Genomic DNA, 44,544 nt, shown 5'->3' with positions numbered 1-44,544 from the left:
TACTAAATGTTCTCCGTGTACGTGACATAATATTGCTAATTTAATCTATTTATTTCATACCTTAAATTTATGTCTAGTTTTAGGGGAGCAGCATATTTCACCGATGAATTTTTAACTCGAAATAAAAGTGGTGTTAATATAGATGATCTACCTATCTTTCAACCGGGCGGCCTTCCAATTTTCCAACTATCAGAAGAACAACGTATTGAAATAGAGGAAATCTTCCTAAAAATGAATAAAGAGCTATCTTCAGAGTACGTCTTTAAATACGATCTGCTGCGAAATTATGTGCTTGAAATCATTCATTATGGGCAAAAGCTGCAACCCAAAAGTATAACAAATCCCACACATAATGCCTCCAATAGAATAACCTCATTATTTATAGAATTGCTAGAAAGACAATTTCCCATTGAATCTCCAATGCAACGTCTACAACTACGGACAGCTAATGATTTTGCGGAACGATTGGCCATACATGTCAATCACCTGAATAAAATTTTAAAGGAAAATACGGGAAAAACAACCAGCCATGTCATTGCAGCCAGAGTCACACAGGAGGCAAAAATTTTACTGCGACAAACCGATTGGAATGTATCTGAGATTGCTTATTCACTTGGCTTTGAGGAGATCGCTCATTTTTCCAATTTTTTCAAGAAGCAAACCGGCTCTGCCCCAAACATTTTTCGTTCTCAATCGTTATAATTTGAATTTCGCAAATATCCATTTGCATTTCGCAAGGAAAAGTTCAACTTTTCGGAGGATCTTTGTGCTGTTGGATCTTTAAAACAAATTAAAATGGCTACAAATAAAATAGCATTGGTAACAGGCGGAAGCCGTGGTTTAGGTAGAAACATGGCTGTTAGCCTCGCAAAAAAAGGAATCGATGTCATGCTAACCTACAATAGCAATCAGGAGGAAGCAGATCATGTGGTTGCTACGATACAATCTTTAGGTCAGCATGCAGCTGCATTCCAATTGGATGCAGGTAATGTGCAGTCTTTTGATCTCTTCATCGAAGGAGTTACACAGCATATAAAACAAGAAACAGGACAACCAAACTTCGATTTCCTAATCAATAATGCCGGAACAGCATTATATGCCCCTTTCATGGAAACTACGGAAGAGCAATTCGATACAGCTTATAATATCCATTATAAAGGGGTATTTTTTCTCACGCAGAAAGTTCTTCCCTATTTGAACGATGGTGGACGTATTATCAATATTTCTTCTGGTCTCGCACGTTTTGCATTTCCGGGATCATCTGCCTATGGCTCGATGAAAGGAGCAATCGAGGTACTGACGAGGTATCAACAGGACCTCAACGTGAAGAATTGATTAACTTAGCGAAGTAATATAAAGGTAACATGGAGCAATTACTGGAATACATCCGAAAATTTGGACAGCTCGATTTACGAGAAGAGAACTTAATTCGACAGGCATTCGAAAAAAAAAGTGTTCCAAAGTCAAGCTATTTTGTCGCTTGCGGTAAAATAAACAATAGCATTGCTTTTGTGGAATCGGGGGTATTCCGTTCGCTCTATTACAACAGTAAAGGTGACGATTTTACGCGTTATTTTATCTATGAAGGTCGTTTTATTGGAGATCTTCAGAGCTTCTTGGATCGAACACCGTCCAATGACTATATAGAATCCCTCACAGATACCGAGATCTGGAGCCTTGATTTTGACAATTTTACGCTCCTTGAAAAGGAAATTAAAGTTTGGCCATTGTTAATGGCCAAACTTTATGGTTTTGTAGTGGAAAGTAAGCTAAAAACGGCAAATACCATGATGAATCTCGATGCCAAAGACCGTTACCTCCTGTTCTTAAAGCTTTACCCTGGTTTGGCCAATCGTGTTCCATTAGCCATGTTAGCATCCTATTTAGGGATTACCGCATCATCCCTGAGCCGGATTCGGAAAAATATCTAGTCCCCTCGCAACATCTAAATCAAATCGCGCCCCCTAATGCATTAGTCACAGGAATACGAATCCTTTCGATCAACTCCGATCATTGCGATAAAATTGTAGCCTGAGTCAATTTACCAACGATAAAGCAACCTTGTTGTGAAGACATTATCTTTCAAATCAGCCGAAAAATTTGGTAAACTTGTGGTTTCGTTCGTTACATGCTCATTATATACGGTCAATTTTATCCTATTGTTAATCTGATATGCAAGACCATAACCCAACGTACTAAACTTAACATCTCCGTCGGCCGTAAAATTATCAGGCATGCCGATTGTCATGCCACTTGCTTTAGTATTTGGATCATAGACGTCATACGCTAATAGCGCAGTTATACCGGTCTTAGCAATCTCTTGCGTAAACCAAAGGTAATATCCGTTAAATTTCCGCTGATAAAGGTCTGTTGTCGGTTGGGTCGTAAAACTTCTGCTTGCGTAAGGTCCTTTGATATCGGCACCACCCGCTACCCCTGGCTGATCACCAGCAACATATTCTGTTTTAAAGCTGGACTTTCCCAAGCTACTATCAAATTCCAACTGTAAATTGGCGCCATAATAATTCCGACCGATCGCCCTGCCTTCATTCTCGTCGCTGGTATGCGCTGTATAACCATTGCTATTGGGCGTATAGTACGTTTTCGTATCATTACGCACTGAACCTTTATAGAACGAGCCGCCAAAACCCAAATGAAGTTTTTTATCGGCTAAACTATCAAATTTAAAAGCAAGATTACCGATCAGATCCTTTTTAGAATCATAGTCCTTAGCGGAGTGACCACTACCGTTCACCAAGGCTAAATCTAAATTTAAGAATTTAACTTTACCGCCAGGATGATAACTTACCATCCCTCCAAGATCACGTTCGCGTGGCATCAACGTTTGGAATACACGTGCCCGTTCCGGAAAGTCACGATAGCCCGATGAGTATACAATGGAATATCCAAAAGGTCTATTGAAAAGTCCCGCAGTTAAACTAAGGCCTTTTTGACTTGGGTGACGCAATTGAATAAAGGCATCCATTAACTGCACGCCATCTTGAGTAGCATCCAATTGAAAGACAATACTCGAGTAGGTATCCACACGGTCAATTTTAAGACGTCCCCTGCGGATCATAAATCTGTTATCCGAATTCTTTGAAAAATCCCCACCTGAAAAGGACGTAATTCCAGGAGATTGCGCCTTTTGAAACTGTGTTTGAAGGTACCCCGTAATCTTGATATCATGTGGATCATAGCTGGAGGGCGCATTATTATTTTGCGCAAGTGCTACAACGGGTCCTATCAGAGCTAAGAGTAAAAGTGCTTTTTTCATGAGAATTTTAAATAAATTATCTTTTTCGCTTTTGATGATATGGTACGAGCAGAATCATTTTTCCTTCTTCTATTCCATCATCTTTCAACGGCGTAAAAATAGATTCTCAATATTAAGTTAATATTAATAAATTGTTAGTCTATTAATTTATATACATAAAATTAATGATTTGGTAATATATCACCTTGCAGGTAGTTTCTATACATTGAGAAATTTTTAAAATAAAAAGGCCGATACAAAATTGTACCGGCCTTTCAATCCTATTGATTCATACCTAGAATTACTCCAACCCCTTATTATAATCGCTCTCACGAAGAGGAATAGACCAAGTCCACTTATTTTTATCTTGAGGATTAATCGTAACAGCTAGAGATGTAAGGAAATTACCTCCGTTCGCATTATTTCTTCTTACAATAGTATCTCCCCAACGTTTCATATCAAACCAATCGAATCCTTCGCCCCATAGTTCAACCGCGCGATACAGCTTAATTTCATTAAGTAGATCTGTGCCTGTTTTTGTACAAACATAATTCACATTCCTTCCTGAAGAAGCGTTTAATGTATTAAGCACACCTTGAACTTCGCTTGCTGCTTTATTTTGGAAAAATTTCGCTTCAGCTTCAATGAGGTACATCTCGGAAGCCCTAAAGTGATTTAAGTTTCCAACACCCGGTAGATCATTCGCTTTAAACTTAAAATTCATGTAAGCGTATGGCACAGCGTTAGACTGTAATTCAGGATATAAGGCAAATGCCCTAGCCTTCATCGTCGCTCCGGCCAATCCTGTAGCTGTTGTATACGCTTCGCCTTTTGGATCTAAGAAAAGATCTCTTCTAATATCTGTTGAAGGAATTTTATCGAACAATTCTCTACTGATACATTTCGGCGCTGTTCTAACAGCACTTGCCGATGAATTATATGCAATATACGATTGAAATGAATAGAAGTATAATGTTTCATCAGACGCACCGTAGCTACTCCAAATCCATTCTCCATTTGGATTTGCAAAGCCACTTTTATACTCCGTATTGTTCATCAATTTATAATTAGCACGCGCTAGAATAGCATATTTCTCAGCATTGACATAATCCTGCTTGTTCAAAGCAGCTCGAGCATAAACCGCATAAGCAACATCTTTATTCACTTGATAATTGGCATTTGGATTACGGTTAATTTTTGAAGATTCATATAATGAAATGGCATCATTCAAATCCGTATAGATCAAATCATAAGTTTGGCTCAAGGTTGATAAAGGCATATCTCCAGTTGACACATCTTTTCTTAACACCAATCCATTTGTCTGCCCATTATTTGAGTCACTCCATCTATTTCCATAGATTTGAGCTAGCATCATGTAACTGTAAGCACGGTAAGTCAATGCTTGCGCTTTTATAAATTGTTTGTCGGCTAAGTTTCCATTCGCAGCATCTATATTTTCGACAATTTGATTTGCGTTACCAATGATCTTATAGTAATAAAACCAAGGATAATACAAGTAAATACTTGTTAAGTTTTGATTATAATTTGCATTAATAATGTCTGCCCAGCCACTTAAGTTGACAAAAAAATTGTTTCCAGGATAGTTTCCATAGTACATTTTGATTGTCCCCTCTCCATTAAAGCCTTGGCTACCTAAATACTGTTGGGTCATCATTTTTGCCAAACCGTTAACGGCTACTTCAGCATTTTTTGTCGTCTCAAATACTTTAGAAAGCTCAACGGAATCTGTAGGACTTGTATTTAGATAGTCTTTTTTGCAAGAAGAAACAAGAATCATTCCTGCTAACAATACTTTTATATATTTATTATTTTTCATTGTTTAATTTCTTATAATCCAATTTTTACACCAAAAGAAATTGTACGTGGAGTAACCCACGCATTTGTGCTGGTACCATTCCATTGCTGTTGTGGGTTCATTCCTTTACGTTTTGTCATTGTAGACAAGTTTTCAATTCCAGCAACAACTCTCACGGAAGACAAATCTATTTTACTAACCAATTTTTTTGGCAAACTATAACCCACCGCAATATTCTTGATAACCAAATAGGATCCGTCAACTAAGAAACGATCGCTAGTAGCATAATTATTCATACTACTTTGAGAAAAGTTAATAGCTGGAATGCCATTTACATCCAATCTATTTGCCGAGGATGCTGTCATTCCATCAGGGATACCGTTCCACGATTTCATGATATCCGAGTGCAACGCACTTGGTGTACCGGACATGGCCATCAAACCAGCATAGGAAGAATCGTATACTTTACCACCGATAGCGTAAGTGAATAACGCTGAGAAGCTGAAGTTTTTATACTCAAAGCTGGTATTGAAACTTCCATTCATTTTAGGAATAACCGATCCGGACCAGCCCCTTAGACCATAGCTAGAAGCATTAGTTACGTAGTATTTTCCATTAATTTCAACAAGTTCCGCTGTAGGGATCTCTGCTTTTCCTGGCGCAGAACCATTCACATTAAAACGCTGTGTATCTGCCAGGTAAAGTGAACGACCAGTAAGCTGATCTACCCCAGCATATTTAAACAACCAAAAATCATAACGTCCACCGCCTTCAACCCATTTGAAATTACCAGTTACAATTCCGTTCTCCCTATTCTCTTCAGGTAGTGATAAAATTTTATTTGTCAACCAAGTCGCATTGGCACCAACATTCCATCTCCAACCATCACCTTTTAACACGTCTACATCAAAAGTTAACTCAAAGCCTCTATTTGACATTGAGCCTATATTTTTTGTAACTGTTGATACCGCACTTGAAGATGATGTTGCTCCGGCAGATAATGGTAGATTAACATCGAAGATCAAATTTTGTGACTGCTTATTAAAGTATTCAAAGCTCAAGTTTGCACGTTTGAATAATCTTGCCTCTATTGCTGCCGAGAAAGAGCTTGAAGTTTCCCATATTAAATCAGGAGAAGGGTTTTGACTTTTAAAGACCGCACCTGCATTCGCATTCTGGCTTAACTCATATAATGATAAATAGGAATATTTATTTGCACTTTCATCATTACCTACTTCACCGTAAGATGCTCTCACCTTTAACTCATTAACGGTATTCAGCATATCTTTAAAGAAATCTTCTTTAGATACACTCCAGCTACCACCTAATGACCAAAAATTCCCCCAACGATTGTCTGGGCTGAATCGAGATGAACCATCTCTTCTAAACGACGCCTCCGCAAAATATTTACCAGCGTAATTATAACGAGCACGAGACAAGAAACTTTCTACACGATAATCTTCCTGATAGTCATACAGCGATGTAATTTTGGTAAAATTTACCATATCAGTTTGGCCTTCAAAAATTTCATCTGTTTTATAGCCATATAGATAACTCCAGTTGTCAGAATAATTCTCATGTCCTGCCAATAAGTCCAGATGGTGTAAGCCAAAATCTTTGTTCCAAGTCAATAATTGTTGAACTGTATAGTTTTTGTAGCGATAAATATTCCTAGCCGCTCTACCCTGACCGGCACCATCCCCTATTATTGCGTTATTATACGTACGACGTTCTGAATTGCGAAGATTTAAATCACCGTTTAAAGTTAGTGTAAAATCTTTCAGAAACTTGAACTCAAGAAAGCCTCTACCATTTACTGTATTACGAACTGTTTGGTCTCTGTTTAATTCATTTTCCCAAATGGTATGTCTTCCGACATATTGCAATCTTGTGGATTCACCATTATCATACTGTATTTTTCCAGCCTCGTCCAATGCATAAGATCCGTCTGCATTATGCAAATGAATTGGATAGATTGGTGCTATCGATCTTGCATAGTTATACGGATTAACAAATGAACCTGCATCGTCAGTAGAACCACTAATTTGATTTGAGATTTGATGTGAACCTGCTAAGTTAAAGCCATATTTGAACCAATCTTTAGCTTGAAGTTCGGCATTTAATCGTCCAGTAAATCTTTTTAAACCCGAATTTTTAATGTATCCTTTCTCGTCTAGGTATCCTGTCGAATAAAAAACCTTTGCTTTATCTGTAGCAGTAGTTCCATCAATGTTATAATTTTGACGATGGCCCACACGATCTACTTCTTTAAACCAGTCCAAATCGTCTGCATATCCATTTTTTATTTGGGCATCAGAGACAAGCTTTCCATTGGAATCAAATAGTTTATCATCAGCTTTATCATAGATGTTTAATTTCAAATAGTTGCTCACCAAAGATTTGGTTGCTTCATCATTTGCAGATGCAACTGTTGGATAGGATGCCGAATTGTTAGTCAATAAACTATTTCTATACCCCAACCACATGGCTTCCATAAATTGTCTATCATTCACGCGATCGTATTCAGCAATACCTCTCGAGTAGAAACCCTGATCTGTTGAGATATTAACCTGAGAGCGGCCAGCCTTTCCTTTCTTGGTGGTAATAATAATCACCCCGTTACTAGCCCGACTTCCATAAAGTGCAGATGATGAAGCATCTTTTAACACTGAAATACTTTCCACATCATTTGGGTTAATATCAGAAATATTACCACCAAAAGGTACACCATCCACGACATAAAGTGGATTGTTAGAACCATTTAGTGATGAAAATCCACGTATCCGTATACTAGGTTCTGCGCCTGGCATACCAGAAGTATTGTTCAGTTGAATACCAGCAGCAGATCCCTCTAAAGCTGCAAATGCATTAGTAACCGGTCTCTTTTCGATATCTTTTGCAGAGACAGAGGTTACGGATCCAGTCACAGATTCTTTTTTGGCAGTACCATAAGCGACTACAACAACCTCATCTAACGCTGTATTCTGATCCTCTAATGATACATTGAATAATGACTGTCCTTCTTTAACGATTATAGTTTTGTCAGAATGACCGACATACCTGAAAACCATTACTTTACCAACAGGAACTGATAAAGAATATTTTCCATTCGCATCTGTTTGAGTAGCAATGTTTGATCCTTGAACGGCAATTGTAACTCCTACCAACGGTTTCCCATCAGCGCCAGTTACACGACCGCTAATCTTCTTCTCTTGCGCAAAAGCAACAGACGACAGGATCATACTCCCCACGAAAAAACTGAGTAGTTTGTGTTTCATATGTTTATGTTTGTTTAAATAAGTAGTTTATCTAACTAAATACGATAAAAGCACCGAAGAAACTTTTAATATATGTTTTTCAAAAGTGATTGGCCCAACAGGCTAATACAGTTAGTGTGCAAAACTAGACATGAAATGTTAAGGTTTTGTTAAAAGCAAAGATAAAACAAACTTTTAAACAAGCAACAAGAAGTTAGAAATAGAATTAAAAAACTTGAAAAACAAACGATATAAATCATAGTATTTCACACAAAAAAATAACACACAAAAACACTAAATACCAAACAATTACACAAACAACAAACCTTAATCGAAAAAAGTAACTATTTTTTTTATGAAGTAACAATAAATACTGTAATATTTTGTATTTTTCATCATAAAACTATCCTTACAATCGATAATAATAAAAAAACACGTGTAACTGCTATCAAAAAGACAAAACAATAGTTCGAACCAATCAAAGGCAAAAAAAAAAAAGATGAACTACAAAAGCTTAAATCCAATATTATATACAAAAAGCTTAGATCAAACTATTCAGTTCTACACTGAAAAACTCGGATTTACATGTATTGAAAAAAATGAAGCATTGAACTGGACTTTACTGCGAAGTGGAACCATCGAAATCATGTTTTCACATCCTGTTGAAAGCATTGCTTTTGAAACAGCACAATTTACCGGGTCCCTTTATTTTAACATAGCGGATGTTGATAATTTATGGGAAAGTTTGAGAGATAATGTCAAAATATGTTATGAAATAGCAACTTTCGAATGGGGAATGCGCGAGTTTGCTATTTATGATAATAATGGATATGTACTTCAGTTTGGTGAAAAAATATAGAGGCAGCAAAATACTTGCTACCTCTATATTACAGACACTATCCTATCAAGTGTGTAAGTTGAAAAGTTAGGGCTTGGATTTTTATAATCTGAGCCTTTCTTCAAAAATAAGCATAAATTGGTTTAAAATCAAACCCCAATTATGGATGGGCATTGTCCATTTTTTGGTTGATTCTTTTAAAGCAAGATAAACCGATTTCAAAACTGCATCATCCGTAGGAAAAGACATCTTGTTTTTGGTGTATTTTCTGATTTTTCCATTGAGATTTTCAATTAAATTGGTGGTGTAAATGATTTTACGGATTTCGATAGGAAATTCAAAAAATACGGTAAGTTCGTCCCAATTGTTTCTCCAGGATTGGACAGCATACAGATATTTTGTTTCCCATTTTTTAGCAAAATCTTCCAAAGCAGCCTTTGCCGCGTCTTTTGTGGGAGCTGCATAAATGTGTTTCATATCGGCAGAAAACTCTTTTCTATCTTTCCAAACAACGTATTTACAAGCATTTCTAATCTGATGAACGACACAGATTTGGGTTTGAGATTCAGGAAAAATGGAGCGGATAGTCCCAGTAAATCCATTCAAATTATCGGTTGCTGTGATCAGAATATCTTCAACACCACGAGCTTTTAAATCCGTTAAAACGCTCATCCAGAAGCTCGAACTTTCATTTTTCCCAAGCCACATTCCTAGCACTTCTTTTCTTCCCTCACGATTTAATCCGACTGCCAAATAAATGGTTTTGTTAATGACTTTCGAATTCTCCCGAACCTTGAAAACGATTCCATCCATCCAGACAATTAGGTATAAATCGTCTAAAGGACGGTTCTGCCAAGCAACAACTTCGCTGGCAACAGCGTTTGTAATTCGGGAGATAGTGGAGGTAGAAATATCAAAATCATACATCTCTTTGATCTGTTCTTCAATATCACTTACACTCATTCCTTTGGCATAAAATGAGATGATGATATTTTCCAAACCATCGATAATATTGTGTTTTTTCGGAACTAATGCAGGTTCAAAACTACCCTCACGATCTCTGGGAACTTTAATCTCAGATTCTCCGAAAGAGGATTTTATTTTCTTGGTTCCGTGTCCATTGCGGTAATTTCCATCTTTTGTTTTTTCGTGTTTTTCGTTGTCTAGATGGGCATCCAGCTCGGCTTCTAGCATATGTTCTACAGCTCGTTTGTGCATTGTTTTGAAGAAGGATGTTAGATCTTCTCCACTTTTAAAGGATTTGTAAAACTCCTTGTTGTTTAATAATTCTTCTTTGTCGATCATAACTATGTAATGTTTAAAAATAATAAAAAGTTATTTCCGAAAATATTTTTTGAGCTTTGAGGGCTCAAAATATCTTCAGAATAACTTTTCAACTTACACAGTTAGAAAGATACTACCATATTACATAAAAATTCCTTTTTGATCTAACTAGATATGTGTTCTGAATTCTTTCAAATTCAATTTGAATGGAACAACAACAGAAGACTTTACAGCCTCCCCGTTTTGGGTTGCTGGCTTCCACTTACCTGCTCTGTTAAGGGCGCGTTGCGCGCTCGTTAACACGCCATAACCAGGATCATCTTTTAATTTAACACCAGTAATTTTCCCATCTTCTTTCACAATAAAATTTAACTCATAATCACCCGACAAACCTGCTTTCAGTGCTTCAGGTGGATATTGGAAATTTTTATAGAATTTTTCAATGAAAGTAGACATGCCTTCAATTGGTTCTGCTTTTACTATTGCAGCTGAATTTGCAGACTCTTTAAAGCTCAACACTTTGTAAGGAAAACGTACCCAAGAAGCAATCGGTTTTCCATTTTTCGTAGCAGGTTCCCAATCCCCAGACATTTTAACAGCCTTCAACAAACGTATCCCCATCCCTTTTTCAATATCCTTCGCGATATCAGCTGAATCAATTTTTCCAAATTGATTTACACGGATGTCCAATATGATTTCCCCTGAAATATCTTTAGAGATCTCACTATCCGTTAATTTGAAAGAACGATTGACCTGTTTGACAAAACTGTCATATCCTATTTTTGGTAGGGCTGCATTTTCCTGTCCAAAGGAGAATACGCAACTAAGCATCCCGATTAAGCTAAAAATTATTGCTTTCATATCTTATTGTTTCAGAAAATTCACATTATTTAAAAGGGGAAATTCGACACTTCCCCCTTTCTAAATCTATCTTGATCCAGTGTAAACAAACTTTTCTTCAAACGTTCTGGCTCCACCATTTGATGTCCAGTTAACCGTTAATGTCTTTGTTGCTGGATCATAAACACTGGTGGACTTAGTCGCAATTGGCAGAAGAGAAAACATTTCTACAGTAATTTTATTAGTAGCTTGATCAATTGTATAATTTACCTGATTAGAATAAGTTCCTAGCAAACCAGGGTCTAGCATACATTTATTGCTTCCAATCGTTACTAATTTGACTGTTTTATTTGCATTAGGGACTAAAGCCGTATTCGCAGATGTCGTATATTTGTAAACACCGTCAAAGAAGTTTTTAGCTCCTAAATTCAATATAATCTTGCCAAAATTTCCCGAAATTTCTCCAGAGGATACTGTTTTTATAGCTAAACCAACAGCATAATCAGCATCAAAAGTAAACTGATCCGGTTTCAAATTAATTGGGACAGCGACTTCTCTTTCACCCTTTTTTATTACCGCCTCAGTCGCACTTAAACTATACTGTGAAGCAGGCATCGCCTCATATTCGGTTTCATTTTCGTCATTATATTTTTCTAGTAATGAGTTGTCAACAGCTATTGTTACTTTAATATCACTTTCTGCTGTTTTAGCTCCAACACATTTCAATTTCAAATTTACTACTCCAGTAGGAGCAATATCAAATGCTAAAGAGTATAAAGGTATAGAACTCGATTCGTTAGATATTGGAACAGATACATCCCCAAATTCTATAATATTCGCAACAGCACCATCAGCATCCGGTCCTATTAAGTCTTTATCCTTTAAACAAGACGTTAGCACTAATGGAGAAGCTAACGCTAAGAAAATATATTTTATTATTTTTTTCATGTTAATCTAAATTTATTTAGCCCAAAATATTTTAGAAGAATACTTATTTATATCTGCAGGAACATTTGCTGCATTATAACTAAATTCAGTATTTGGATATAATATTCTAGTTGGTAATTTGTCTTCCGACGTTGCACGTGACGCTATTGAAACAAACGTCGTTCTAGCATTCGCAGTAGTGTTTAAACCAACATTCTTTGGATATCCACTGCGACGAAATTCATTCCATGCCTCATGGCCAAATAGAAAATTCAAAGCAATATACTTTTGTGTTATGATAGCTTCGCGTTTTTGTTCTTTCCCAGTCTCTTTTCTTTCAGGTTTATTAGGGTTAGACTGATCTAAATAATCTACAAATTTCACTAAATAAGTATCATTATTATCAGTTTCATATTTCGTTAAATAAGCTTGAGCATCAGCTGCACTTTTAGTAGGCGCATCACCTTCGTTCATGTATAAGTAGTTATAAGATGCCATTATTCCCTTTCTAAAATAAGTTCGGGATGCTTCATCTCCACCAGAAATAAGTCCGTCTAATGCAGCTTCAGCAGCCAAAAATTGACTTTCTGCAGCTAACATCAATGGTTGACCAGCAGCAGGACCTTTGATAACGCCTAACCCTCTATAATTTGTACCGCTTATCGTACCCGAGACTGGACGCATGACCCAGGCAGATGGCGCAACTCCAGTTGGAGGATTATCAACATTTCCAAGTTGATTTTTATTGGTTGATATTCCATTTGCGAAGACTAATGATGCACGTTCCGAGTCAGATATTTTAAAACCATCGTAGAAAGCCATTATATAATTGGTAGGAATAAATTGGGTTCCCCATGTTCCCACAGCGGCATTATCAGCGCCATAAGCCCAAGTATTCCACATCGGATTTTGCTTACCCGAAATTTTGGTAAATACAGGTTGTACAATTACATCGCTTTCAATAACGCCAATATTATCTATTGTCTTATTAGCAAATGTAGCTTTACTACCAGCTCTTAACACCAACCTCAATTTCAATGTATTAGCAAATTTAGCCCACGAGGTCGTATTACCTTTGAATATAACATCTGCCGTTTTAAAATCATCACTAGCAGTAGCCGATTTAAAGAAAGCCACTGCTGCATCCAATTTTTTAGCAAGATCGACATAGATATCAGCTGCCTTATCGTATTTAGGAGTTAGCGAAGCAGCGCCCTTTAACGCATCTGAATAAGGAACATCATTATAGGTATCCACAAGATTCGCATAATTATACACTTTCATGACCTCTGCAGCTTGTACAAAAAGGGCTTTCCCTTCGCCTGCTTTTTCTACAACATACTGAAGATCAGTCAATGTATTATATGGAGTACTCCACAAGCCAGTCATAAACCCGGTTGAAAAATCGTAGGTAATCATATCACCCCAACCAGAGACCCCGCCCGATGTAGCATAATAACCTACTAATCGTCCGCCATAGGTATTATATGTTGGAACAGAAAGCGCTGTTGCAACCATAGCTTGAGGCAAAACAAGCTCTGGGGTCGACTGAGTCGGTGAATTTGGATTATCATTGATATCCAAAGCCTTTTTACAGGAAGAAGCTACCAATAAAGTAGACATTGCTACGGATAAATATTTTATTTTATTGTTCATGAGATTCGATATTAAAAAGTTAAACTAACAGAAAAACCAACGTAACGAGACGGCGGTGTTTGACTTAAACCTGTCAAACCAAGCGCATTTCCATTGGATGATCCGTTTCCATCAGAATATTCTGGATCGGTATAAACATTTGTAGCAGGTGTCCATAGAAACAAGTTACGACCTTGTACACTCACTCGAGCCTTCTTAATCACATTTTGACCGGCAAGAAAAGATTTCGGTAAATTATAAGACAATGACATTTCACGGATTTTCCAGAATGCTGCTGAAGTCACATAGGTTTCGTCAATATTTCGTCGTCCAGTAGCCATTGTCCAATAATCAGCTCCACCATCATAAACAGTAATGTTTGTATTTTTTACATAAGAATTTGTTGCTTCATCCCAATAAGATGAATTTGGAATAACAAATCGTTCACGATCGTAAGCAACGGTATTTATTCCTGATCCGGAGAAATCAAACAAATCTGCTCCATTATTAAAGATATAGTTACCTGTACGATACTCAGCACTTGTGTAAAATGTTAGATCTTTATAAGATAATGAAAAGTTTAAACCTAATGTATGCGTTGGAAGCGCTGCTCCCAGCACCTTCAATGTACCATCTGTAGTTGGATATCCTGTAATACGATCCACAATAATACGTCCTTCAGGATCTCTATTATAAGTAGAACCCATGATTACAGGGAAAGCTTCGCCTTTTACTGCGTAAGATCCTGTACCACCTGTGTACGTAGCCAAAGCCAACTGATCTAAACCTTCTGCAATTTCGACAACCTTATTCTGAATATAAGTAAAATTTCCGCCTAAAGTCAAGTCCCAATCTGCCGTACGGATTGGTGATACGCTTAGTCTCGATTCGATACCTTTACCTGTGGTTGTTCCTGCATTCAGTAAATATTTATTATAACCAGATGCCCAAGAAATATCTGTTGGAACTGTATTGTCTGTTGTTTTATTATTAAAATATGTGACATCTGCAGATACCCTATTATTCCACCATGCAGATTCAAAACCAAATTCAATAGATCGCGTCATTTCCGGCTTTAATCCAGGTTGAACTATCTGATTACCAACTGTATGACCACCAATTCCATTATATGGATATCCGGAACCTTGGCCAAAAGTAGGTACCGTTGCATAGGCTCCAAAGTTGGATGAGCTACCAACGTTGACTTGACCTACTTTAGATAAACTCCCTCTTAGCTTCAAAAAGTTCAATGGTTGAAAATCTTTTAATGCTTCAATTGCATCAGTTGCAACAAATGAAACAGTTGCCCCTGGATAGAAGAATGAACGATTGTCTGGATCTAAAATTGAAACCCAATCATTACGTCCCGTTAATGTCAAAAATAAATAATTTTTGTAGGCTACATCAATTTTACCAGCTAGACCAAAAGTTCTCGCTAGATAATCCGCTTGGCCTGTAGATGGAGGATTCAAACTATTTCCCTGATTGTAAATACCATCGACAACCAAACCATTAACTGTAGCTGACAAATTCGAAGATTGATTCTGAACATATTGAAATAACGCCGTATAGTCGAATTTGAAATCTCCGTTTGTATGTGTCGCATGTGCATTAAAATCAGACACAATACTTGTCGAATAACTTGCTGCATCGGAAACGCTACCAGTAATATTCGTTCCTTTATATGCACCATGCAAACCAGCAGCATAAGGTGTAAAGGTGAATTTACCAGTCGTATATTTATAGGATTGATTAGAAGTGGTCATACCCACACGTCCCATAAAGTCTAACCAAGACAAAGGTTTAAAATTCAATTCCACATTACCCATGAAATAATCATTCCTAATTTTTTGGCGATTATTTGCGGCAATAAAATAAGGGTTATTATAGTAAGCGTTATAATAACCATTTGGATTTGCAAAAGGATTATTTTGCCAATCTTTATAGCTTGTTAACGGCACCTGACCCGGAGATTGCAAAACCGCATCATAAATATTTGCGTTTGCAGATGTTTGATCGTATCTATTTTGAGCGTAATATGAAGTATAATTAATATTGAGAATATCATTTAATTTTCGACTTCCGTTTACACGAGCAGATGCTCTATTATATTTATCAAAAGGAACGGTACCTGTCGATTTTAAATATTGCCCTGAAAAACGGAAAGAGCTATTCTCATGTTTGGATGCCACGGCCAAATTTGTCATGTTTGTCACTCCTGTTTCCCAAAATTTATCCTTTCCACCATTCCACGAATAAGGTCCTGTTTGTGTTGATCCATCCTCTAGAGGATCACCAATTTGCACTATAGACCCATCAAAAGCAGGTCCATATTGTTGGTTTTCGTAGGGTACATAAAAGATATCATGCGCCGAATAGCCTGAACCAAAACGTTTTTGAACTTCAGGCAAAAAGTTAACATTCTCAAATGTAGTCGTATTATCGATAGTTACCTCTAATCCATTACTAGCAGCACCTCTTTTCGTTTTAATAATCAAAGCACCGTTAGAAGCTTGCGAACCATATAAGGCAGCCGCGGAAGATCCGTTTAGAACTGTAATATCTTCAACATCGTCTGGGTTTAAATTCCCCAGCATAGAAGATGGAGAAATTACGTTGTCAATAACAATCAATGCTTGGTTATTACCAGTTAACGAACGCATCCCCCTTAACATGACACGGTAATTAGGGTTCACACCCGATCCTACACCTTGTACAGTAAGACCTGCGACTTTACCAGTTAAACCTGTGACGATATTGGTTGGCTTAGCCTGTTGTAAATCCTCCGCTTTAATTGTGGTCTGTGCAGCTCCAATTGAACGACGACTAGCAGTTAACCCCGCACCAGTCACAACGACTTCATCAAGAACAGATTCATTTCCACTAAGTTGTATGTTATACAAACTTGAACCTTGTGCAACTGTGATTGTTTTGTCTGAATAACCTACAGAACGAAAGACTAAAATTTTTCCCGTAGGAACATTAATGGAATAGTTACCGTTTGCATCGGTTTGTGTGGCTTGGTTAGTACCTTGAATAACAATAGTAACGCCTGGCAACCCCTCGCCATTTGTACCTGTCACTCGTCCACTAACCTTCTTTTCTTGGGCGAATGCTACCGAAGTGAGGATAGCACCACCCAATAAAAAACTGAGTAGTTTGTGTTTCATATGTTTATGTTTAATTAAGTATGTTTATTTAAATTCTTGGCAATACAGCACCTTGGCTAGCGAATTTTTTACTTCTCAATAATTATTATATGCGATGTTAGTTAGTCATACATCTTTTAAGTCAACAATGTCAGCTGTTAAAAAATGTTAAATACAAATTTATAACTTTTTTTAACTTTTGCAATGCAAGCATAACTTTGTGATAACATTTATTTCACAATAAATCACAAACATCTGATAAACAGGTTATTATTTTTGATGCAATATTAATTAAAGTAACATTGTTTAAACAAACATATTTATTTGTATTTCCCCTCGAACCATGTTATCCATTCACTTATCTTTCATCAAATTCTATTTATTTATAATAGTATATTTTCCACTGGCGGTAAATCCGACCTTTAAATGAATGATCTCAAACGCTCTATTCATCTGTTCGCTTCAGACTTATAGATAAGGAAATTTTCATTTCATCGCTGTACGACTTTCCTTATGATCTTCAGGGCAAAAACTTATCATCCCTTTTTTCTCATACATCAACACGCCAGCATCGCGTATCACAGCATAAACTTTTTCCCTGTTGGTCCTGTAGCACACAGTCGTACTTATGAGCTTATTCGGTATGCATTTCATATTTTTGACCGTAAATCCATGCCAGCGGCTCATCTGCCAGACAAACTCTGTCAGTGGGACATCTTTGTATTCACGTACAGCATTCGCCCATTGCGAAGCTTGTTCAAAATCCCCGTTCGTTAAATAAAATAGACTATCCCTTTGTATTTTTTCACCCTTCGGTAAATAGGATTTGATAACCGCAACTTCGTCCGAACATTGAAGCACCTGCCTTTTGTTTGATCTGCAATCAGAAACTAAAACTTCTCCGTATGATACCGTTGCTCGCGTAAACTGGGCATAAGATGCTAATTCAAACCTTCCGTAATCACTCGAAATTTTTCCATTGATAGTGTGTATTACCATCACGCTCCCAAACAGTTGGCTAGGTATGTCTATAAGCGCCTCGCCCTCGATAAACAGATGTGTACTATCTCCTTGCGTCAACGGATAACAAAGAGTTGATTGGGCATTCAGCCGGACCCGCATACCGTACGGAAATTCTATAACACATTGCTGACGAGCAGCTGTTCTGATCACGATATCCGTCTCGTTTGCATTTACTTCCCGCCCACTGGATGATTTATCAAATTCCAATACCCCCTCGGCGGTCTTGGCGAGCGAAATACCGTTTAAATCAAGCAATACTCCGGTTGCATTCGTATCCAATCGAATGATAGATGAATCAGCAAGCATTATTGTACCTGCAGATTCAGACAATGGTATTTCCGTACCAGAGGACATACTAGCACATTCCAGACCGATTTCAGCCCTATAATCCCTGTGTTTTAACATGACAATTACAGCCGGCAGCAAAAGAAATAAAACTGCTGCTGCAGCACACCACCACCATAATTGCCGTTTCTTTTTCCTAGCTAACCGATCTCCCGCAGCCCGGATCTGTTCAAAATCAGGCCGCCACTCGATGGATAATTCGTTTGACCGATTAGTAGACATTTCTTCGATCACCTCGGCAATCATTGCATCAAATTCCTCTTCACTAAAAATTTTCTCCGCTGCTTCTAATTGATCGGATTCTGTAAAACTGATACTCGCGTCCATACGCTTCCTGATCAGTTCTTTTACATATGTTCTGTTGTAAATCATTTCACCTTGTAATAAACAAATAAGCCCATAAGATCTTTCAACTTTTTTCGGATCACCTTCAGTGCCCTAGACAATTTATTTTTCACCGTCTGTTCTGCCATTCCATAGGTTGCCATTAATTCCTTGTTACTCCTACCCTCAAACTTCGATTTAATGACAAGCTCCCGATCCTGGGGAGGTAATTCCTCACAAGCCTCCAAGATCAGCATCTCAAGTTCGTTATAGGCAAATCTATCGTCTGCGCATTGACCACTAGCCATATCCAGACCGTTATCGAGCGAAATCTTATTGTATTTTGCCTCACATCTGATATAATAAAGAGCTTTATTTTTCGCTACGCGCTGCATCCAATATACAGGTGCTTCTAGCTTCGCGACCAACTGCCTTTTTTCCCAGATTACGATTAATGTCTCATTTAATACATCTTTGACTAGATCGTCATCATCATAAATAAAACGACGGATATACTTTTCCAGACTCCCGCCATAATGCGCAAAAATCTGCTCAAGCGCTACATTAGGCTGTGAGTCTAATAATTGAAAAAAGTAACGATCGTACGTATTTGTTTCTTTTGCCATTCGTCTATCCTCTCTAACATCATTTCAATGAAATTTATAAACTTAAAAATCAGATACTTATAAAAAATACAGCATATTAACAGGTACGAACTAGCCTTTATTGCTAGTAGTATATAGAAGAATTAGAAGATTAGATTTTAAATCAGTAATAAAACAAAGATAGTAAAAGCTATATAACAAACCAAGAAAAACAATATACAATACACTGATTTACAAATAGTTGAATTCAAAATTCAACCAGATACTCTTATGCTTCTTTTATAGATTAGAAAAGACATTAACAACAAAAAAAATGAACGCAAGAACGGCACATATCGCAATGGAAAGCATCCGAATCGGATTTATGGTCTTTTGGATCTATGTAGCTATAGACAAGCTCATGGAACCCAGCGCATTCCAAGCTGCTCTTCTCCGGCAACCGTTACCAAGCAGCTGGGCAAAACCTCTTTCTTTGACACTTCCTACTTTTGAGTTCACTACCGGAATCCTTTTAGCCGGTCGGTATAAAAAAATAGGATTACTGCTATCTATAGCTTTATTATCCTCTTTCAGTGTCTATATTGCATTGGGACTACTCAATCTATATCCGCAGAAACCGTGTGGCTGCGCATCCGTATTTGAAAGTTTGTCGTGGGAATGGCACTTGGTGGTAAATATGGTCCTTTTTACGTTATCCATATTGGGATGGTACTTGACTGGCCCAACCAGCCCCATGGAAAGGTACGAGAAAAAGGATCTATCAATTGGCTTTACCTTTACACCGCCCATTCCTTTAGGTATTGTCATACTTTGTCTTTGTCACACTTCTCAAAAACACTTTCCGCGAAAATTTGCACTATTCCCGGCTTAGCCGGTATAGAAATAAATTATGACACGTGATGGACAGCCCGTAAAAATCGATCCCGAGGTATAAAACAGACTGAAACACCTCGTTAAAGCAAGGTATCAGTCATCAATAAAAAAATTGAGTTTTTTGTGGAGGTAAACTTTTTTTGCTCTTATAAAAAAGGCCTCGGTATGAAAGCAATATCTTTCATGAAAAAGCATGCGATGGTGATGTTGGCTGGCGCTGCAATAATTGGATTCAGTTCTTTTAAAGTAATTAAACTAAATAACGAAAATAAAGATACTGACTTAATATTTAAGTATGTTCCGCCAGCTGGTTCCCCAGCTCCCTATTCGGATACAAACGTAAAAAATACTGCAAATTGGCAGAGGAGTTCTATTAGCTGCTCAGATTCGGAAGACCAAGATGTCGCTTGTTCAATTGCTGTACCATCTGCCAGCACGATGAATAGTGGAAATAATATCGATCCTTCCAAAGTAACGATCGAGACATTTCAGCACAGCACCAACAACTATGGTGTGTCTCCTTCTTCGGCGTCCACACCGCAGTACAATGATCCATTGAACAAACCTTTGGATCCATAAATCGAAAAGCCCATAGCCCCTAATTTCGGCTATGGGCTTTCAGCACAATGATACATTGGATTGATTCAGTTCTTATCTTAGAAAAACATCTAAGTCTGTAGGAGTATTTAAAATTAGCTTTGATGAATTCGGACTAAGCTCCACCCGCTCTCCTTCTATCATACGAACCATTTTAATGGCTGTTCCTTCGAGGTTCAAGCGTTTAATATCTGATAAACGAATTCCCCTCATCAACAGTTCTTTTCGTCTTTCCAGCAATACAATCCCCAAAGCTTCGTTGTTATCCTGTGCTGCTTTTGGCACAAATACCTTCGTACGATCCCACCGATTTTTTAGCAGGAGATTAACATCCTGCATGCTCGCTTTCAAAGTACCTTTCCGGGCATTGCTTTCCGCGCGTATCAGAAGCATCTCTGCCGTTGTTAACCCAGAAAACATCCACTGTATGGAATGGGAATAAGTTCCTTTAAATTTAAAATACTTGCCGGAAGCACTAAAAAAAGCTATCCGTCTCAGATCGGCACTGTCATAGCTATTCATTAAATTAGAATCGATTAAAGCGCGCGTTGGGATATAGTTCTGAAACTTTTGACCCATTTCAGAATAAAAGATCGTTTCCTTGGTAAACTTCGAAAAGGGCACCGAAGCGCTAATCTTTATTCCGTCTTCAGGCTGATTATAATCCATTAGCTCATTGAACAGCTTCAACGATTCGTCGGCGGCATTTCCTGCTTGTTCGTAAAGACCCATGGACAGGTAAGCCCGGGCTAATAGTGCATATGCGCCTGCTTTTGAAGGCCGTGATTTCAGCAAAGGGACATCCTCTAAATTTTCCGCGGCCATTTGAGCATCTTTCAATACTTGCTGATAGCATTCACCTACCGTAGAAAATTCACTCTTCACATTAAAATCAGATTTAAAACGCAAGACAATGCCTCTCTCCTCATTCTTTCCCTCCGGATCAAACGCTGGAGCGTAAGTCCATAGTAACTGAAGTAAATAGTAAGCCCTGTAAAAATGAGCCGAGCCATAGACATTTTTCCAGTCACCGCTGTTGACATCGGTCCTTTCAATTTTGTCCAATATTTCCAGGCAAAAGTTGGCATTATATATAGGCAGGTAGGCCGAAGACCAATCATTGGGATATGCATAATCGAAAGCTTCCCATTTGTACAGCAACTTCATTTCCGGTAAAAGAGCCTTATAATTGTTGTCCAGCAGAAAATAATCATCAGCTGCCGATTCAGCATATGAAGGTGTTCTTCGCTCATTCATATAGCCAAAATCATCCAGTATCTCCTGCAGGTCCCGTATCGATGCCGGAACCTGATAGGCATTGCTATTCTTTGGATCAAGGTAATGGCTGCAGGAAGTACATGCAACCAGACAGCATAAAATAAAATATATCGTCAATTTCATACAGCAAATGGTTAAAAGTTGGCACGAAGGCCAAGTGAATAATTTTTCTGCAAAGGAATCGCTTCGGGATTATCTGGATCAAGCCCGCGCCGGTTTGCACGCCAGATAATTCCTAGATTGGCCGCATTGGCAAATAATTGTATATTATTGATTCCACTGCTTATTTTGGGCAAATTATAGGTCAGGTTGATAAACTGGAGTCGGATATGGTCGCCCTTTTCAACAAGGATTTCACTAGCACCATAAAACGCATCCCTCCCGGGCATAGTCAATGGAAATTCCAAAGATGGCACGTTGGTATGGTCTCCTTTTTGCTGCCAACGATCATAATAATCGGGATGAACCGTTCCATAATTGATAAGAGCACTTGAAGTGAACGAAGATCTCCGAAAGTAATAGCCCATGCGATAACTCAAATTGAAAGACAGACTCAGATTCTTATAGGAAAATGTATTCAACCAGCCACCATAATGAACAGGTATGGCAGAACCAATAAAATGGGCTGAACCACCCTCCCCCGCACTTCCTATTGAACCTTCATTAATTGCAGTATAGTCCGTCGATATTTCCCCATTCCATACTCCCTGCGGATTTCCGTTATCGTCAAGTCCTTTCCAGATAAATGCCGCAAGACCATACAGTGGATAGCCAATAACCGGATTGATCTGAGTGCCAGAAGCATTTACCATACGATAGAGCTGACTTTGGTCATTAGGGTAGTAATAAGCAGTTGTCTTGTTATTATTGTAATTATAGATCAGCGACGACTGCCATCCCAATACACCTGATTTTAGGTCATAATTTAGCTGTACATCCAATCCTTTTCCTTTCATTGCCGCTACATTCTGGATGATCGTTCCCCTAGCGCCCCAGCTCGTATAATCATAATTGGTCTCGCCATAGAGATCGGATCCATTTTTAATATAGTATTCTATCGAACCAGAAAGCGGGAAATCTTTTAGCGCGAACTCCAGTCCCGTATTCAGCTGCATCACTTCTTCCCAGCGCAAAGAAGGGTTGTTGATTGTTCCTATCCTTCCATAAGGCAACGAACCATTGATGGTTGAATTTGTCGCCGAACCGCTAATCGGTAAGGCCGACCGGCTCAAATCAACATTACCACTATAACCCAATGTTGCTTTAAGCTTTAGATAATTTAAAGGAAGTTTCTCAAAAAACGATTCTTTGGACAGCACATAGCCCGCGCCTAAAGACCAAAGCGGCTTCCATTTGTCATTCGTCGCTACACCATAAATATTCGAGCCATCTCTTCTTATATTTCCACTGAGCATATAACGATCTTTCCAGGTATAATGAAAATTTCCGTAAACACTTACAAATCTATTCAGTCTGGTTGGAGACAGATTTGGAGTTCCCATTATTGTACCCGAACTGCCGAAAGGTTTCTTGAGATAACTCGTTGTAAAATCTACTGGAACCATTGATAGCGGATCTTCACGATAACCATAATAGACCATGCTATTGCCCCATGCCTTTGTTTGCCGCATCTCCAGTCCGGCCATCGCAATGAAAGCATGCTGGCCTACCTTTTTATTAAAATCAAATTGACTTCTAAAAGCATAAGATTCTTGGTTATTGCCTGTTTTCCATAAAATATCCCCATAAGGTACGATGTAAGTTACCTTTCCTGTGGTTTCATTGATCTGGCTGAACGCATTCACCATATCGCGCACAAAATAACTTTCTTTCATATAATGGTTATCGATCAGTCCATCTTGACGCTGACGCTGGTAATTGGATTTCAATATACCGCCAGAAAAAAGCTTAATACTGATACCGATATTTGCGATATATTCCTGGATCGTATTCGTTTCTGTACTGTATTTAAAATCCTCGACGGGATAGTAATTCCAGTCGAATAACCGTCCTTTTCCTACTGTATCCAGCACTGTTTTTCCATAGCTTTCATAAAATGCCGCTGGGCTGCCGTACTCATCAAACAAAGACAGATAGGGTACCACATACTGGTTGCCCACACTTGCTAGTGTAGCATAAGAAGGAATATTGCTATTTCTATTTTTTTGATTAGAATAAGATGCTGATACATTGACGTTCAACCATTTGCTTAAGGTCATCGTATTGGCAAGTCTAATTGTTGTACGTACAGCGGGCTGGCTATAATTATCTTTCTGCCAGTCCTGCCCCAGCGCAAGAGTCCAGCTATTGGATGCTCGCCCTCCTGAGATATTTACACCTAATTGCTGCGTCTGTGCAGGTTTATAAAAATAGCTGCGATACTGCTGCCTCAGGTCAGACTTTAGGTAAAACGCTTTACGAGACTGATATACATCATCCGAGATTTCATTTTTACGCCTTTTGTCCAACCAATAAACGATAGGCGAAACAGGTGGCCCATCCCAGCTGTTCAGTCGGCTATCAAACTGGCCAGCAGCAAACAGCATTTCCTCTAGGTCAATATAATCCTTATTGCCCACTATAGCTAATCGAGAAAGATCAGGCTTTTCCTTAACACTTGTGTTGAAATTTAGATCAAGGCGTGTCTTTCCATCCATTTTTGACCTTTTTGTAGTCAGGACAATCACCCCATTTCCACCCCGGGCACCATAGATCGATGTCGCCTCGGCATCTTTCAGGACTGTAACGGATTCAATATCGTTCGGATTGATATTATTGATATCCCCTTCATAGACAAATTCATCCAATACGATTAAGGGATCAAGTGGACCGTTTATGGTACCATATCCACGTACGGTGATTCCCAGTTTATTCTGCGGATTGAGATTGGTTTTTCCTTTCTGAAAAACAAGCCCATTTGTTACCCCTTCTAAGCGATCCAGGATATTCATTCCAACCTGCTTTTCCAGCAGATCTTTTTTAAGTACAGTTACAGAGCCATTGATCTGGTTGACCTTCAGTTTCTGATAGCCTGTACTGATCTCAACTTCCGCCAATTGATTTGTTAGCTCTTTTAGCACCACAACGAGGTTATCATCGTTTCCGCGAGCTATTATAGTTTCCGGCTGGTATCCGATCAGGGAAAAGCGTATCGAATCATTTAGTCCGGCCTTTACAGTAAATTTCCCGGCATTGTCCGAGCGCACAGAGCTACTTTTTGAAACCACATTTACATTTGCGAGCGGTGTGCCACTGGAATTCAGAATCTTACCTTTCCATAATCTTTCGCGAGTCTGGCCTGCGGCAAAATGAAGGAGGATAAGAATATAACAAAAAACTTTTAGCATATATTTCATTTTCCACTCCTTTCTTTTAATGCTTTTTCGCTGTTTTTATAAAAAGAGAGATCCAATATTTCTATCATCGCGTTAAATTCGCGAATAGAACCTAAAGACAAGACCCTGCCCTTTGGAGAAATAAGGACATAATGGGGAATGCTTCGATGTTGAAAATATTGATTCAAAATAGTGTCTTGATAAATCTGAGGCATATCCATTGCGTAGGGAAAACGATTATGATAGCGTTCAAAGAAAGATGCAATACTTTCTTTGGTATCCCTATTGCCTTTTTGATTAACTAGGACAATGGCTATATTGTCTTTCAAGGCTCGATGCAAGCTGTCAATTTTTGGGAATCCCTTAACACAGACTGTACACCAGGTCGCCCAAAAATCAAGTAGGATAAATTTCCCTTTTGATTGATGAAAGTTAAATTCAGCAGTATTACCATCTTTAAGTCCGAGATACGAAGTAGACCAAAATTTTTCCGGTAACCTATCACCAACCTGGAGCCCTTTTATTTTATCCAGCCCATCAGCCCCGCTGTTCTTGCGGGGCGTCTGAGCTGATAAACTAAACATAGAAACCATAAGAGCTAATACCATAAGAGCTCTGATGCTCTTCAATACCTTAAAAGAAAAATTAGATGATTGAAAAACTATCCTTAAGCATACGCAAGACAAAACCATGCGATACGCACGCTTATAATATGCAACGAATAAAAAGCATTTTAAAGCCCGCTGAACAACTAAACCTATTGAGACGGGCAAATAGTTAACTTGAAACACAAAAGCCTTACAGATCGACTTAAAGAACCTTAAAACAGATCGTTCCACTTGCACTCCATCATTCAACTCAGCATCTCCCACCTGCTGAAAAGGTTGCTTTTGTTGTGTGGGGCTTGTGCAATCGTTTAGTTGTCCTTGTGTATAACAAGGGCTTAGCAAGGGTGAACCTAGGGTCGCGCTATAGTCAAGCTTGTGTGTTTCTTGTGCCAAGCTATAGTCGACCATCTTTTGAGCAATTCCTGCAGAATTTTTACATTTCATCGGGTCGGCATCGGGTCGGCATCGGGTTTTGATCGGTGCAACCCGATGAGATCCCGATGAAAACTCAAGACAGACTGCATGAAAGGCAGAAGCCGGGGCGAAGTTGGTCAGGTAACAGTCCGAAAAAAACAGCCTTAACATCCGCTTGATCTGCACACGCTTTGTGCTTAGGTACTGCTTCACACGTACTTGAAATATATAGGCTATATATAGCCTTACAAAGGCTAGTAATTTTAGGGTATTCATAATTTTTTAGTTAGTGGTTATTCCGATAACCTACCGAAAAACTCAGCGACCTTTCTGCTCAATTCCATCTCTTTTCCGATGCGCTCTTTAGCTTCTGCTGACAGCTGCATGTTACTGAGATCTATATGGCGATAATTAGCGACACAGTATGCCATCAATACGCGATACAATGCTGTAGCAAATTCCTGCATTTCCTCGTCTTTTAGGCTCTTATTTTTTCCTGCGCCGCAATCGATATAACTACTCAACAATTGCAATATATTTGCAGATACTGTTTCTAGCTCATATTCATTCCAGAATGCTTCAGTATCCTTAATAGGCTCATAGTCGTCCTTATGGACATCGAAAATTATCAAGTCAAAAGCAAGTTGTAGTGCTAAAATCCTGTTCATTTTTCAGTAAATCTTTGTAACCGAAAGTACACAGCACCCCCACTCCGATCGAAATCAGCTTTTTGTTGGGAGACTGATGTTACTCAGTTCACATTTGTAATAATTAATTCATTCAGAGAGCTAGAACGCGTTGGAATGAGGGGTCACAAGGTGTATAATATTGGCGTTACGCGCTCCATAGCAAGAGAAGCCAAATCTTATTTGGCCAAACCAGCCGAGCTACTCGGGGGCAGTGATGATGTTCTTTGATTGTTGTTTTTTGTTCATAACTCGTTTTATTGGTAACGAGTCTTGCAGAGAAGCAGTTCTAAAAAGAGGGGGCTGCACCCCGTACTCCAAAAGATTCTCAGGCCTAAAGTCGCAACGGGTAAACAGCAGCCCCACACTTCAATGAATTAATGCAAAAATAGCATTTTTCATTGAAAGCGTGAGATATTTCTGCTGCCTTGCCACTGGGCCTGAGAATGGAGTGCAAGACTTATAAATATCTATATCTTTAAAAATTTATATCATAGCTTGTTCATAAGGCAAATATAAAAAACAAATCTTTAGTAAACAAATTTGTTGACCATTTTTTTTTCAATATAACGATTTTAACAAGATGGATCAAAATCAAAAGGCTTTTCGTATCAAACTTGGCCGCCGTATCGAACAAATTAGAACAGAGAAGAAAATAGAGCAAGGAGAATTGGCATCAATGATTAATAAGGATAAACAATTTATCAATCGTTATGAACGTCAAGGTGCAAATCCTACAGCTTTTATTTTAATTCAGATTGCAGATGCATTAGGAACAACAGCGAATGATCTTCTTGATTTCACTCACGACAAATAACATCTATTATTTTCAAATACAATGACTATAATCTTTTCTTTTGGACGATATGCCATTGGTTCCGTATATACTAAAAACAGGTTATTGCGAACTAAATTTCTCAACGAATTTAGGGTAAAAAAAGAAATATAGGAATAGATCAAAAAAATTACGGATGGTCTATAAATCCGAATACTGAAGTTGCTACGAACTATGTCGAAAAACAAATTTAATTTACTTTTTTTTGCTGTTGTATAAGCTCCTACTTAGAAAAGAGTAATATTCGCAGACTACAGCACATTTCTTTGTGCCGAAACACCAGCCTCTGATATATATCCGTCAACATATGTAGTGTTAGCCTTACAGATTGCGAAGGCTTGACTGATCAGTTTGTTGGCTACGGCAATCAATGCAACTTTAGATGGCTTACCCTTCGCTTTTAGACGCTCATACATCTCTTTGCATCCCATATTATGTTTAATGGCTGACCAGGACGCGACATATAAAATAGCGCGGAGATCTGAGTTTCCATTCTTGTTGATGGTGCCCTTTACGTTTAGCGAAGAACCTGATTGCTGATGAGTTGGGCATATCCCAATATATCTCGATAGTTGTTTTGCATTCTCAAATTGTTCAAAGGCACCTGTTGATACAATTAATGAGGTTGCTAAGGTTATACCAATTCCTTTTATTGATGTCAATGCCCTGATTTGTTTACTGAACACTTCTTTAGTAATTTGGCCCATGTCACTTTCAATCGATGTAATCTGTTTTTCTAGGAATTTTGCCGTGGCATTTAACGTCTTCAAACAGCTTTTATCCACTTGCGGTAATACAAGAAACGATTCTTTCAAATTATTTAATGATATAAGCTGCTTTTTTAACTGTCTTACTATTACCTTTTTTTGTTTTAAAAGAATAATGGTTCCAGTTGGCATCTTAAAAAGAGGAGGTTGCATTTTCTCACCGTAAATGGCTATCAATTTTGCATCTACGTGATCGGTTTTGATTACTGTCAACATCATTTTGCCAAAATGCTTAATCTGTTTAGGATTAATCAAACTCACTCGAATCTTCTGATCAGCTAACATGTAGAGTAACAGCGTACCATAGTTGCCTGTAGCTTCTAAAATGCAGTGATAATCTCTGTTCACAATAGAGTCAATGAATTTTTTGACTCCTTTTGCATCATTTGAATAAGTTCTCGTTTGGTAGCTGCCGGATTCTTGTGGGTAGGCAGCTACAAACGTTTCTTTTGCAATGTCAATACCAATAAACTTCATAACTATAGTTTTAAATAAAATGAACATCTCAACAACTATCGTCGCAAACACAGGCTTAATGCCTAACGAACTATTCAGTTTTAGGATGTAAAAACGCATGGGGGCGAAACGTAGCAAACGGTTTTTCTACCAACATTTGATCAGCCTTAATCCACGCGTAGTGTTATTATATAAACGTACGACATTTGATTGGACATTAAATTAAGAGAATTATTATAACTTAACAGACTTATGTCAAGAGAAAGAAAAGTTTATACCAAAGAGTTCAAACTGATGATTGTTGAACTGAGCAACACGCGTAGTGACCTTAGCGCACTGGCTAGGAAATTAAACGTTATCCCGGCATTATTGTATAGGTAGCGAAAGGAACATTTTGTAAAACAAGGGTGTAGTTTCCCTGAGAATGGAAAAGTTATCCTGAGTGAGGGTAGCCAAACTGATGAGAAAGGCAAGGTTAAGAAGTATTGTCAAGAAAAAATTTAAGATGACCACAGATTTTACACATAAATTTTCGGTACCGCAGAATATATTGGACCGTGATTTTAAACCGGGAACACTTGGTGCACTATGGGTATCAGACATCACCTATATCAAAATGCAGCAGGGGATGGTTGTATCTGACAACTGTAATCGATCTAGGAGATCGAAAAGTAATAGGAATGGTTTTAAGTGAGACTATGAATGCGGTAGATAAGATGATTCCTGCTTTTAACATGGCACAAAAAGCAAGGCCAACTACCCAGAAGCTAATATCCATTCTGACCGTGGCATACAGTATGCCTCTCATTAGTTCAGCTGTATGATAGAAAAAAATCCATTCATCATAAGAAGCATGAGTAGAAAGCGTAGATATCTGACGAATTATTTGGCAATACTCTTCAATAACAGGATTGCCGAATTAATGAAGCTTAAATAAAATACAGGAGTAATATTATATACAAGAAACAATACTCCTGTATAATAAGGTAATAAAAGTTAACCCAATTAGAAATCAAGAATGTCATTTAAATTATATACCGTTCCATCATTTAAAGTCATTGTTCCTATAATTTGAACTTTATCAATTGAAATTTTTGAATAGGTAGCATTAAACGCCGCAGGAGATTTAGGAGCATCTTTTGGTATATTAACACCATATATTGAGAATATTTTATCTGAATATTCGTATATCGCAAGATAATAGTTTATTCCTCCTTTATTTAGGTAGCCTGCAACGGGAGTTGGCTTTTTAGCAATTTCTGTTCCCGGTAAGGGTGTTTTTAAATCAATAATCGATACCCCGAGCGGAGCAGCGTGATCAATCACAAACTGTCCTGTATGTACTATTAATCCATCTGCATCTCCTGTAGTAGCTCTCACTAAGTACTCATTTACAGCAGGCATATATCCCTTTGCTATTGTATCGAGATATTGTTTTGTCCTCATTTTATAAACTAAGCCACCTATTGCAGTTCCTAATACAATGGTAAATCTATTGTCAACTAAATTAAAAGATAGTAGATTATTCTCGCTAGTGGGAGCATCGAAATCTGGGGTAAAGCGCGAATAATTCTGAAAACTAAATTTATCTGTAGGATAAGTAAATCGATTAAATTTCAAACCTCCTGCAAAAGGGGTCCAATAATAGTTATCTTTATAATATACATATGCTCCCGCCAAAGTTCCAGCCTGCATTCCAGGTAGGTAGGCCTTTTTTTCATTTGATCGATCTTCCTGATTAATTGATTTGTCATTTTTACAACCATAAAGTAGAAAAAAGGAGGAAAATAAAATTAAAAAACGTCTCATGTTAAAATTGCTTAAAAATTATTAATACATAAATCTATATTGTAATTATATTATTGCTTATTTCGGAATCCCTTAGTTTAATATTTGAATTAATTTGTAATCCACGTAGTCACGATCCACAACTATCCACTTTCTTTGGAAAAACTGTAGCTCCCACACAAGGCTCTCATGCACTTTTCAGTTGGCAATCTGCATAAAAACAGCCATTCAGTGTTACTGCACCTCTGGTACTTTTTTTTCATCGTTTAGTACGGAAGCGCATTTTTTAACCACTACCTTATATTTCAAAATATTAATCAAACAAATAATAATGAATGGCCAATTCAGATTTTTTATTGAATGAGTTGAAAGTTTAATATTCTATTATTTTTAAAGGTTTAATACCACATCTGTCCTAAATAAATTTTTGGACAGATGTGATATTAGAAAAATATTTTTAATCATAATTTAAGGTTTATTATTCATACAGTAAAAGTAACTAATTTTAACATATATATATTATCAAATTAAATACACAAAAGTGTAGTAATCAAACTATATATTTACGATTTACGTTAAAAATATTGTTATTTCAAAATATTTAGTCAATATTGGACTCTCTAAAAAACAGTCCCATCTTGTATAATAACTGACTTCTTAAATTTATCTAATTGAAGTTGTTTACAATATATAAAAAAGCGGCAATTTCTTTCGAAATTGCCGCTCCCATAAGCATATAATCTAGAAGAAGATTACTTAACGTCCCACCAAACCGGTACTGTAATTGCTTTTGTACCTGGATAGTTTAAGTTAGTTGTCAACTCAGTATTTGGATATAACAAACGTTGTGGCATTTCACCATTAGCCAAGATTGATGCTTTTGATTGAATCAAGAATGTAGGATAACCTGTTCTTCTATATTCGGTCCATGCTTCAAAATTTTGAAAACCATTCATTGCATAGTATTTCTGCGTAATGATTGCTTCTAATTGTTTTGAAGCATCAGTTGGAAATTTACCAGCAGCAGTTAAATAATCAGCTAATCCTTCTGCACCTAAATAGTCAAATGAAGCTGTAACACCTTCATTGTACAACGTTGTAACTGTTCCTGTTCCCCATCCTTTCAAAGCAGCTTCAGCTTGCAAGAATTTGCTTTCGGCAATAGAGAACAATTTTACAGGAGCGATTGCAGAAGCTGTATTTTTCGCATTTGCACCAGTCGCTGGAGAAGGAGCAGAAACTTTCTTCGTATTTTGTCCTCTAAAGTCGCCTTGTATTAGGTACGCTACTGTATCCTGTAAGGTAACGTTGTCAGCTTTGAACAATCTGTTGTACAATGCAAATGATCTTTTATCCTTATTTGCTTCAAATGCTTTAACAGCAGTTCCGCTTGCAACCACGTTCTGAACATAATCTAAACCTACCATTTCTGTATAGAACGGATTCTGGTTACCCCCTGTTGTCGTAAAAGTGATGGAAACGTCTTTATTTAAGAATGTTGGATTTGCAGCATACAATGCTTTGATACCTGCCTGCGCAGTCGCTGCATCCACATTTGAAATACGTAAATAAGCCTTCAATTTCAAGGTATTCGCGAATGCAATCCAAGAAGCCTTATCACCACCAAACAGCATATCTTGTTCACCTGGTGTAGTACCGAGATCGCCTTTCAACAACTCCACGCCTTTATCAATACTCTCGAAAATACTGTTGTATACTTCTTTCTGTGTTTGATATTTTGGATTTAAGTTAGTCGCTCCTTGCAAAGCTTCATCCAACGGAATATCTCCAAAAGCATCAGTTGCTATTTGCAATGTATATGCTTTCAACAAATACGCCATACCAATTGTATAGTTGTTGGCACCTCTCTCTGAATTGATGATTATTTCAGCATTATTTAAAGCACTTCTATAGATTGTTGACCAAATACGATCCGAAGCCGTATTTTTAAGATTATACTGATCAATAGTTTGATACTGTGATGATGAAGGAGCCTGTGTCCAATATTGCGCCCATAAACCACCATACACTTGAAGTTGATTACCAACAATCTGACTTAAAGAAGCTTCAACTGTAGGCAGTAACAGGTTTGGTTCAACTTTTTCTGGATTATTTGGATTGTCGTTAACATCCAAATATTTATTACAACTTGTAAATGCTACGGATCCAACCAATGCAGCAAAAACAAACTTTTTTATATTCTTGTTCATTTTAATATTCTTTATAGTTTAGAAGGATACCTTCACATTAAAACCATAGTTACGTAAAGACGGTTGAGCGGTATAGTCAAAACCTTGTGCATTTCCAGCACCAGCGGAGTTTACTTCTGGATCTGCATATTTATTTTCGCTTGGAGTCCAGATAAACAGATTATTACCGAATACACCGACAGTTACATCACCAAAAGGCGTATTTTTTAGCATATCTTTTTTGAATTTGTAAGAGATAGCTAAATTGCGTAACTTCACGTAAGAAGCATCTACCACATTCATGCCTTGTTCCAAATATGGATAGTAATCCACTTTGGCATAAGTAGCTGTTGTATTTACAACAGAATTACCATTAGCATCCAAATAAACAGAGTTAGGGAAGATTTGACCAAAACGTTCACCTCCTGTTTCAGCAGATGTACCTGTGAATGCCATAATATCTTTAGTACGTGAATAGAATACACCGCCGTGTTTCATATCAAACAGCGCGGTCAATGACCAGCTTTTGTAGTTGACAGTCGTTCCTAACGATGCTTGGAATTTAGGATTGTAACTTCCTAAGTATTGTGCTTCCGAAGTCGGTACAGGTAAACCTGTTTTTTGGTTTACAATCGTTCTACCTTCAGCATCAGTTGCATTGGTTACTGCATAAAATTCTCCGTAAGGGCGGCCCTTTGCCGCAACGATAGACATACCCGAAAAACCACCTAGAGAAACTTGATCAATTCCATCCATCAATTCAACAACTTTATTGTTGTTTTTAGTGAAAGTACCCATCAATTCCCAGCTAAAGTTTTCAGTTTTCACTGGCGTTCCACGCAATGCGAGTTCTATACCTGAGTTTTTAATTTTACCGGCATTAACAACATTGAATCCGTAACCTGTAGAATTCGCAATAGGAATTGCTAAGATTTGATTTTTTGAGTTATTGTTGTAATAGCTAAAATCAACAGTCAATCGATTTCTAAAGAAACCTAATTCAGCACCTACTTCAGCTGATGTGGTAATTTCTGGTTTCAACTCTGCATTTCCTAAAGTGGATCCCGACATGAATGCGGAAACATTACCAAATGGGAAGGTTGTCGTTCCGAATCCACCATTGATTTCACCCCTAGAGAATGTTGTCAACAATTGATATGGGTCAGTATCCGAACCCACTTTTGCGTAATTGGCACGCAATTTACCATAAGAGAGAATGTTCTTAACTTCTGGGCTCAACAACTCAGAAAACACAAATGATCCACTTACACTTGGATAAAAGAATGAATTGTTTTTCTTAGGCAAGGTAGATGACCAGTCATTACGTGCTGTAGCTTGTAAGTACAAGAAGTTTTTATATGACAAGTTCAAGTCTGCATAAACACCAACCAAACGACGTTTTGACCATGAATCTTCGATCAAGTTCAATGGACCATTGGAGTTAGCTAAGTTGTAATAGCCAGGTTGTACCAAACCTCCGCTTTCGTTGGTTGCTGTACTTAGATTAGAAACATTACGTTGACGAATGTTGTTACCCAACATTAATGATCCTTTAAAATCTTGATTAAATTCATGCGTAGCAGTCACCATGAAATCATGAATAACCTCTGTTACATTATATTGATCGATACGATACTCTCCATTGTTAATAAGATCATTAGCGCTCGAATAATTCCCAGACGTCTTATCGATTGGTGTAAAACTATATTTTGGAGATTCTGAACGTCTGCGGTCTGTATAATGATCTACCCCTACACGTTCTTTGAAATCCAACCACTCAAATGGCTTATAACCCACGTTAAAATTACCCATAATGCGATTTACATTATTGTAGTTGTTATAATTTGCCAATGTCCAATATGGATTCTTTGAATATGCCCCATAATAACCATACTCATTACTATGGTTTAGACCATTTGCGTCTACATAACCATACCCATTATATGGATTATTTAAATCTTTCAGATCAGCGACAGGAATATCACGGGGAGTTTGTAACAAGTTATTGTATACAGACGAATTTCCTTGTCCTCCACCTACGTTGTTCGAGTTAATCTGACTATAGTTAGCTGAAATTCCTGCATAAAATTTATTAGAGAATTCAGTTTGACCATTGAATCGAACACCATATTTATTGTAGTTATCTTTGCTCCCAGGATAAACTCCGTTTGAGTTCAGGGAATTCAGACCTAAATAGAAGGAAGACTTTTCACTACCACCAGAGAAACCTAAATTATTATCTGTCGCAAATCCAGTATTAAAGAAATCTTTTACATTGTTTTTTACGGCCGAGTATGGTTTTGTCTGTCTTACACCATTTATAGCTTGACCCCATTCTTGTGTTTTTCCTGTAAAAGGTGCTCCCCATGACCAATTTTCCTTTGGATCATTGACAAAAACTAGATTTCCATCATCGTCATAGTCAGGATAACCTTGACCATATTCATTTTGAAACTCAGGCAATTTCAAAATGGAAGAAAAAGTATTTGTTGTATTAAAGGTAATATCTGTTTTACCACCGCCTTTTTTACCTGTCTTTGTTGTAATGATCAAGGCTCCATTAGATGCCCGTGATCCATACAATGCAGCAGCAGCAGGGCCTTTCAATACGGTCATCGAAGCGATATCGTCGGGGTTGATATCGTTACCGCGGTTACCAAAATCAACGCTAGATAACGATGAGCCACCACCAATCACGCTGGAATTGTCAATAGGAACACCGTCAACAACAATTAATGCCTGGTTATTTCCTGAAATTGAAGAACCACCACGTAATACTACACGGGATGAGCTACCCGGTGAATTAGATGTTGATGTAATATTCACACCAGCCACCTTACCAGCTAATGCATTGATAGCACTCGAGTTTTGACCTGATCGTAATTCTTCATTACTCAATGTCGGTGCAGAGTAACCCAACGTTCTTTTTTCACGTTTGATTGCATTTGCTGTAACAACAACTTCTTCCAAAGCATTGTCATGATTTACTAAAGAGACATTGAATACAGTACTGTTGTTATTAACAATAATAGTTTTATCATCAAAACCAACGGAACGGAATACCACAACTTTGCCTGCAGGCACATTCAATGAATAATTACCATCAGTATCAGTCTGCGTTGCCTGATTAGTTCCTTGTACAACTACTGTCACCCCTGGTATTGCTTTACCGTCAGCAGATGTAACACGACCACTAATCTTCTTTTCTTGAGCGAATGCAACCGAAGTCAGAATCATACCGCCAACAAGAAAACTTAGTAATGTTTGTTTCATGTTTTAGTTAGTTAATTTTATTATTTTTTCTAATCCTATATATTGATATAAATTATATCCGTTATCATAACCGTCTAAACATAAATTGCCTAGACAATAAACAGCAAAAACATAACATGCTATTGCAGTTTATTCAGTAACAGTTGAAAATATTTTTGGAAAAGCGGGCCCCAGGTAGATGCAGGGTCAGTCCTTAGATAAATATCCAGCTGTAAAATTTGCTCTTTTCAGCATTTACAGTAAATAATAGTTAGTGCGATTTTTATTAGCGGCGTCAAATATAGAAAGCCAAAGTTGCTTTTACAAGTTTTTTAACATAATCTCCAGAAAACAGGAAATACCGCAATAATAAGTTCACAATTTTACAAATTGTTACAAAAGAATCATTTTAGAATAAAAATTCTTCAAACAATTTTCAAACAGAATTTTATACGGAATCAGCCATAATTAACAAAACATTAACAATGTTATAAGAAAACGTTAACATGTTAATCTCCTATTTTTCTGTATTAAAATCGCATGTAATTTATAATAATTCTAAACATTTTAAAATCGAGTTATAACAAAAAAAGACGCTCTACCTTCTCAGGCTGAGCGTCTTTCATATTGAGATTAAATAAGTCTAAAGACGACTTATTTATTGATATTTAATCGATATACTCAAATTTGGTGTACGGCACCAAAACTGCAGGAATTCTAATTCCTTTTTCCGTTTGATTATTCTCCAATAGCGCTGCGACAATACGTGGTAAAGCCAATGCCGAACCGTTCAAGGTATGTGCCAGTTGCATCTTGCCATCAGCATTTTTAAAACGGACTTTCAAACGATTCGCTTGATAAGTTTCAAAATTGGAAACGGAAGATACCTCTAACCAACGTTTCTGAGCAGAACTATACACTTCCATGTCATAGGTCAATGCAGAAGTAAAACTCATATCTCCACCGCAAAGGCGCAATACACGATAAGGAAGCTCTAATTTCTGCAAAAGACGCTGTACGTATAAACTCATTTCTTCCAGCACTTCATAAGACTTTTCAGGATGTACAAGCTGTACCGTCTCCACTTTGTCAAATTGGTGCAACCTGTTTAATCCACGTACATGTGCACCATAAGAACCTGCTTCACGACGGAAACATGGTGTATAAGCACAATGTTTGATCGGAAACTGTGCTTCTTTCACAATCTCGTCTCTATAAATGTTGGTGACCGGAACTTCAGCTGTAGGGATCAAATACAGATTGTCGTTACCCACATAGTACATCTGTCCTTCTTTATCCGGTAATTGTCCCGTAGCAAATGCAGAATCTTCATTGACCAAAATGGGCACCTGTACTTCCTCATAACCTTCTTCTGCTGCCTGATCCAAAAAGAAATTGATCAATGCGCGTTGCAATTTAGCGCCTTTACCTTTATAGATAGGAAACCCTGCACCGGCAACTTTTACGCCAAGTTCTAAATCAACAATATCATATTTGTTCAACAATTCCCAATGCGGCAATGCATCCTCCGACAAAGCCGGGATTTCGCCATGGCTCAAAACAACTTCGTTGTCCTCAGCGCTTACACCTGCTGGAACGGATTGATGCGGTAAATTAGGTAATTGTACGATCTTCTCATTCAATGCTGCTTCAATTGTACCCAATTGATCCAAAAGTTGCTTCACTTGCTCCTTATATCCCGAAGATTTGGATTTAACGGTTTCAGCTTCTTCTTTTTTACCTTGGCGCATCAGATCTCCAATCTGTTTTGCTGCCGCATTAGCCTCTGCCGAAAGTGCGTCTGATTCCGATTGGATCTTACGACGCTCTTCATCTAAACTGATGATTTCGTCGACCAATCCAATTTCCTTGAAATGCTTGACAGCCAATCTTTCGATTACCGTATCCCTGTTCTCACGGATATAATTCAATTGCAACATAATATAAATGTGTTATTTAAAATAGTGAACAAACTTAGATAAATTTGCCTTTATTTACAAGCAATTTTATTCCTAAACCACCATCCAAAAGGCTTTTTGACTACTTTACGGCGCTCTATTTTCATTACACCGCACCGGCTAACATCCATCAGCCCATGGAAGACCAATCTTCCATGGAACCGATATTTACACCCCATAATTCATAGAAAGAGCGTATCCATTAGACGCCTAATCGATACGCTCTATAATTCGATCTATATTCAAAGCCCTGTGCTGAGATTCAACCTGATGAACTCATGTGATGCGCATTTGCTAAGCAATGCTTACCTCATCGCATAAATACACATCCTGAATGGCATGTAATAATGCGACACCTTCATTCATTGGCTTTTGGAAAGCCTTACGACCAGATATCAACCCTGTGCCACCTGCACGCTTGTTGATAACCGCAGTTTTTACAGCTTCCTGGATATCATTCTGTCCCGAAGCTCCGCCAGAATTGATCAAGCCAGCCCGACCGGCAAAGCAATTAAGCACTTGATAGCGGCATAAATCAATAGGATGATCGGAAGAAAGTTGCGTATACATACGTTCATCCAACTTTCCATAACTACTTTTACCCATATTCAATGCTTTAAAGCCACCGTTTAATTCGGGTAGTTTTTGCTTAATAATATCCGCTTTGATCGTTACGCCCAAATGATTGGCCTGTCCGGTAAGATCCGCTGCTAAATGATAATCTTTATCACCTACTTTAAAGGCCGAGTTGCGCAGATAACACCATAATACCGTCGCCATCCCCAAAGAATGTGCTTCTTCAAATGCTTTTGCCACTTCGATAATCTGACGGTCTGATTCCTCAGATCCAAAATAGATGGTCGCCCCTACCGCAACTGCCCCCATATTCCAGGCTTCGCGAATTGTTCCGTACAAGATTTGGTCGGCTCGATTGGGATAGGTCAATAGTTCATTATGATTGATTTTAACCAGAAACGGAATCTTGTGTGCATACTTTCGGGCAACGGCTCCTAAAACACCAAAGGTAGATGCCACGGCATTGCAGTTTCCTTCCAAAGCTAGCTTGACAATATTTTCCGGATCAAAATACTGAGGATTTGGCGCAAAAGAAGCTCCTGCACTGTGTTCGATTCCCTGATCTACGGGCAATATCGAAAGATACCCGGTATTGGCTAACCGACCCGTTCCAAAAAGTTGCCCCAAACTCCGCAAGACCTGTGGGCTACGGTCACTCGAACTATATACTTGGTCAATAAATGCTGCTTGTGGAAGATGAAGCATTGTTTTGGAAACTGCGGGTTGATCAAATTCTAACAAATAACTCGCTTCTGCGCCTAGATGTGCCTGTATTTTTTCAATGTATTGCATAATTTATTTAAAATAAAGTGATGGAGTTTACCATTATCTTTAAAATAAAACTCCAAAAAGCACAGAATGTTTTAGCGCATATTATATAGTAAAAAAAACTTAACTTTGACCATGTTATATTTAGTTCCAACACCTATTGGCAATCTGGAGGACATGACGTTCCGTGCGATCAATGTCCTGAAAGAAGTGGACCTCATCTTAGCAGAGGATACAAGGACCAGCGCTCCGCTTTTGAAGCATTTTGGAATCGACAAAAAAGTATTTGCGCATCATCAGCACAATGAACATAAAGCGGTAGCTGAAATCATTAAATTCTTGAAAGAAGGGCAAAACATTGCATTGATTTCAGACGCAGGGACGCCGGCGATCTCAGATCCTGGATTTTTGCTGGTGCGTGAAGCCATCAAAGAAGGGCTTGAAGTGCAGTGCTTACCAGGCGCAACAGCTTTCGTGCCAGCGCTTGTCAATTCTGGTCTTCCCAACGACCGTTTTTGCTTTGAAGGTTTCCTACCCGTAAAAAAAGGAAGACAAACACGCTTAAAAACTTTAGCAGAAGAAAAACGAACAATGATCTTTTACGAGTCACCGCATCGTATTCTCAAAACCATCGAAGAATTTATCACAGTTTTTGGAGCTGAAAGACAAGCCTCGATATCACGGGAATTGAGCAAACTCTATGAAGAAAATGTTCGCGGAACATTAACTGATTTAAAATTACACTTTGAAAACAATCCGATTAAAGGAGAATTTGTATTTTGTGTAGCAGGATTGGAATAAATTTTGACAATCTTTAGGTATTAAAAAGTATTTGACATGAACATGGAACAATTTGCACAGGATGGGCAGGACATAAAAATCATTGAAAAATTGGTGACTAAAGTCCAAGATATGCTTACTCCAGGAGAAAAAATAGATTATATCGCAGTTCAAAAGAAACCTGCTGTGACCATTTTACCGGATAGTATCACGATTAGTAATAAACGCATTTTTATGTGCGAATTTACCAAACTGGGCTTGGCCACTGATTTTGAAATCTTCGGCTGGCAAGACATCAAGGATATTGCTTTTAAGGAAGAAATATTTGGTTCAAAAGTGACTGTTATCCCTTTTACAGGAGAAAATCTGAGCATAGATTATATCCCGAAAGTTCAGGCGAGAAAGCTTTATCAATATATTAAAGCTGCACTTGAAAATTATAAAAAAGCCGAACTGGCCGCCGAAAAAGAAAAAATAGTCATTGCTCCAACAGTTGCAAAGGAAGTGATCATCGAGCGACAAGAAAATAATGCAGCGGTTCAGCCAGCAGTTACAGCGCCTGCTCCATCGGCACCACAGTCCTATGTATCTGGCCAGCCAACTCCAGCGGCGCCAATTCAGGCACAGCAACCGACCGGATCAACCCCTGCTGTTCCTCCGGTTTCGGCAGCCCCTATCGTCCCTCCCGCTCCCGCCAAAGAAGAGGAAGATGATGAAATTACCTTAAAGCTCAAAAAATTAAAAACACTCTTCGACAAACAATTGATTACCCAAGAGGAATACGAGAGTAAAAAGAGAGAAGTTTTATCCAGTTTATAATCATAAATGGGAGAAAATATATAGTGAAAAATAACTATCTACTGGCACTTTTAAGTGCCTTTTTATTGTGGTTGGGCTGGCCTCCAATCCCCTATTCCAGTCCATTGTTATTTATTGGGTTTGTTCCACTACTCATTGCAGTGGAAAATATTATCCGGAGTGAAACATTCAAAAAGAAAGGCCTCAACATATTTCTTACTGCAGGACTCACCGCAGTTGTCTGGAATACGGCCTCTATTTATTGGGTATACAACTCCATTTCGGCAGTTATGCCGCCTTTTGCAGCTGTTATCATCAGTCTGATCCCTTTTTGCCTTGGCGCCGCTTTAATGGCGCTAGCTTTCAGGCTTTATGGGCAATTACGACGTAAAACGAACATCCTGTTATCCCTTTTCGGATTAATGGGATTCTGGATAAGCTATGAATTTCTACACGAATCCTGGGATTTAGCCTTCCCCTGGATGACTTTGGGTAATGGTTTCGCCAATTTCCATCAATTGATCCAATGGTATGACATCACAGGGGTTTATGGCGGAACAATATGGATCTGGCTGGTCAATATCTTAGTATTTACACTCTACCTCAATCGAAAAGGACTTTATCCGATCAAACATAAGATTGTCCCGATTGCTTCTTTGGCTGCAGTCTTATTAATTCCCAGTACCTACTCGCTGATACGTTACTTCAACTACGAAGAACATCAGAATCCGGCACAGATTGTCGTCGTACAGCCTAATATTGACCCTTATATTAAATTCAATTTAAGTCCTGAAGAACAATTAAATACCTTATTCTCTTTATCAAATTCGGTCGCCAAACCCAATACAGAGTTTTTTATCTGGCCTGAAACGGCACTTTCACAGAACGGCGATTTTGATGAGGAAAACTTTAGGGAAACGTATTCTTACCAGCGCATTTTAAAATTTTTAGATCAATATAAAAATGGCAATGTACTTTCAGGTATTGAAAGTTATCAGCTGTACAACTATGCAAAAACACCTACTGCGCGTGAAATAGCTCCTAATGTATATCAGGATAATTTCAATGCCGCAACATTGATCGATTATTCCTCCAAACTTCAGTTTTACCATAAGTCCAAACTCGTTCCGGGCGTAGAGCAAATGCCTTTTGGAGCAGCGATGAACTTCCTGAAACCTCTATTTAAAGCATTCGGTGGTACGACGGGTGGCTACGGAAAACAGGCTGAACCTTCGGTATTCTATGCCCAAAGCGGTATTGGTGCCGCACCCGTAATCTGTTATGAATCCATTTGGGGCAATTATGTTTCCCAATATGTCAAAAAAGGCGCTCAGTTTATTGCCATTATCACCAACGATGGCTGGTGGGGCAATACTTCGGGTAAAGACCAGCATTTACAGTATGCCAAACTGCGTGCGATTGAAAACAGGCGCTGGGTTGCTCGATCGGCAAATACAGGGATTTCAGGCTTTATCAATCAACGTGGCGATATTGTACAACAGACTAAATGGTGGCAGCCTGCAGCCCTAAACCAGGAAATTAACTTAAATGAAGAAATTACTTTTTACACCAAAACGGGCGATATTGCGGCCTACTTAGGTTTGGCACTGGCATTGGGAGGAATTGTGATACTGATCGTAGCAGGAAGATTCTTAACCTCCGCAAACACCTAACAGTCAAATCATTGGCTAACCTTTTAAAGAACCCCTCAATTTTTGCTCACTTATAGTTTGCTCGGTGATTAGTGTAAATATAAGGGTTTCAGCACATACAAGAAAACAATCGTTGACAGTTTGATTGGTTTGTGAAAGAAAGGAAAGCCTTGTAATGCCACATCAGCCATTAGATGTAAACAGGCAAAGCGAGAACAGCACAGAGCAAATAGCGGTGGGGGTTCCGCAAGCCACATTTTGCTAATTTAATCTATTTATTTCATACCTTAAATGTATGTCTAGTTTTCGGGGAGCAACCTAATGACTCGGATAATCCGCACGTGAATTTGGATAGAACATTACAGGAGAAAATCATCACTTTTCCTACCGATGCAAAAAAATGTAGCCGGATAACCGACAGAGAAGGTATTGTCGTGCGCCAAAGTTACACACCTACATTAAAAAAGCTGGGGGTTGACCAGCGCTTCCGCAATCATCCCAGAAACAAAAAGAAGGCAATTAAAGCAGATAAAAGGTAAAGACCATTGCCGGTAGGCTAGTTCGGGAATTGGAACGTAAACCGGCAGAGCGAATGTACGCTTCAGAACTGGCTCTCTTCAACCGGGTGCTACAACAAAGCAGATATAGCAAGGAGAAAATCTATTCACTGCACGAGCCTGAAGTACAGTGTATTTCTGAAGGGAAAGAACATAAGAAGTATAAGTTTGGAAATAAGGCTTCGATCATTTATAATATAAGCGGAGTGATCGTCGGATCAATGGGCTTTCGAAATGAATATGACGGACATACCTTAAAATCCGCATTAAACAAGTATAATTCCTTACTGGCAAATTGTAATCTTCCAAAACAGCCACTGGAGACAGAGTGTATCGAGGGAAATCAACCATAGGAACCACCAAAATTTAAATCCCAAAAAGATTCAAGAAAGCGCATCCTAAAAAGGCATCCATAGAACTTGTCATTGGACATCTCAAAGCAGATCATCGCTTGGGTCACAACTTTTACAGGGGCATATTTGGCGATAATATAAATATTATACTAGCTACCCTTGCTTTCAACTTCAAAAGGATGATGAATAATTGGAAAACTTTCTTTTTAATGATCTTTCAAAAAATAGAAACAATATCTGCATAATAAATCAAATCAGAAGCAAAATCTGGCTTTTTAAAGCGCGACTATGTAAATGAGAAAGATTAAAAGCCTGTAATGGAGGATATCAAATCCGGTCTATAAAGCCGTGAATGAAGAAATGGGATATAAAAATCGGCTGTCTTTCGAGGGAAATAAGCAAGTAAATTCTTTGAGTACGAGGAACAGGTTCGAAAGACTACATACACATCAAATCCGATCGAGGAAATGCACCGTCAGATACGAAAAATCATTAAGTCTAAAGGAGCCTTCAACTCCGAACAGGCAATAATGAAATTGATGTATCTGATCATAAAGGATATCGCAAAAAAAATGGACGATGCCAATGTATAACTGGGGTTTGACCATATCCCAACTTTACATTAAATTTGAGACTGTAACATAAACTGTGTCAAAGGAATAATTCAATAAGATTATTTATATTCAATTATTCAAACGACACGGTCATGAAAGAAAAAGACCCAT

34 protein-coding genes and 2 pseudogenes are annotated in these 44,544 nt (G+C 38.1%); 16 read left to right on the top strand and 20 right to left on the bottom strand.

The genetic code is table 11. From position 1 onward, the window contains the following. Positions 1–69 precede the first annotated feature (69 nt). The 3 genes from L1283_RS24830 (at position 70) to L1283_RS24820 (ending at position 1,931) form a co-directional block, all read left to right on the top strand. Positions 70–702 (top strand): helix-turn-helix domain-containing protein, encoded by a 633-nt coding sequence (locus L1283_RS24830; RefSeq protein ID WP_429626561.1) that lies wholly within the window; start codon positions 70–72, stop codon positions 700–702. Positions 703–795: 93 nt separating this feature from the next. Continuing rightward, complete coding sequence (locus tag L1283_RS24825; RefSeq protein ID WP_429626560.1) at positions 796–1,335, top strand: SDR family NAD(P)-dependent oxidoreductase; 540 nt, start codon at positions 796–798, stop codon at positions 1,333–1,335. 29 nt (positions 1,336–1,364) lie between these two features. Continuing rightward, entirely contained in the window at positions 1,365–1,931 is a 567-nt protein-coding gene (locus tag L1283_RS24820; protein WP_341832896.1) for a Crp/Fnr family transcriptional regulator, read from the top strand. A gap of 110 nt (positions 1,932–2,041) precedes the next feature. On the opposite strand, the gene L1283_RS24815 is transcribed toward L1283_RS24820, so the two are convergent. From L1283_RS24815 to L1283_RS24805, 3 genes are all read right to left on the bottom strand, one after another. Beyond that, a complete protein-coding gene (locus L1283_RS24815; protein ID WP_145327687.1) occupies positions 2,042–3,277 on the bottom strand; it encodes a porin in 1,236 nt (411 codons plus the stop codon). Positions 3,278–3,557: 280 nt separating this feature from the next. Continuing rightward, entirely contained in the window at positions 3,558–5,093 is a 1,536-nt protein-coding gene (locus L1283_RS24810) for a RagB/SusD family nutrient uptake outer membrane protein (protein WP_286727258.1), read from the bottom strand. Positions 5,094–5,104: 11 nt separating this feature from the next. After that, complete coding sequence (locus tag L1283_RS24805; protein WP_286727259.1) at positions 5,105–8,350, bottom strand: SusC/RagA family TonB-linked outer membrane protein; 3,246 nt, start codon at positions 8,348–8,350, stop codon at positions 5,105–5,107. Positions 8,351–8,828: 478 nt separating this feature from the next. Here L1283_RS24805 and L1283_RS24800 point away from each other — a divergent pair, with 478 nt between their 5' ends. Beyond that, positions 8,829–9,188 carry a VOC family protein gene (locus L1283_RS24800; protein ID WP_145327684.1) on the top strand — a complete coding sequence of 120 codons (360 nt, stop codon included), beginning with the start codon at positions 8,829–8,831 and terminating at the stop codon, positions 9,186–9,188. 81 nt (positions 9,189–9,269) lie between these two features. Here L1283_RS24800 and L1283_RS24795 read toward each other — a convergent pair whose 3' ends face one another. The 7 genes from L1283_RS24795 to L1283_RS24765 all read right to left on the bottom strand — a co-directional run bounded on the left by L1283_RS24795 (position 9,270) and on the right by L1283_RS24765 (position 19,320). Beyond that, complete coding sequence (locus L1283_RS24795; RefSeq protein ID WP_078796964.1) at positions 9,270–10,472, bottom strand: IS256 family transposase; 1,203 nt, start codon at positions 10,470–10,472, stop codon at positions 9,270–9,272. A gap of 147 nt (positions 10,473–10,619) precedes the next feature. After that, a complete protein-coding gene (locus L1283_RS24790) occupies positions 10,620–11,312 on the bottom strand; it encodes an energy transducer TonB (RefSeq protein ID WP_145330249.1) in 693 nt (230 codons plus the stop codon). A gap of 66 nt (positions 11,313–11,378) precedes the next feature. Next, a complete protein-coding gene (locus tag L1283_RS24785; RefSeq protein WP_145330251.1) occupies positions 11,379–12,239 on the bottom strand; it encodes a DUF1735 domain-containing protein in 861 nt (286 codons plus the stop codon). Positions 12,240–12,251: 12 nt separating this feature from the next. Continuing rightward, entirely contained in the window at positions 12,252–13,874 is a 1,623-nt protein-coding gene (locus L1283_RS24780) for a SusD/RagB family nutrient-binding outer membrane lipoprotein (RefSeq protein WP_145330253.1), read from the bottom strand. Positions 13,875–13,885: 11 nt separating this feature from the next. Continuing rightward, a complete protein-coding gene (locus tag L1283_RS24775; RefSeq protein WP_145330255.1) occupies positions 13,886–17,023 on the bottom strand; it encodes a SusC/RagA family TonB-linked outer membrane protein in 3,138 nt (1,045 codons plus the stop codon). Between the two features lie 465 nt (positions 17,024–17,488). Continuing rightward, positions 17,489–18,742: a FecR domain-containing protein gene (locus L1283_RS24770; protein ID WP_341832902.1), complete on the bottom strand. Its 1,254-nt coding sequence runs from the start codon at positions 18,740–18,742 to the stop codon at positions 17,489–17,491. Then, positions 18,739–19,320, bottom strand: a complete 582-nt coding sequence (locus L1283_RS24765) for a sigma-70 family RNA polymerase sigma factor (RefSeq protein ID WP_313235242.1) — start codon at positions 19,318–19,320, stop codon at positions 18,739–18,741. The genes L1283_RS24770 and L1283_RS24765 overlap by 4 nt, the downstream gene beginning before the upstream one ends. A 292-nt stretch (positions 19,321–19,612) precedes the next feature. Here L1283_RS24765 and L1283_RS24760 point away from each other — a divergent pair, with 292 nt between their 5' ends. Together L1283_RS24760 and L1283_RS24755 are read left to right on the top strand one after the other, a co-directional pair. Further along, complete coding sequence (locus L1283_RS24760) at positions 19,613–20,170, top strand: MauE/DoxX family redox-associated membrane protein (RefSeq protein ID WP_313235240.1); 558 nt, start codon at positions 19,613–19,615, stop codon at positions 20,168–20,170. A 167-nt stretch (positions 20,171–20,337) separates the two neighbouring features. After that, the gene (locus L1283_RS24755; RefSeq protein WP_313235237.1) at positions 20,338–20,751 is read left to right on the top strand and encodes a hypothetical protein; all 414 of its coding nucleotides are present in this window, start codon (positions 20,338–20,340) and stop codon (positions 20,749–20,751) included. A 72-nt stretch (positions 20,752–20,823) separates the two neighbouring features. On the opposite strand, the gene L1283_RS24750 is transcribed toward L1283_RS24755, so the two are convergent. The 4 genes from L1283_RS24750 to L1283_RS24735 are packed head-to-tail and all read right to left on the bottom strand — an operon-like array spanning position 20,824 to position 27,072. Further along, the gene (locus tag L1283_RS24750) at positions 20,824–22,170 is read right to left on the bottom strand and encodes a RagB/SusD family nutrient uptake outer membrane protein (RefSeq protein ID WP_429626559.1); all 1,347 of its coding nucleotides are present in this window, start codon (positions 22,168–22,170) and stop codon (positions 20,824–20,826) included. A gap of 11 nt (positions 22,171–22,181) precedes the next feature. Continuing rightward, positions 22,182–25,394, bottom strand: a complete 3,213-nt coding sequence (locus tag L1283_RS24745; RefSeq protein WP_429626558.1) for a SusC/RagA family TonB-linked outer membrane protein — start codon at positions 25,392–25,394, stop codon at positions 22,182–22,184. Between the two features lie 5 nt (positions 25,395–25,399). Further along, positions 25,400–26,680, bottom strand: coding sequence for a TlpA family protein disulfide reductase (locus L1283_RS24740; protein WP_429626557.1), 1,281 nt, complete (start codon positions 26,678–26,680; stop codon positions 25,400–25,402). Between the two features lie 17 nt (positions 26,681–26,697). Continuing rightward, positions 26,698–27,072, bottom strand: coding sequence for a hypothetical protein (locus L1283_RS24735; protein WP_429626556.1), 375 nt, complete (start codon positions 27,070–27,072; stop codon positions 26,698–26,700). Between the two features lie 601 nt (positions 27,073–27,673). Between L1283_RS24735 and L1283_RS24730 the strand changes: the two genes are divergently transcribed. Next, positions 27,674–27,907, top strand: coding sequence for a helix-turn-helix domain-containing protein (locus L1283_RS24730; protein ID WP_429626555.1), 234 nt, complete (start codon positions 27,674–27,676; stop codon positions 27,905–27,907). Between the two features lie 269 nt (positions 27,908–28,176). Here L1283_RS24730 and L1283_RS24725 read toward each other — a convergent pair whose 3' ends face one another. Continuing rightward, on the bottom strand, positions 28,177–29,169 hold the full coding sequence (locus tag L1283_RS24725; protein ID WP_429626554.1) for an IS110 family transposase: 993 nt from the start codon (positions 29,167–29,169) through the stop codon (positions 28,177–28,179). A gap of 231 nt (positions 29,170–29,400) precedes the next feature. Between L1283_RS24725 and L1283_RS24720 the strand changes: the two genes are divergently transcribed. Both L1283_RS24720 and L1283_RS24715 read left to right on the top strand, forming a co-directional pair. Further along, on the top strand, positions 29,401–29,529 hold the full coding sequence (locus L1283_RS24720; protein ID WP_429626553.1) for a transposase: 129 nt from the start codon (positions 29,401–29,403) through the stop codon (positions 29,527–29,529). Between the two features lie 79 nt (positions 29,530–29,608). Next, entirely contained in the window at positions 29,609–29,842 is a 234-nt protein-coding gene (locus tag L1283_RS24715; protein WP_429626552.1) for a hypothetical protein, read from the top strand. A gap of 311 nt (positions 29,843–30,153) precedes the next feature. Here the strand turns inward: L1283_RS24715 and L1283_RS24710 are convergent, their stop codons facing one another. The 5 genes from L1283_RS24710 to L1283_RS24690 form a co-directional block, all read right to left on the bottom strand. Then, on the bottom strand, positions 30,154–30,957 hold the full coding sequence (locus L1283_RS24710; protein WP_429626551.1) for a hypothetical protein: 804 nt from the start codon (positions 30,955–30,957) through the stop codon (positions 30,154–30,156). A 731-nt stretch (positions 30,958–31,688) separates the two neighbouring features. After that, on the bottom strand, positions 31,689–33,146 hold the full coding sequence (locus tag L1283_RS24705; protein WP_429626550.1) for a SusD/RagB family nutrient-binding outer membrane lipoprotein: 1,458 nt from the start codon (positions 33,144–33,146) through the stop codon (positions 31,689–31,691). An 18-nt stretch (positions 33,147–33,164) separates the two neighbouring features. After that, positions 33,165–36,398, bottom strand: a complete 3,234-nt coding sequence (locus L1283_RS24700; protein ID WP_429626549.1) for a SusC/RagA family TonB-linked outer membrane protein — start codon at positions 36,396–36,398, stop codon at positions 33,165–33,167. A gap of 647 nt (positions 36,399–37,045) precedes the next feature. Then, complete coding sequence (gene serS / locus L1283_RS24695) at positions 37,046–38,317, bottom strand: serine--tRNA ligase (RefSeq protein ID WP_429626548.1); 1,272 nt, start codon at positions 38,315–38,317, stop codon at positions 37,046–37,048. 312 nt (positions 38,318–38,629) lie between these two features. Next, positions 38,630–39,703 carry a class I fructose-bisphosphate aldolase gene (locus L1283_RS24690; protein ID WP_112373629.1) on the bottom strand — a complete coding sequence of 358 codons (1,074 nt, stop codon included), beginning with the start codon at positions 39,701–39,703 and terminating at the stop codon, positions 38,630–38,632. A gap of 111 nt (positions 39,704–39,814) precedes the next feature. Between L1283_RS24690 and rsmI the strand changes: the two genes are divergently transcribed. From rsmI to L1283_RS24655, 7 genes and pseudogenes are all read left to right on the top strand, one after another. Next, complete coding sequence (rsmI, locus tag L1283_RS24685; protein ID WP_429626547.1) at positions 39,815–40,480, top strand: 16S rRNA (cytidine(1402)-2'-O)-methyltransferase; 666 nt, start codon at positions 39,815–39,817, stop codon at positions 40,478–40,480. A 36-nt stretch (positions 40,481–40,516) separates the two neighbouring features. After that, positions 40,517–41,278 carry a PH domain-containing protein gene (locus L1283_RS24680; protein WP_145330288.1) on the top strand — a complete coding sequence of 254 codons (762 nt, stop codon included), beginning with the start codon at positions 40,517–40,519 and terminating at the stop codon, positions 41,276–41,278. Positions 41,279–41,301: 23 nt separating this feature from the next. Further along, entirely contained in the window at positions 41,302–42,930 is a 1,629-nt protein-coding gene (gene lnt / locus L1283_RS24675; RefSeq protein ID WP_429626546.1) for an apolipoprotein N-acyltransferase, read from the top strand. A 326-nt stretch (positions 42,931–43,256) separates the two neighbouring features. Further along, positions 43,257–43,448: a hypothetical protein gene (locus L1283_RS24670; protein ID WP_429626545.1), complete on the top strand. Its 192-nt coding sequence runs from the start codon at positions 43,257–43,259 to the stop codon at positions 43,446–43,448. A gap of 53 nt (positions 43,449–43,501) precedes the next feature. After that, a complete protein-coding gene (locus L1283_RS24665; protein WP_286735892.1) occupies positions 43,502–43,819 on the top strand; it encodes a hypothetical protein in 318 nt (105 codons plus the stop codon). Then, a pseudogene (locus L1283_RS24660) lies at positions 43,792–44,004 on the top strand (IS5/IS1182 family transposase); the annotation flags it as partial. The gene L1283_RS24665 and the pseudogene L1283_RS24660, both read left to right, overlap by 28 nt. A 35-nt stretch (positions 44,005–44,039) precedes the next feature. Then, positions 44,040–44,464: pseudogene (locus tag L1283_RS24655) on the top strand (transposase); the annotation flags it as partial. Between the last annotated feature and the right edge of the window lie 80 nt (positions 44,465–44,544).

The sequence above is a fragment of the Sphingobacterium sp. HSC-15S19 genome (assembly GCF_050433745.1).
GTDB classification, from domain to species: Bacteria; Bacteroidota; Bacteroidia; order Sphingobacteriales; family Sphingobacteriaceae; genus Sphingobacterium; species Sphingobacterium siyangense.
Note: the sequence above shows the minus strand (reverse complement) of the source record. Positions and strands in the feature narration are given on the sequence as shown.

Excerpts from the sequence above, each read along its gene's own strand:
- L1283_RS24830 (WP_429626561.1), top strand. The coding sequence starts at position 70 with ATGTCTAGTTTTAGGGGAGCAGCATATTTCACCGATGAATTTTTAACT.
- L1283_RS24825 (WP_429626560.1), top strand. The coding sequence starts at position 796 with ATGGCTACAAATAAAATAGCATTGGTAACAGGCGGAAGCCGTGGTTTA.
- L1283_RS24820 (WP_341832896.1), top strand. The coding sequence starts at position 1,365 with ATGGAGCAATTACTGGAATACATCCGAAAATTTGGACAGCTCGATTTA.
- L1283_RS24815 (WP_145327687.1), bottom strand. The coding sequence starts at position 3,277 with ATGAAAAAAGCACTTTTACTCTTAGCTCTGATAGGACCCGTTGTAGCA.
- L1283_RS24810 (WP_286727258.1), bottom strand. The coding sequence starts at position 5,093 with ATGAAAAATAATAAATATATAAAAGTATTGTTAGCAGGAATGATTCTT.
- L1283_RS24805 (WP_286727259.1), bottom strand. The coding sequence starts at position 8,350 with ATGAAACACAAACTACTCAGTTTTTTCGTGGGGAGTATGATCCTGTCG.
- L1283_RS24800 (WP_145327684.1), top strand. The coding sequence starts at position 8,829 with ATGAACTACAAAAGCTTAAATCCAATATTATATACAAAAAGCTTAGAT.
- L1283_RS24795 (WP_078796964.1), bottom strand. The coding sequence starts at position 10,472 with ATGATCGACAAAGAAGAATTATTAAACAACAAGGAGTTTTACAAATCC.
- L1283_RS24790 (WP_145330249.1), bottom strand. The coding sequence starts at position 11,312 with ATGAAAGCAATAATTTTTAGCTTAATCGGGATGCTTAGTTGCGTATTC.
- L1283_RS24785 (WP_145330251.1), bottom strand. The coding sequence starts at position 12,239 with ATGAAAAAAATAATAAAATATATTTTCTTAGCGTTAGCTTCTCCATTA.
- L1283_RS24780 (WP_145330253.1), bottom strand. The coding sequence starts at position 13,874 with ATGAACAATAAAATAAAATATTTATCCGTAGCAATGTCTACTTTATTG.
- L1283_RS24775 (WP_145330255.1), bottom strand. The coding sequence starts at position 17,023 with ATGAAACACAAACTACTCAGTTTTTTATTGGGTGGTGCTATCCTCACT.
- L1283_RS24770 (WP_341832902.1), bottom strand. The coding sequence starts at position 18,742 with ATGATTTACAACAGAACATATGTAAAAGAACTGATCAGGAAGCGTATG.
- L1283_RS24765 (WP_313235242.1), bottom strand. The coding sequence starts at position 19,320 with ATGGCAAAAGAAACAAATACGTACGATCGTTACTTTTTTCAATTATTA.
- L1283_RS24760 (WP_313235240.1), top strand. The coding sequence starts at position 19,613 with ATGAACGCAAGAACGGCACATATCGCAATGGAAAGCATCCGAATCGGA.
- L1283_RS24755 (WP_313235237.1), top strand. The coding sequence starts at position 20,338 with ATGAAAGCAATATCTTTCATGAAAAAGCATGCGATGGTGATGTTGGCT.
- L1283_RS24750 (WP_429626559.1), bottom strand. The coding sequence starts at position 22,170 with ATGAAATTGACGATATATTTTATTTTATGCTGTCTGGTTGCATGTACT.
- L1283_RS24745 (WP_429626558.1), bottom strand. The coding sequence starts at position 25,394 with ATGCTAAAAGTTTTTTGTTATATTCTTATCCTCCTTCATTTTGCCGCA.
- L1283_RS24740 (WP_429626557.1), bottom strand. The coding sequence starts at position 26,680 with ATGAATACCCTAAAATTACTAGCCTTTGTAAGGCTATATATAGCCTAT.
- L1283_RS24735 (WP_429626556.1), bottom strand. The coding sequence starts at position 27,072 with ATGAACAGGATTTTAGCACTACAACTTGCTTTTGACTTGATAATTTTC.
- L1283_RS24730 (WP_429626555.1), top strand. The coding sequence starts at position 27,674 with ATGGATCAAAATCAAAAGGCTTTTCGTATCAAACTTGGCCGCCGTATC.
- L1283_RS24725 (WP_429626554.1), bottom strand. The coding sequence starts at position 29,169 with ATGAAGTTTATTGGTATTGACATTGCAAAAGAAACGTTTGTAGCTGCC.
- L1283_RS24720 (WP_429626553.1), top strand. The coding sequence starts at position 29,401 with ATGTCAAGAGAAAGAAAAGTTTATACCAAAGAGTTCAAACTGATGATT.
- L1283_RS24715 (WP_429626552.1), top strand. The coding sequence starts at position 29,609 with ATGAGAAAGGCAAGGTTAAGAAGTATTGTCAAGAAAAAATTTAAGATG.
- L1283_RS24710 (WP_429626551.1), bottom strand. The coding sequence starts at position 30,957 with ATGAGACGTTTTTTAATTTTATTTTCCTCCTTTTTTCTACTTTATGGT.
- L1283_RS24705 (WP_429626550.1), bottom strand. The coding sequence starts at position 33,146 with ATGAACAAGAATATAAAAAAGTTTGTTTTTGCTGCATTGGTTGGATCC.
- L1283_RS24700 (WP_429626549.1), bottom strand. The coding sequence starts at position 36,398 with ATGAAACAAACATTACTAAGTTTTCTTGTTGGCGGTATGATTCTGACT.
- serS (WP_429626548.1), bottom strand. The coding sequence starts at position 38,317 with ATGTTGCAATTGAATTATATCCGTGAGAACAGGGATACGGTAATCGAA.
- L1283_RS24690 (WP_112373629.1), bottom strand. The coding sequence starts at position 39,703 with ATGCAATACATTGAAAAAATACAGGCACATCTAGGCGCAGAAGCGAGT.
- rsmI (WP_429626547.1), top strand. The coding sequence starts at position 39,815 with ATGTTATATTTAGTTCCAACACCTATTGGCAATCTGGAGGACATGACG.
- L1283_RS24680 (WP_145330288.1), top strand. The coding sequence starts at position 40,517 with ATGAACATGGAACAATTTGCACAGGATGGGCAGGACATAAAAATCATT.
- L1283_RS24665 (WP_286735892.1), top strand. The coding sequence starts at position 43,502 with ATGTACGCTTCAGAACTGGCTCTCTTCAACCGGGTGCTACAACAAAGC.